This window comes from Paraburkholderia sp. BR10872 (assembly GCF_040965835.1).
In the GTDB taxonomy this organism is placed as follows: Bacteria; Pseudomonadota; Gammaproteobacteria; order Burkholderiales; family Burkholderiaceae; genus Paraburkholderia; species Paraburkholderia nodosa_A.
This window is the reverse complement of record NZ_JBFRCN010000011.1, coordinates 57,114-114,784: the sequence shown is the minus strand read 5'-3', so window position 1 is coordinate 114,784 and position 57,671 is coordinate 57,114. Positions and strand designations below refer to the sequence as shown.

Below are 57,671 nucleotides of genomic sequence, written 5' to 3'. Positions count from 1 at the left end.
ACCGCGAACCTGGCCTTTGACCGTCTGCGTGTTGCACATCCTGACGAACTGAAGCCCATCAGACAGGCTCATCAGAGCGACCGCGAACGCATCAGCGCCTCCAGGCCATAGCCTGTCGGCATCAGGCACGAACGTCCGCAAGCAGTTGCTGATATGGAAGAGCGTCTCGTGCCGCAATACATCAAGACGCTCCCCGAACAAATTATCTTGACGCGCGAGAAGTTGCGCTTCGATCCAAAGGGGGAAGCAATCGCTGTCAAATTCCCCATTGCCGTAGCAGGCGATCGCGCGTGCCAGCATCTCTTTGGGCGTGCCGCCCATTTCAATGAAGGCCTGCATGTTCTCGCGGGCCAGAACTGCGTCGCGCTGCAACAGCTCAACCAGCACGTCCCGTTTGCCGCGGAAGTTCGAGTAGAAGGCTCCGCGTGTGTAACCCGCCGCCCCGGCAATGTCCTCCACGCTCGTAGCGGCCACGCCCTTCTCAAGGAAAACGGTTCTCGCAGCGTCAAAGAGGCGCTCGCGGGTCTGCCGCTTCCTTTGTGCGTGTGTCAAACGTTCGTGCTTCATGATGTAGCGCTGGCGAGCGACGCCTTCTGCGTTCACCGGAACCGAGGCGCGCCAGCGGCGGGTTCTCAATGAGTCAACACACGTTCGGATCGCTCTATTTGTATATTACACTCACTTCTGATTTTTTAGTCAATTATAAAATTGAGGGCGTGAGCGAAAGAGATAGTGGCGTCAGGCGGCCTCGACTTCATTGGTCGACCGGGCGAGTTCGATCTCGCCCAGATAGACGCTTTCGCCCAGCTGACAGTCACGCGACGCATCGCCGAAGTCATGGCGTACCTCGATTCGATAGCGCCCGCTGTCTTTGGCCAGTCCTGCGAACCGAAAGTCGCCAAACGCGTCGGTGACGGTATCGGCAACCTTCTGGCCGCCCGTATACAACGCGACTGCGGCCGAAGCCACGCACTCGTCTACCTGCCCCACCCGTGCGCTGACGCTGCCGCCAATAAAGCAGGTATCCCAGCGTTCGAGGCCGCGATACCACACCCGGGGCTTTGTCTTGAGTTTGGGCTCCAGAACCCTGAGCCCTTCGCGTCGCGCTTTGTGTGCCATTGCAGCGTCATCGAGCCTGATGGTTTCGAAAACACCGGTAGGACATGACTGCCCGCATCGCGGCTGTTGCCAACCCTCGTCCAGCAGATGCGCGTCGAAGATCCAGATCTGTGGCAGTTGCAGTGCCTCGTTCCAGACGATCGCCCTGTACGGACAGGCTTTCACGATGTCCTTTCTGCCCCTGGCCTTCTCTGGATCGATGATGACGATACCGTCGGCGCGTTTGCGGATCGCATCGCCACCCACTCGCATGCATGGCGCGTCGTCACAGTGATTGCACATGACCGGCAGGTACGTCGTCTCGACCATGTGCGAGTCGCCCTGGACCCGGCGCAGGATGCGGATGGGGCTTTCGGCATCGACCGCTGCGGGTGCCGCGTACCCGGGAAAGTCGTTGCCCACGTGCTCGTCTCTCGCAGCGATCACGCAGTTCTGGCAGTTCTCACATTGCCCGACGTTGATAACCAGATTCCACTTGCTCATCGTGTGCTCCTCATGCTGCGCGGCCGAGCATGAACGCGTCGGCGCCTTTCCACTTTTCGACCTGCACGAGGCATGAATTCGGGCTCATACTGCTTGTCCCGGCCGTCTGGGGCCGATCAGGCGTCAGCATGTTCATGCAGCCGCCGATCTCGACACGCTCACCGGCGATTTCGATGAGCTGGAATTCAGCGCTCGCCTCGTATGACTTCACGACGCCGACGGCCACCAGTGGCGACACGTCAGCCGCACAAATAACCGCGCCGCGGTCGTTGAAGACCTTGACGAGATCGCGATGGGCAATGCCCCGGGCCGCCGCGTCGGCGGGGCCGAGCCGCAGCAGCCAGAAGCGATGCCCACCGATCAACGCGCGATGATCGTCGATGCTGTTGACCGACGAATGCTTGCCGTCGCAATGAGTGTGGAAGCTGTACCGGCTATGAGTCGCAATCAGTTGCAGCGGATAGCGCTGGGCCAGCTCGCTGCGCAGCCCCTCCCACGACGGGATATACCGGTTCAGCGGCGGCCGCTCGGGGTTGTCGGCGGTGTGCCGCTTCAGCAACTCCGGCACGAACTCGAGCTTGCCGCTAGGCGTCTGCAACCCCATGCCGAACTTTTCGGCGTATTGCGAGGGCATCGGATGCGGTTCCTGCAGATCCTTGCGACGACCTTCCGCGAACCAGCGCATGTCCACCGGATGGCGCAGTTCGGGCTTTTCGGGCGGGACGACAAAATAGCCTTTGCGGCAGAAGTTGCGCCATGAAATGTGATCCGGCAGATCCGACGATTCGAATACCCTCTTGACCCAGTCGAGTTCGCCGCATCCTTCGGTGAACACGCCGCCGAGCCCGAGACGGGTCAGAATCGCTGTGAAGATGTCATAGTCGGAGCGGGACTCGCCCAGCGGCTCGATGCATTTGTGTTGCATCATCACCATGCGGTGATTGACGGTGTTGAAGCCGTGATGCGCATACCCGCCCGAATTCGACCATTCGCCAATATCCCATCGTTCCAGGGACGTGCACGCCGGCAGAATGATATCGGCGAACTGCGCCTCGCCCTCCATCCAGATCGACTGATTGACCACGAACTCGATGCTGGGGTGCCGGTAGGCGTCGGCCCAGCGTCCGGATTTCGTGACCGTGCTGAAAGCAGATCCGCCATAGCGATAAATCATGCGGATCGGCGAATAGCCGGGCATTGGATAAGTAAACGGCGCGAACTGCGCTTCCTGAGACATACCGTCCCACAGGTATCCCGTTGCATGACCGTTGATGATGGCGTCGGGTAGCTGCTGCCGCGGAACCATCTGCTTGACGGGATTCATGGTCAGAATGTGCGGCATTCGCTGATAGTTGTTCACCGCATTGGCGGTCCACGCGAGATCACCGGACATGCCGCCGTCCGCGTAGCCCGGGAAATAGAAGTGCAGGTCGTGCGGAGCGCCGAGCTCCAGACATCCGAAATTGACGCCCGGTTTGCCCCATCCCTGCATGGCCATCATCATGATCATGCAGCGCGCCCACTGCGCCCCGGTCGCGCCGCGTCCTGCGCCGCCGAACCCCGCACCTGTCATACCGACCGCGAGATAGACCTTCTTCTTTCCCCAGAGGCGCGCGAGCGCCCGCACATCTTTCGCCGGCACGCCAGTCTCGGACTGCTGCCATTCGGGAGTCTTCGGGACCCCATCGGATTCCCCCAGCAGATAGGCGCGCCACTCATCGAAGCCGGTCGTGCGGGTCGCAACGTAATCCTCGTCGTACAGACCCTCCACGACCCAGACGTGCATGATGGCGGTCGCGAGGGCCGCGTCGGTTTGCGGACGCACGGGAATCCAGCGCCCACCCAGCAACTGTGCGGTCGGATTGCAGTGCGGATCGATGTGAACAAACTCGATACCCAGTTCCTTGGCCCATAGCCGCCGCGGCGTGCCCTCGAATCCCGCATATGCCCCGTTGGTGCTTTCCGGGTCGCACGACCAGAAGACAATCATTTCCGCTTCCCTCAGGCAGTCTTCGATGCCGCCATAGCCTGACGGAACGCCCACGCGCATCGAATTGCCAAAGTGATGCATCGCGCCCCAGTACCATCCTTCCCAGCTATCCGGGTTCGCAGCCACCCGGGTGAAGCCAATCAGGTTGGCAAAGCGCGTTAGCGCGCTCAGGTAGTAGCCGACATTGCCCCACTGGTGATGAGACGACATCGGGAACGTAATCGAACCGGGACCGTGAACGCGTTTTTGCCGGTTAATTTCTTTGGCGACGATGTCAAGGGCCTCGTCCCAGCTAACGGGTACATAGCCCGACTTGCCGCGGTTCTGCGGATTGCGTTCCCCGTCGGGATCGAAATCGACCCGCTTCAATGGACGAAGAATGCGCTTGTCCGAATAGACAAGCGACTTGATCGCCAGCGCGTGCGGCGCAACGAGGCCTCGCCGTGGCGGGCTGAAGCGGCGCCCGCGTGCCTCTATCTCCCAACTGGCAGCATCCTTGTCGTCCAGATCGACAGGCGTCACCCGAACGATGCGATCCTCCTTGACGTAGACGAACAGCGGCCCGCCGTTCGTACAGGTGGTGTACCGGCGCGTGCCATCTCGCATCGGCGTGCCCATCGGCAGGCCGATGGTTTGCATCATGCTGAGCGTCTGCATGAACCACACCAGCAGTTCATCGTCGCCCTCCGTCACGACTTTGAAGTTCTTCGCCGCATGAATAATGTCGGCATGATCCTGGCGCGGAGAAAGGAACTCGAGGGCCGTGGCGACGTCCTTGAACAGCATGCTCACTTCCGCATCCTGATACGAGCATGCTCGCGACCGGATGCGACCGTTCCTGATCTCAATGAGGCGACCGAGGCTCCGATCCATCAACCCGATCCAGGCAACCAGGTCTCGCTCCTTGAGGCGTTCACGATAGTCGGGGAAGCGGCGCGCCGTCAGAGCGAGTACCTTCGGCAGCGCGAACAGAATCGATTTGAGTACTTGTCGCTTCATCGTTTCATCCGGAATGACACATCGCTGCAGGGAGAAAAAACAAACGCATGCTTGACCGTAGCTACGTCCAGACACGCGTCAACTGCTTGAACCGAAGGGTCGCTTTCAACCTCTGTGCTGTGCATTGAAATCTCTAATGGTGAAACTCTGCCACCCTCGCAGGCGTCCGCGTGGGACGTCGCTCGTGTTCGGTTAGAACGTGTAGGCGACATTCAGGAAGACATTGACGGGATTGATCCGGATCGTTGACCGGGAAACGATTTGCGTCCCGTTCGCCGTCGTCCCGTCCAGTGTCAAGTGAGTCTTTACGGGAACGTAACCGACACTGGCTCCAACGGACCAGTGGTTTGAAATTGCGTAGTACGCACCGAGTTCGAATACCGGATTCCATGACGAACTGAGTGATGCGTGCGCAGACCCGCCTGGACCGAGGCTGTCAGTGACAAACTGACTGTTGGTCGTGCGAACCTGTGTGAACCAGGTGTAGTTCACGCCTACCCCGACAAAAGGTCGGAATTTCGATTGGGCGTCGAGCAGGTGGTAACGAAGAACGATAGCGGGCGGCATCGGCCGCGTCGAGCCCAGGGTGCCATACTTCGCGAGCGCGCCATCACCGTCCAGATTCACTGTCAGCGGGAGCCCGATCAACGTGGCAACGCCAATGTGATCGGTGACGTAGTACTCGGTCGTGATCCCCAGCGTATCCGTGGGCGTCGCGTGCGCTCCGGAACCCGGTAGCTGCTGATTCACCGTCATTCCGCCCACGCTTTCCACGGTGAGCGGCGTTGCGCTGCTTTGCGGCGCGACGTGAAGCCACCCTGTCGCCACGGTAAAGCTCCCAGCGGTCTGGGCGTTTGCAGTAACGGCAAGCGCAGCCGAGCAGATACAAACCGCCAGACCGGCGCAGCGAATCGTTCTCCTGTCATTCCTCACGTGTCTTCTCCTGTCTCTTAGGCCGGGATTTTTTGCTCGCACAGTTGTCACGTTCCGCTCAAATGAATGAACGGCACTGCGTTGTGTCGGCATTCATCTGTTTTAATCACAACCGGTAATGTCCGGCCAGTGTGTTATGTAGTCCTGCTAAGTTAAATGGGACCATTCTCTGACCTCTCCGATCTTTCCCTCCTTAGCGCTGCCTTCTGAACCGAAACAGAAATCGTCCAGTTGCAGGGTCCGCGGTCTTTCTTGCTGTTAGCGTTGCCTTATGATCGTCAGGCCCCTCAGTAAACGCGCAGCGTATGCGCGTGAACGCGCTTAGCGTGTCTCGATCTGCTTAGTGCTCTTACTGTCGCCTGCCAGACCTGCCGACGCAGACAGCGAAAAGGAGAAAGGAAAACGCCCTAGCGTAGTGCGCGCTAGCTCTTCTGATTCGGCACCGGGGAGATCGACGTGAACTGCAATCCCACGTGACGTGTCATCTGCAACGTTCACGGTCGCATTACTGACGCCAGCCTCGACGAGTGCCGACCGTAACGCGTCTGCCACTTCTCTGCGCTTCAGCGCCGGCTTGAATATCTTGCCGACGGCCGTCAGCGGCATCGAATCGACGACCCGTATGCCCTTCGGAAGCGCGGCGCGCTCGTTGATCCCGGCACGCAGAAACTCGGCAAGCTCCGCTTCGGTTGCGGCGACGCCGGGCTTGAGCTGGACATAGGCGACAGGCAGCTCGCCCGCGTGCATATCGGGACGCCCCACCGCAGCGGCAATCTGGACTGCCGGATGACGATGCAGTGCTTCCTCGATTGCCACAGGGTCGATATTGTGTCCACCTCGGATAATCAGTTCCTTCTTCCGCCCGGTGAGCCAGAAGTATCCGTCGGCATCACAGCGCCCCAGGTCTCCAGTATTGAGCCAACGTTCGCCGTCGCCGAGGTCTGTCCAGATTCCGCTGTCCTGCTCGGGCCTGGAATAACCAACAAACACATTTGGCCCGGAAATCACCAACTGGCCGACTTCATCGCCCGCGCAGTCCCGTACATACCGTCCCGCTTCGTCCACCATCACGGCCTTCATTGCCTGGCCAGGCAGGCACAGACCAATCGAGCCCACCCTGCGCTCTCCAAATGGCGGATTGACGCTGCTGACGCAGGCGCCTTCAGTAAGCCCGTAACCTTCCAGGATGCGAATCCCTGTACGAAGCTCGAAACTGCGAAACAGCTCGACCGGCATCGGCGCGGCGCCGCACAGGCCATACTCGAGCGAGCTGATATCGTTCTCTCCAACTGGAACCTCCAGCAGCGAACCATAGAGCGTCGGAACAGCGCTGAAGAAGTTAATGCGGTAATGCTCGACTATTTCCCAGAAGCGCTTCACAACGCCCTCACCCCGATAGCCTTGCGGCGTGCCGAGGACGACGTGGGCACCACGCGAAAACGCCAGCAGTCCTGTCACCATCACAGCGTTGACGTGAAAAAGTGGCAGCCCGCAAAATATTGTCTTACCCGGGCCGATGGTTTCGCCAAAGAATTGCCCCGCATTCCATGCATTGGCCACTTCGTTGTGATGCCGGCGCATGGCAATTTTCGGTAGTCCGGTGGTGCCGCCCGTGCAGAAGCAGGACGAAACATCATCGATGCTCGGTCGACGTGAGCCGTTGAGCACGACCCCGGACTCGCTCGAGTGAGCGGACGCGAAATCGTGAATCCGAAGCTGCGCCGGAACCACGCTTCGCATACCACCCTCGCCATGCAGCCTGGCGTTCTCACCACGCTGCAGCATCCGTGACGCAAATCCCCTTTCGCCAGGAATCCGGTCGGCCAGGTTGACGAGCACCAGGTCCCGCAATGCGGGGACGCAATGCAATACCGGTTGCACTTTTTGCCACAGTTCAGTCCCAGCCCCAGGAAATGGCGCGAGGGTGACGAGCACACTGGCGCCGGAGGCATTGAGCAGTTCGCCTATTGCATCGCTTTCGAGCAGCGGATTGATCGCGCAGACAATCCCCGCTGCTTCTCCTCCCCAGATCACGAAATGCGTTTCCGGGAGATTCGGCAGCAAATAGGCAATGACCGTGTCCTTTTGCACGCCCAGTCGCGAAAACATGTTGGCAGTGCGCGTGATATCTCGCACCAGTTCGCCGTACGTCCAGCACTCGGGGCTGCCATAGTCGTCGGCTGTCAGGAAGAAAGAGAGCGCGGGCGCCGATGGATTGATGGCGGCGCCCCGGCGGATCATTTCGTAGGTACTCGACGGAAGATCAGCCAGTTGCCCCTGTGCTTCGACAGCAAGGACGTCCTGCGCGTTCGCGACGTCTTTCATGCTGCCTCTTCGACAACGAGGTTACGTTGCGTGCCCAGATTGATGGAGCGGTCGTAGCTGACGATCTGTGCCTCGACAACGTCCCCGATCTGAAGGTACTGCGGCCTGTCCTCCTGCATCTTCAGGAAAAGCCGCCACTTCTCCGCTTCAGGCAACTGCGCGGCAGCGCGTTGCTTCTCAGGTGAAGGAATGCTCAGTGCACAACCGGAGGGCGTACCCGTTGCGAGCAGGTCACCGGTGCGCAGGTCCTGTACGCCAGACAGCTCAGACAGTGTCTCTGCGGGGCCATAGACCAGCCCGGCAGTCGTGTCATTCTGGCGCACGGTTCCGTTGACTGTCAGCGTCAGCACGAGCTCTTTCAACTTTGGCATGTCTTGCTTCTCGAGCAGGCAAAGATAAGGACCGACAGGACCAAAGGTCCGGTAGCTTTTGCCCTTGTAGAACTGCATCTGCGGAATCTGGATATCGCGCGCGGAGTAGTCGTTGACGATCACCGCCCCGGCAATGTACTCATGCAGGTTTTCGTCGGTGATCGTTTCACGGGACGTGATATCGCGTTTGAGGACGAGTCCGAGCTCGATCTCATAGTCGAGGAAGCGCACCGCGTCTGGTTTCACGACGGCCGAGTTGGCCGCAACGATGCAACTCGTTGCCTTCGTGAAGATCATGTTGAATTTCTTCACGTCCGGGTCCATGCCCGACTCGATCATATGTTGGCGATAGTTCGCGCCTTGACATATGAACTGCTGGTCGGTGGTCACAGGCGATAGCCACTGTACTTTTGCTTCGGGAATCGACGGTCCGTTGAGCGTCATAAGCCGCTCTACCGGATTGGCTGCGATAAATGCGCCTGTCGAGCTGAACTCGCCGGGAATCGGCGTGATGACGCCATCCGCGACGACACCCCACTGGGCGCGCCCATCATGAAGGTAATGCAGGACGTGAATTGCCATTGCAGAATGCTCCGGAGTCTGTGAATAGGGTGTGATTCAGGCAAAAAGCTTTGCCAGCGTCCGCAACTTGCTCAGCGTCAGGTCAGGGCTGCGGCGTAGATTTCTGACAAGCGCCACCATGCTCGCGAACGTGAACCTGGGTTTCGTGAAACTGCGCGGCATGGTTGGCCCCCATTGAGCCATCGCCTCGCGGCTTACGGCGTGAATGCCGGTCGGCTCGTTGGCGGTGAACAGGTCGCCGTCGCAGTAGTGTTCGTGCTTGTCGCCCCACGGGTCCTGCCAGTAGTCGAAAATCTGGCTGCCGAGGATATGTCGGCCGATACCCCAGGCGTGCGTCCAGCCCTTATCGCGCAGTACGCGCTGCCCCATACCGACCGCGTCCGCGTCGATGAGCTCGTACGCGCTGTGGCTGTACGTCGCCGCAAAGCCCTGGGCAAGCGCAAGTGTGTGATGATCGGCCGGCCTGTCGCCGAGATCCAGGCGCATGAACGCGACAGCCGGCGACCCGTCGGGAAGCACCTGGACATCGCTCGGGATAAAACCGAAATGGCGCGTGTACCACGCACAAGTCTCCTGATAGTCGGCGAGTTCGAGCACGACATGCCCCAGCCGGATGACTTCCGGGGCATTTTCGGGCGGTCGCTGCGTACCGTTGACCCGGACGGTGGCATCGACGGAATTGAAGGGCAGCGGTAGCCGATGCGGCAAGCTTGACGCTGGCGCCTGGCCCCATACCGCTTCGATAGCGAACCCGGACGGGTCCGTGAGTCGCACCACGTAGCCGCCGCCCGGCAGCGCAGAGCGTTCGACCTCCGATGCATCAGGCAGCTTTGCGAGCGCATCGAGCTCCGCCCGGCCGCCGACTTGCAAGCCAAATCCGACAAACCGCGCTTTCGATGCCCTACGCACTACATAACAAAAATGCGAAGGTCCGGTGCCGCGCAAAAGCAGCATCGCCTCGTCCCGCGATACGGTTTGAAGCCCAAAGTCATTGAGAAAACGCTCGGCTTGCTCGAGATCTGACCGATCGAATACCAGATAGGCCAATGCGGTCGCCTTCGCCGTCGGATGGGGGTGACGAGCCGGTTGTGAAGTAGTCAGTTTCATGGCGGAACGTAATCAGGCGGTTGCGGTGGCCGATGCGGATTCGAGAGATGTCGCGCCGACGGTGCGATAGAGCGGAACGCCAGCCGCTGGATCGCTGGCGGCCTTCCACGGGCGGCAATTCACCGACGCGCAATGGATAGCGGGTCCCGGTGCCGGGATGGGCAGACGGATAACGTGATGCAGGCCGCCTGGCGCGGCGCCATGTCTGATTGCTGTCTCCACAGTCACTCCATCAGTTCTAGTTAGATCGGTCTACGAGGCCGTTGATGACATTAAACTCATGACTGATCGTTTTGTCAATATAGACGTTCGAATCTATACTGCGGAATATGACCAGATCAGGATCCATCATGACGACCACGACAAATCGCCGGGCAGTCAAACGTGCCACGGTTGCAGCATCCGTCGCCCCTCCCCCCCTTGTCGAAGAACGGGAGCCGCGCGGTGCACGCCGCAAGCGTGAGACGCGTGCCCGTCTGCTCGACGCCGCCCTGAGGCTGATGGCGGAAAAAGGCATGGAGGGCGTGGCGATCAACGAAATCACCGAGGCCGCCGACGTGGGCTTCGGCTCGTTCTACAACCACTTCGAATCGAAGGAAGCGATCTACGCGACGCTCGTCGACAACGTTTTCGAAGAGTTCGCGAACATGCTTGACCGCCTTTCGGTGGGCATTTCCGACCCCGCCGAGGTGGTCGCGGTCTCCGTGCGCCATACGGTTCTGCGCGCGCGCACTGATCCTGTCTGGGGACGTTTTCTGATACGCGAGGGTTTTTCTGCCCGCGCGATGAGTCGCGGCCTCGGCCAGCGGCTGCTGCGCGACATCGGCAGTGGCATTGCGGCCAAGCGGTTCGCCGTTGCCGACCCCTTTATCGGCTTTCTTGCCGTGGGCGGAACGGTTCTCTGCGCCATCGCGGCCGAACTGAACTTCGTTGTGCCGGGCGCAAGCGCCGCGGGCGTGCTGAAGGAGCTCGGCTTCAGCGGCGAGCACTTTCCGGAGCGCACGGCCGCGATGTTGCTGCAAACGCTCGGGCTAAAACGCGCGGAGGCGGAAAAGATCGCCGCGCGCCCATTGCCCGTCGTGGACGAAGCTGTCGACGAAAACTGAGATCGGTAAGCCGAACAGCTAGCGCTCGAAGCGCGCAGCTGCCCCGTTGGCTGCCGTTTGCGGGCTGTCCCCGGATTGCGGGCAAGCGAGCGGCGTCTTCTCCGCTCCGCGCGATGCCCCCGCAGTCAGCAATCGACTGCCAGTCGGCCTCGCAGCGAGGCCGCGCACGACCTCGGCAATTTGCCCGGCGACGGCGCCTATCGCATGACGATGGCCGACCACAATCGCCTGATATCCATCCGCCACGGGCTCGCTCACGACGCTGTGACAGGTCAATGTATCGGCGCCTGGCGACGTGCGCACAGCCCATACGACGTCAACCAGCACATGTGAGCCAGGCCAGGATTCGAAGCGCTGGACGTCGACGGCAACCTGATACACGGGGCTGTCCTCATCGCGCATGACCGTCTGTGCGCCCGCACCGCCGGCCTGCTGGCTCACGCCCGCAATCAGCGCATAGCGGAGTTCGTCCGGCAGGGACGACGCCCAGCGATCATCCTCCAGCACCTTGACCTGTGTTGCGTCGACCTGCACCACGAGCTGACTTCGCGCGACGGCGGCCGGCACCCGAACCGGGCGTATATCTATCCGCAACGAAGGGCTTGCTTTGCTGCTCGCCATCGTCTGTGGCGCGTCCGGTCCGAGCGTGTAATAGCGCGTAGCCGGCGAAGCACACGCCGTCAGAACGGCCAGGCCAATGGTGCTCACGGTCTGCGCCATCGCGCGCCACGAGGCGGGTTGCATCAGGTTCATGGCGTGTCTCCCTTCTTGCCGAACAGCAGTGCCTGCGGATGACGCTCCAGGTAATCGGCGAGCGCATTGAGCGACTGCAGCGTGCGCGTTAGCTGCTGCATCGCATCCTGAACATCCGACTGCATCGGCGCGGCTTCGCGCAGCGTCGATTCCGCGGTGCTGAATGTCTTCTGGGCCGCAGCCAGCGTGTCACGGGCTTGCGGTACGACTTCCGTGTCCATGTGCCCGAACAGCCGGTTGGCGTTTTCCAGTGCGCCATTCAGGTTGGCGCCGATCCGGTCGAACGGCACCTGGTCCAGCTTTCTGGCGATGTCCGCCACCTGCACCTGGAGTTCGTCGAGCGTATTCGGTACTGTCGGAAGTTCGATTGGACTGCGACGCACATCGACGCTCGCGCGAGGCGCCTTCGGGAACATGTCAAGCGCAACGTAAAGCTGGCCCGTTATCAGACTCCCGGTCCGTAGCTGCCCGCGCAGGCCCTCCATCACCAGGTGCTCCAGCAATTCGTGACCGCCTGGCGTGTCCGGCGCGGGCAGCGCGTCGCTGGAGCGCCGGCTGAGCCGGTCCGGATAAAGTGCCATCGACACCTTCATGCTGAAGCTCTTTTGCGCGTCGTTGTACTCGATGCCAATGTCGGTCACCTGCCCCAGCACGATCCCGCGCAGATCGACGGGTGCCCCGACGGACAACCCGCGCAGCGACTGATCGAAGCGCATCACCACATTGAGCGGCTGGCCGTCTGGCTCGCGCATGGCGTCGGCTTCGTCCGCGGCAAGCCGGAACACGGCCTTGTCGGCAGCGGGCTCGCCGGCGTCCTGCCCCGCCGGAGACTGAAACGCCAGGCCGCCGACAACGACCGTCGCCAGCGACTGCGTATTGAGCTTCAGACCGCTCGAATCGAGACGCAGATCGACGCCGCTCGCATGCCACCACCGCGTATTGGCACTGACGTAGCGGTCAAACGGCGCATTGACGAAGACATTCACGATGACCCCTGCACCGCCGGGATCGAGCGAGAATCCGACCACCTGACCTGCCTGGATACGATGGTAGAAGATGGGTGCGCCGATATCGATCGAGCCCAGCGACTCGCCCCGTAGCGTGTACTGATGCCCCGGCTGTCCGGTCGTGACGATGGGCGGGTTCTCGAGACCCAGAAACGCGGTCTGGCTTGTGGTCGAGCGCCCGATGTCCACGCCGATATACGCGCCCGAGAGCAACGTGCCGAGGCCCGAGATGCCGTTTGCGCCGATGCGCGGGCGCACCACCCAGAACCGCGTGCCTTGCGTCGCGAATTTCCCGGCGTCCTTGTCCAACTGGACGCTCACGAGGACGCGCCGCAAATCGCCAGACAGCCTGATGCCTTGCACCGTACCGATCTCGACGTCCTTGTACTTGACCTTCGTCTTGCCGGCTTCCATGCCCTCTGCGCTATTGAAAGTGACGGTTACGACGGGTCCCTTGTCGGCAATGGACCTGGCCACCAGCGCAACACCGATCAATGCGGAGATGAGTGGCACCAGCCAGATGAGGGATGGCAGCCAACGTTTGCGCGGCTTGAGTTCAGGAGGAGATAGATTGGAAAGATGCATCGTTCGAAATCGGTTTCAGGAATTCCGGTGTGTGAGGAGAGGCGCAGCCAGCGCTTCATCGTTCATCGTCGAGACGGGAGACAGCGCGGCATCCGCGTTGTCCCAGATGAGGCGCGGATCGAACTGATGCGACGCGAGCATGGTGAGGATGACCACCGCGGCGAAAGCGAGCGCGGCGGGCCCCGCAGTAACGACGGCAAACGAGCCGAAATGCACCAGCGTTACCGTCAGGGCAACGACAAAGACATCGAGCATCGACCATCGGCCAATGCGCTCGACAATCCGGTACAGACCTGCCCTTTCCCGGGCGCGCCATCCGGAACCTCGATGGGCGGCAACCGTGAGTAGCGTGAGAACCACCAGTTTGAGCATCGGCACCAGAACGCTGGCGACAAAAATGACGATGGCGAGTGGCCAGTCTCCAGACGTCCAGAAGTACGCGACTCCACCGAGGATGGTGTCATCTTCCTGACGGCCCAGTGACGTCGCGTGCATGATGGGCAGCAGGTTCGCCGGAATATAGGCAAGCGCGGCGGCAAGAAGCAGGCTGACCGTCCGTGTCAGGCTTTCCGGCCGGCGTTCATGCAGCATGTGCCGGCATCGCGCGCAGTGCTGGTGGATCTGACTTTCGCCACGCGTCTGAACGAGACCGCAGGCATGACAGCCGACGAGTCCAGCACGTTGTGCCGTGATGGCGGACGACGCACCGGCCTTGCGCATTCGCACTGGACGCGTGAAACGCCCACGGCCTGAACTCACTCGTGACCAGCGAACCCGGGCCATTCGAGAAAGCGAAATTTCGTCACGGACGGCCCAGAGCCCGCTCGGGTCAAACGAGGCGACTATGCCCAGCATGACGGTGAGCGCGCCCCATGCGAACAGTCCAGGCCCAGGGACCACCTGGGCGACGGTGACCATTTTTACGATCGTCACCAGCACGCCGAGCATGAACACTTCAACCATGCCCCATGGGCGGACGAGTTGCACGACGCGCAACATCCCGTCGAACCGCGGCGCAAGCTTGCCGAGCCGAAGCGGCACCAGTACATATAGGAGTGCGAGCAGTTCGACCAACGGAAAAAGCATCGACGCGCAGAACACCACCGTCGCGACGACACGCATGTTGCCCGTCCAAAGCGTATGCACTGCGCCAAACAGCGTCGCCTCCGACGTCATGCCGTTGGCGTGCAGTTCGATCACGGGAAAAGACTGCGCTATGCAAAAGGTGATCAACGCGGCGAGCGTCACAGCGCAGATCCAGTCGAGCGACAGTCCGGCGCCAGGTAGCGCTGTCAGGTTCGCGCCACAGCGCGAACAGGTAGCGCGGTAGCCGCTGACACTGCGAGGTTTGCGAAACAGAAGATCGCATTCGTGGCAGACAATCAGTCTCTGATATTCCATGGAGAATCTAGCGGGAAATGCGGTTGCCTCCGCTGGTGCAACGCCTGCTTGCGGCGCTTGCCCCAGCGGGAACGATCGACTGGCCGTTATCACGAACACGCATTCATTGCGTAATCGCTGCCGTCTGCTGGGCGGCTGGCAATTCACCCATCGACTGGAACAGCGCTGCCGTATCGCTCATGCGCTGACCTGTGGCGCGCGTGGCGGCGATCTGCGCGTCGAGATACCGTGATTCACTGGCATGTGTCGCAGCCGAAGGCAGCGCACCCAGGCGATGGCGCGACGCGGTATCGTCGAATGCCGTGCGAGCGGCGTCTGCGGCTTCGTCCGTCGAGGCCAATGTCTGCGCGTCGTTATCCAGTGCAGCGAGCGAATTCGCCACGTCCTGGAACGCAGACAGCACGGTCGCCTTGTAGTGCAGCACGGCGGCGTCGTACGCGTCGATCGATGCGCGGCGCTGCGCGAACAGCGCGCCACCATGAAAGATGGGCTGCGACAGGCTGGCGCCGATAGCCCACAGTCCGCCCGCGCCGGAAAGCAACATCGGCCAGCTGAACCCGCCGCGGCCCATTGAGCCCGTCAGCGAGAGGCTCGGAAAGAGTTGGGCCGTCGAGGCGCCCACATCCGCGGCAGCCGCCTTGACGGCAGCGTCCGCTGCCTGGATGTCTGGGCGCGAGCGCAACAGGTCCGACGGCACGGCGACGGGCACCTGCCCGGGCAGCGACAGGCTGTCGAGGGCCGGCACGCTCGGCGCGTTGTCCGGCGTGCGGCCCATCAGCACGGCGAGCGCATGGATCGCGCACGCGCGTTGCTGGCGCAGCGGCGGCAACGTCGCCGCGATGGCAGCCGCGTCCTGTTTTGACGCAAGCGCCTGTGCGCGCGAGACGGAGCCTAGCGCGTAGCGCTGCTGGTCCTCATGCGCAGCATCGTTGGACACGGCAACGAGCCGTTCGGTAAGTGCGATCTGCCGGTCGAGCGCCGCCACATTGATAGCAGTGCCGACGATGTTCGCGGCAAGCGCGCGACGCGACGCCTCCAGCTCATAAGCCTGCACATTCACACGGGCCGCGCTCGCGGAGTTCGTGTACCGCGTCTGGCCGAACAGGTCGAACGTGTAATGCGCAAACAGCTGTCCGGCAAAAAAATTGTATTGGACCTGCTCGGGCCCAAGGCCCGGCACCACGGCCGTACGCGCGCGCTCGACCTGCGCGGCGCCGTCGATCGACGGCAGCGTCGATGCGCCGACCTGTGCGCGCAATTCCTCCTGCGCGGACGCGAGCGTACGCTGCGTCGCCGCGAGGGTCGGGCTGTTGTGCAATCCTTCGTCAACGAGTGCATCCAGGTCGGAGGACCCGTAGAGCCGCCACCATTGCGAGCCAGGCGTCGCGCCGATTTCGAAGGTCTGCGCAACACCACCTGCGGACACTGTCTTCGCCGGCTGCGCGTCGGCACCGTAATGCTCGGGCGCCGGCATGGCCGGTGGCTCGCCGCTCGGCCCGAACGAGCACGCCGTCATGGCGAGCGCCATAGCCGCGGCAGCCACGGATGTCTTGTAAGTCAAACTCATGATCAACCCTCGGTATGCTCGACGACGACCTGTTGCGCGCCGCGCTCGTCACGATGGACCCTGAAGCAGGTCGCATAGAGCGCGGGCAGGAAAAACACCGTCAGCAATGTGGCAACGGTGATGCCGCCCATGAGCGCGGTCGCCATCGGTCCGAAGAATCCGGAGCGAAGCAGCGGAATCAGTGCGAGCACGGCGGCGGCTGCCGTCAGCATGATCGGGCGGAAGCGCCGCGCGGTCGCCCCGATGATGGCGTCAAAGCGCGCGTGCCCCGCTGCGATGTCCTGATCGATCTGATCCACCAGAATCACGGAGTTACGCATGATGATGCCGAACATCGCGATCACGCCCAGCAAAGCGACGAAGCCAAACGGCTTGCCGAAAAGCAGCAGGGCCGCTACCACGCCAATCAGGCCCAGCGGCGCGGTCAGCACGACGATGAACGTGCGCGCGAAGTTCTTCAGCTGGATCATCAGAAGCGTCAGCACCGCGATGATCATCAGTGGCATTTCCGCGTTGATGGACGTCTGGCCCTTGACGCTTTCCTCGACCGCGCCGCCCACCTCGATGCGATAGCCGACCGGCAATCTGGCGCGCGCAGCGGCAAGCGCGTGCTCGATGTTGCGCGTCACGTCGATGGCCTGCGCGTCGCCGCGCACGTCAGCCTGCACGGTGATCGTCGGCTGGCGATCGCGTTCCCAGATCACGCCGTATTCGAGCCCGTCGCGCACATGGCCGAGCGAGCCGAGCGGAACCGGGCCGTTCGGTGTGGGGACGGCGAGGCTCGTGAGCTTTGCAGGATCGACGCGCTCGCTTTTCGGCGCACGCAGATCGACATCGATCAGCTTGTCGCCCTCGCGATATTGCGTGACCGTGTAGCCGGACAGCGTCATCGCGAGGAAGCTCGACACGTCCTGCGACGTCACGCCGAGCTGGCGCGCGCGGTTCTGGTCGATCTCAAACGAGATTGAGCGCTCGGCCGGCTCATCCCAGTCGAATTGCACGTTGCGCGTACGCGGGTCGGCACGGACCTGCTCCGCGACCGTCTCGGCGATCGAGTGCACCGTTGCAATGTCGTCTCCGCTCACGCGGAACTTGATCGGGAAGCCGACGGGCGGCCCGTTCTCGAGTCGTGCGACACGCGTGCGCTCGCCGGAGAAGTCCATTTCCAGTTTCGCGTCGAGCCAGTGCATCAGCTCCTCACGTGCCTCGACGTCCTTCGCGGTGATGACGAACTGTGCGAAGTTCGGCTGTTGCAATTGCTGGTCGAGCGGCAGATAGAAGCGCGGCGCACCGGTGCCAACGAAGTCGACGTAATGATCGATGCCAGGCCTGCCGTGCAGGACTTTTTCGAGGCGTTGCGCTTCACGCAGGGTGGCCTGATACGAGGCGCCTTCCGGCAGCCTCAGATCGACCAGCAGTTCTGGCCGCTCGGAGTTCGGGAAAAACTGCTGCGGCACGCGCGTGAACGCAATCATGGCAAGCGCGAACAGGCCGCCGGTGACGCCGAGCACGACCCAGCGCCGCTCGATGCACCATGACACCCAGCCCGACAGGCGGCGGTAGAAGCCCGTGTCGTACACCTCCTGCTCATCGCCATGGCCCGCGCCAGCATGAGCCTTGCGCTCGGGCAGCATATGAAAGCCCAGCAGTGGCACCAGTACGACCGCGGCGAACCACGAGACGATCAGCGCGATGGCCGACACCTCGAAGATCGAGCGGGTGTACTCACCCGTACTCGATTTTGCGAGCGCGATCGGCAGGAAGCCCGAGACCGTTACCAGGGTGCCGGTCAGCATCGGAAACGCGGTGCTCGAATAGGCAAATGCTGCCGCGCGCATCCGGCTCCAGCCCTGCTCCAGCTTCACCGCCATCATTTCGACCGCAATGATCGCGTCGTCGACCAGCAGCCCCAGCGCAAGCACCAGGGTGCCGAGCGACACCTTATCCAGACCGATGCCGAACAGATGCATGCACAGCGCTGTCACGGCAAGCACGATCGGAATCGTGATCACGACCACCATGCCGGTTCGCAGACCGAGCGACACCAGGCTGACGACGAGCACGATCGCCACGGCTTCTCCGACCGAGCGCACGAACTCGTCCACGGAGTGCTTGACGGCGTGCGGCATGCTCGAAACCGGCACGAGCTTTAGCCCCGCCGGCAGCGTTGCCTGCAGTTCGGCCGTCTTCGCGTCGAGCGCCTTGCCAAGGTCGATCACGTCGCCGCCCTTTTGCATCGTAATGCCGATGCCGAGGACTGCCTGGCCAACCGCACGCATCTGCGTGACGGGCGGATCGTCGTAGCCGCGTTTGATGCTCGCGACGTCGCCAAGGCGGAACGTCCGCTTGTTGACCGTGATCAGCATGTCCGCTAGCGCCTGTTCGTCCTTGAATGCGCCGCTTGGGCGCACGAACACGCGATCATCCGCCGTCGTGAAGGTGCCCACCGGCGCGACGGTATTCTGCGCGTCGATGGCCTGAGCCAGTTGCTGCGGCGAGATCGACAGGCTCGTCAGCCGCGCGTTCGAGATCTCGACAAAGATGTGCTGATCGGGGTCGCCGAAATAGTCGACCTTGGCGACGCCTGGGACGCGCAACAGCACCGTACGGAGCTTGTCCGCGTAGTCGTGTAGTTGCGCGGCAGAGAAACCATCCCCTTCGAGCGCGTAGAGGTTCGTGTAGACATCGCCGAACTCGTCGTTGAAGAACGGCCCGACGGTTCCCTTTGGAAGCGTTGCCGCGATATCGCCGACTTTCTTGCGGACCTGGTACCACGTCTCCGGGACTTCCTTGACCGGCGCGGAATCCTTCATCGCGAAAAAGATCATCGACTCGCCCGGCCGCGAGTAACTCTTGATGTTGTCGACATAGGGCGCAGCCTGCAACTGACGGCCGATGCGATCGGTGATCTGCTCCTGCACCTCGCGTGCGGTCGCGCCCGGCCAGTAGGTCTTGACGACCATCGTGCGGAACGTGAACGGCGGGTCTTCCGATTGCGCGAGGTGCACATAGCCGATCACACCGAAAAGCGTGGCGAGGCCGATCAGGAAGATCACGAGCTGCTGATGCCGCAGCGCCCAGGATGAGAGATTGAAGCCGGTTGCGTCGGCGGCTTCCTTGCCGGGAGCGCTGACGGGCGCGCTATGGCGGGTGTTTTCATGGTCGCGGGCGTTCATGTCGTGGGGTCCTCCTGACGCAGCGGAGGCACCACCTGCACATGCTCTCCCGAACTCACTGCATGCACGCCTTGCAACACGACCCGGTCGCCATCGTGCAAACCGGAAGCGATCGACACCGTGCGTTCGTCGAATCGATCAATCGTGACGGGGCGCAGCTCGAGCGTGTCGCTATCTTTGCGAACGACCCATACGGCAGCGTTTTCACCCTGATGGAAAAGCGCAGTCACCGGCAGCGTGTACGGCACGCTCGCAGCATCATCGGCTGCGACAGCGAAGCTCACGTTCGCCGTCATGCCGAGGCGTACTTCGGGACCCGGTGCGGTCAGGGTCAGCTTGATTCGCCACGTGCGGCTTTGGGAATCCGCGGCAGCGGACACCTCGCGCACGGTTGCATCGAACGACTTGCCGGGAAGCGCCGGCAACGACACGCGCGCCTTGTTGCCGACACTGAGCGCGTTGACCGTGCTTTCTGGCGCGTCGCAAACGATGTCTACATCGCCCGTCCAGTCGAGGTGGTACACGGCCTGGGTGGCCTGCACGTTCTGCCCGGTATCGACGTCTTCCGAGGTGATGACGCCATCGTGATCGGCCGTTAGTGTCGCGTAGCGCAGATGATCCGTCGCAAGCGCCATCTGCGCGAGAGCAGAGGTTCGCTGTGCGAGTGCGGAAGCATAGGCGTCCTGCGATTGCTCCAGTTGCGCGGTTGCGATGAGGTTCGCGCGTGCCTGTGCCTCATCGCGGTCAAGCTGCTGCTTCGCAAACACAAGGCGATGCTCCGCCGCATCGAGCTGCGCGCGCGCGTTGACGAGGTTGTTCTGCAGATCGGTCGGATCGAGCAGCGCGACGACCTGTCCGGCCTTCACCGTGTCGCCAATGCGCACGCGCCGTTCAATGACCTTGCCGCCGACGCGGAATGATAGCGGCGTGGAATAGCGTGCCTGCACCTGCGCCGGCAGTGACGCGCTAGCCACATGTCCGTCTGGATGAACAGCGCGTGCCACCACCGGCTTGGGCTCCGGCACGACGGCTTCTCGCTGATGGCATGCGCCAAGGAGGATCGCGCTGCACGCCGCGATGACAACGGGCAACCGGTGCGTCGGCTGGAACAGGGAAGAAATCGAGGGGCGCGCCTGTTTCGGCGCGACGGGTCCGGAAAGTTTCACGATGTTCAAAAGGCAGGTGATGAATCCAGGTGAAAAAGTCATCCGCGCGGACAGATGAGACGGTGCTTCCGCCATGCCCTCCGCACGGATGACATTAGACCCATAACTGATACACTTGTCAACTATGAGACGTACATCTAAAATATGAAGAAACTGCGAATTGGGAGGCAGGATTGCCAGATGTCCCTAACCTGAGTGCGAGGCATCGGCCACCGATCAAGGGGCCGGGCGCGAGCCGCGCGCCGATGACGGGGCAATCGCCCCGTCGAGCCCGACGCAAGCACGAGACGCGTGTCCGGCTGCTCAACGCCGCATTCGTGCTGGTAGCGGAAAAGGGAATGGACGGCGTTACGATCAGCGAGATCACCGAGGCCGCCGACGTGGGTTTCGGCTCTTTCTACAATCACTTCGACTCGAAGGAAGGGATCTTCGCTGCTCTCGGCGACTGGCTTTTCGACGAATTCGGAAAGACGCTCGATCACGTTGTCAGCGGACTCTCCGACCCGGCAGAAGTGATCGCCGTGTCGGTACGCCACACGCTCATGCGCGCCTGCCGTGAACCGGTCTGGGGACAACTGCTGATACGCGAAGGGCTGTCCGCGCGCGCGCTCAGCAGGGGGCTTGGTCAGCGGCTATTGAGAGATACTGCGAAAGGGATTTCAGAAAAGCGCTTCACGGTGGCCGATGTCTTAATGTGCGTTATTTCAGTGATTGGCACTGTGCTCGCTGCGGTCGCTGCTGAGCTTGACCTGTCAGGGTCACCCAAGCCGGCGAATCGTGCGCGCAAGGTCCTCCGGACTCGAGCCGAACAGTTCGCCGAGGACACAGCGGCCATCGTTTTGCAGGCGTTCGGCCTCAAATACCTGGAGGCGGAGAGGATCGCCCGGTGCCCACTGCCCGCAACGTCACAGAACGTGATCGACTGACGGGAAGTGGCACTGCGCCAGGCCATCAATGCATACGCCCGCTCTTTAGCCCCAGCAGACGCTCCAGTGCCAGCAACGCGTCGCCCAGCACGTCAATAGCACTGTTGGGCGTGGACGCCGTCGCAGCACTGCGAAGCGCCTCCTGAACGATCTGATGGACGTTTTCCGGTTTCGCCTTACCGCTCCTGGCGATCAAATACTTTTCCACTAGTACTCCTATAGGTATAACGATAGGTGGCGCTGGAAAGTATATGTGCGTCAGACGTTGAAACGACGAACGCAATTGTTTGTTGTCGCTTCGCGAACCAACGGCCGCAGACTTAAGTCTGTTCACAATTGATCCCCGGCCTTAACGCGGTTCAACAACCAATGTCGTGCCCACGCCAGCAGTTCTTGTCGCATACGGGTGAAAGCCGCCTTAAAAATCTACTTAATTAATCGTTTGCAAATTTTCATGTAAGCAAGCCCGTCCTCACTGAACCAAGGAAACGCCTACTTAACCAACGTTGTTGCGGTGGCGCAACTCGTTATGGAAACGAATACGTATGCCGGTCGTCTCGCCACCGGTCGCAAAGTCAAATCGCCGCTCAATTGCTGCAATTTGATGAAGGAACCCATTCTCTTGCAGCACTTATTTTCAAGGGCGATTCGGCTTCTGCGCCGGACGCGGCTATAGACTGGCGCGATCGTTTCTCTCACGTCATCGAGTGGCATCTCATGAAGAAGATTTCCATTGCCGTCGCCGTTTGCGCAGCATCTGCAGCGTCCGCGGCCAGCGCTCAGAGCTCGGTCACCCTGTACGGCCTGATCGACGCGGGCATCTCCTATACGAACAACGTCCAGAACGGCGCGCCCAGCCATGGCAGCTCGCGCGTCGCACTCGCGAGCGGCAATATCAGCGGCAGCCGCTTCGGCCTGCGCGGCAGCGAGGACCTGGGCGGCGGTCTGCATGCGATCTTCGTGCTCGAAAACGGCTTCAACGTCAACAACGGCACACTCGGCCAGGGTGGTCGCATGTTCGGCCGTCAAGCGTTTGTCGGCCTGACCGGCGATCAATACGGCACCTTGACGATGGGGCGCCAGTATGACTCGATGGTCGATTACGTCTCGCCGCTGTCCGGCACCGCGGGCACGTTCGGCGACTCTGGCTTCGCGCACGTGTACGACAACGACAACCTGCAACATACTGTCCGCTTCAGCAACTCGGTGAAGTTTGCCAGTATCGACTACGCCGGCTTCAAGTTTGGCGGCATGTACGCATTCAGCAACAGCACCAGCTTCGCCGTCGATCGTGCGTACAGTGCTGGCGCGAGCTACAACAACGGCCCGCTGCGACTGGCAGCGGCCTATCTCCAGATCAACGGCTCGGCAGCGGCGAGCACCCCTGCCGGAACAGCGAACCAGAACGTTGCGGCCGACCCCAGCGAGTTCAAGGCGACCGCGGGCGGCGGCAACCTGACGGCGAATGTGCAGCGCACGGTCGGTGCAGGCATCGGCTATACGTTCGGCCCGGCGGCGGTCAACTTCGTCTATACGCACAGCCAGTACCAGAACACGTCCGCGTTCGGCCTGAACCCGGTGAGCGGTTCGACTCACTTCGACAACTATGAACTGAACGTCAAGTACGCACTCACGCCGGCGCTGAATCTTGGCCTCATGGATACTTTCACGGACGGTCATCTGAACGGAGTGAGCAAGTCGAACATCGGCTCCGATCCGAAGTGGAATCAGGTCAACGCGATTGCGCGCTACTCGCTGTCGAAGCGCACGGAAGTGTATGGAGAAGCGATGTACCAGCGCGCGATCGGTCACAACAACGTCGCAGTGATGTACAACGCCGGCGGTTTCTCGGCGACGAGCAATCAGGTGATGGCTGCGATCGGCATGCTGACCCGCTTCTAAGCGGCCGCCAGAACCTTCATACCGCGGCCACCGAGCCGGATTGTTGTACCCGGACTGCGAGACGAGGAATATCGCATTCGGCATTGGCGTAGAACATTGCCCGCCACGTTGGCGGGCAATGTTTTCATCAGCTGCCGCTGCGCACTTACGGTTGCACAAGCTACGAGGTGGAGTCCTTCGGCTCAACTCGAATCGACATCACCGTGGAACCGCGCTGCGGTTCATTGCCCGTTCTGCGCGGACGTTCGTCCTTTGGTGCCATTGACTGGCGCAATGATACCGAAGAGTCCATTGGACTCCTTGTTGGGCCCCGCCGAAAAGTACAGCGCGTCCGGGCTTGAATTGCGCCCGCCTCCGAGCGTCAGCGTCCACAGGCCGTCAATAGCCAGTGGATTGCCGAACTCGTTCTCCAGTTGATCGACGAACGTGCCGTCGTTGTCGAAGACATTGATTCGGCCGTTGCCGAAGTTGCCAACGAGGATCTTCCCGCTGAAGCGGCCGAACGCAAACGACGCTCGCGTTACGCCCCAGGGCGAGTCGAGCGTCCCCTGGCTCGCAAAGCGGCGCAGCAGGTGGCCGTCGGTATCGAATACATCGACGAATCCATGACCGCGGCCTGCAACGTCGTCATGCTTCGGACCGTCTTGCTGCGCATAGGTGACGAAAAGGTCCCCGTCGATGTTCGCGATACCAAACGGGGCGTAGCCGGCCGGCATGTTCGGGTCGGCGAAGCCACCGTCGGTCGTCGCGGGCGTGAACAACCCGTTCGAACCGTTCGGTCCGAATACATCGATCCGGCCCGCACGGAAGTTTGTCGCAAAGAGGAATCCCCCTTGCGCGTTCACTCCGAAGACGAGCCCCTTGTAGACGGCCCCGCTGGCGGCGGAGGGATTGGACGAGTTATCGACCGCGATGACAGCATTGTTCGCCGGATTCAACCCACCGGCCCAGGCGGAAATCGTGCCGTCTTCGGTCGCGAAGATGAATACGGCCGGGATGTTGGTACCTGGGACGAGAAAAGACGACGAAGGATTCCAAACTATCCCCGTGGGTGCCGCGGGCGTGGGTTTCGGTGGATTGTTGGGAAAGACGGGATGGCAGGCGCCGGCCGGTATGACGTTGCCTGGCAGCGGGATGGAGACCTGCAGCGCCACCTTTGTGCCCTGGCCGTCATACAGCGTGGAGCAGCCGGTGGCATTGTCGTTGATCCAGAACGGACTTCCTGCCGGACTAAAGGCGATACCCCAGGCGTTCTGCAGGACCCCGTCGACCTTCGGGGCAGAGCCTGCCAGGTTGGATACAAGCGGTGTGACGACGTAAGCTTCATCGGCAGCAGCATGCCCGATTGTGAAACCGGCGGCTAAGACGATCACGGCCGCCGCTTTGAGACTCCACGAGATCTGAGACATAACTTCCCTCCGCGTCTGACTGGCGAAATATCGCCGCAGGCTAAACGACCGCTGTACTTCAAATATTCCCGCTCGACGCAAAAAATTTCCGCCAGCCACCGCATCCACAAGCCGTCATCACCTGGCGCGTCTGCTTCCTCAACGCGGTTGTAAGCCTTGCGCCATGTTCGTGTCACGCCGGGGTGTGATTCTCCGCTGGCAACCGGGCAAGCGCACGTATTCAAACATCAACGCTCTGTGCCTGGCTCCGGTCGTTGCACGGTCGTCCGCCTCAATTCCGTAAGCCAACATGTCTGCCTCCGGTTCGGTTCACCGTTCCGAGGCCCGGCCGCGTATTGAATCAGGACTGCTACTTTTAAACCGATAACATCTATCCAATGAGAATGAGGGGAACATGAGCGCGATGTTTCTCGAGTCAGTCTGGAACTATCACTTGCAGACGAACGTAATCGACATGCATATCAGCAACCTGCGGCGCAAGTTGAGCTTCAACGGGCGGCTCTCGGCGATGGTCGTTACGGTGCGCAACGCGGGCTACATCATCCATGCAACGGCTTAAGAGGCGCGGGCATGCGCGAATGAGGAGCGTCGGCTGGCTGCTGGTGGCGTTCGTCGGCTCGGCGATCATGCTCTTCGCGCTTCTCTACTGGCTCCCGATGAAAGGGAGTCCCAGCGCGCTCCGGCATCCGCGCCCGGCATACGGTCTCGCGTTGCCAAGCCCGGTCGTTGGACGCGTGCTCGCTGGTATTGCGCATCCGCGGAGTAGTCCTGACAGAAGGCGGCCGCGTCTTGCGCGGACACGCAGTGTTTGCGTTGCAAGCCATCGCGACGTCAAATGGACATCGGAACACGCGTGTTTCGTTTCCTCTGCATTGCCGCGGAAACTGACGCGTCTCCATTTGTTCGGCGCTCGCCGCTCTTCGATCGCTTTTCTCACAAGTCCCGACCCGCCACTGCCCCGTATCGAACCGCATCAGCCAGTCGGCTCGACATTCGTTATAACATCGTAGACCGTGTTTTAACCGGTACCCTCTGGAGGCAGCATGCGACCCGACAGAATCATGTTTATCCGCCACGCGGATAAACCCGCCGCAAATGAAGGTATGGGAATCGAAGCGGACGGCCAGCCTGACGCGGAGAGCCTTTGCGTTCGCGGTTGGCAGCGTGCTGGCGCTCTGGCGCGATTCTTTTGCCCAATCGAGAAAGCGCATGCGGCGCAACTCAAACCAGCCACCGTATTCGCTGCGGGTGCAGATCCTTCGAGCAAGAGCAAGCGCTCGATGCAAACTGTGGCGCCCCTTGTTTCGCTGCTGCGTGAGACATCGCAGGTCGACTACGTCACGACTTATCTGAAAGACGACGGTCGAGCGCTAATGGCAGACGTACTCACTCGCGCGGGCGTCGTGTTGATCGCATGGGAGCACAAAGTGCTGCCGTCGCTCATCGGGCACATGCCGCGCGCGCCCATCGTCCCTGCAACGTGGCCCGATGACCGTTTCGACGTCGTATGGATATTCGATCGCACCGGGGACAACTGGTCATTTTCGCAGCTCCCTCAATTGCTACTTGCGGGCGACTCGACCGTGCCGATCCGCTAGGCATTACTTTTTGGTTTCGGTCCGTTCTCGCATTACCTCAGATTGGTTTCATCCGATATTAAGAATCGGAGCATGCCGCAGCTACAGATCGCGCAAAACTACAAGAGATATGACGGAGAGAGACCGTCATTCGTAAGTTTATTGCCGTTTTTTCCTGACTTCGGCGAAGAAAGCGGGCGCCCAATGTCTTCCCAAAAAATGGAGAAGCGGCATGGATGTTATCGTGATTGTGTAGCGGCTCATGCTACAAACCTGCCGTCCCTGAACATCGTCCCGATGCGTTCCGGCATTTCGCGTCACCACAGGAGGGCCCTTGAACGTGCCAACTTCGCAGATCCCATCCGCGCAACAACAAGCACTCGCGGTCGAACCGCAATCGATCGATGCACCCTGCTCGGCGGCCGCCGCTTTCCTCGTACTCGTGGTCAAAGACGACAACGCGTCGATCGCTCTCGCTCGATCCGTCATCGCCAGCACCGACGATCTTGTCAAAGACGTCCGGATTCGAGCCAGCGGTGGCCACTTTAGCTGTAACGTAGGGATCTCACATCGCGCCTGGGGGCCACTCACCGGGAAGCCGTTGCCGAAGGAGCTCAGACCGTTCCAGGAAGTACGGGGCGCGACTCACACCGCCGTCGCAACCGCGGGCGATCTGCTTTATCACGTACGCGCGGAATCGACGGACGTCATCGTCGAATTCGAAAGAATTCTCCTCGAAGCCTTCGGCACCGCAGTCGAAGTCATTGACGACGTGGCGGGATTCCGTTATTTCGACGGACGCGATCTGCTGGAATTCGTCGATGGCACCGCGAACCCCGATGGTCTCGATCTGCCCGACGCAACAATAATCGCGGAGGAAGACCCGGATTATGCCGGCGGCAGTTATGTCGTGATCCAGAAGTATCTGCACGACATGGCTGCCTGGCGAGCACAAAGCGTGGAGACGCAAGAATCCATCATAGGTCGAAAAAAATTCGATAATGTCGAGCTGGCGGACGCGACGACGGGCCAGAAATCGCACAAGACGCTCTGCACCATTGAAGATGCAGACGGAGAACACGATATTCTCCGCGACAACATGCCGTTCGCCGCGCCGGGGCGTAACGAGTACGGCACCTATTTCATTGGCTATTCACGCCATCTGTGGGTGATAGAAAAAATGCTCGAGCGAATGTTTATCGGTGATCCGCCACCGCTCCACGACCGGATTCTGGACTTCTCAAAGGCCGTAACGGGGGTGACGTTCTTTGCGCCGGCGCGACAATTTTTAAGCAGCATCGCAGGGTGATCGCGGCTACTTCCCGTCGCGTGGCGGAGTAAGTGAAAAGCGGGCGAAGTCAGCGGCCGGCATCGCGCTCGCTTTCCTCCTGTACCGTTAGGATTGCCTCGGGCAGTATCTTCAGTCGCTCGATGGGAATAGGTTCGCCGCTATTGTCGGAATACCCATAGGTGCCTTCGGCGATCTTTTCAAGCGCACGCTGGATGTCGGCGATCCTGCGGTCGTTCACGCTGCGCAGCGCCTGATTGGCGATATCCTGCTCCATCTTCTGGGCATCGTCCTCGAACTCCCTCGCCTCGTCGCCGGACGCCTCCTCTTGATTGCGCTCGGCCGAAATCGTCCCTTCTTCACCGCCGAGCACCTCGCGTTGCATCGCCAGCAAGCGCTGACGCTGATTCTCGATGAACGCTTCGCTCAATATCTGGCCAGTCATAGCGATTCTCCCGAAGACCCGTCAATGACACTGCGAGCTAGTGAACCAAACCCTTGAATATTGTCGTCAAACTTGCGGCCATCATTTCGACTGCGATGGCTGCCAGTATCATACCCATCAGACGTCTGGCGAGTGCCGTCACCTTGGCAGACAGAAAGCGCCCGAGATACGGCGCGGAAAACAACGCAACGGCCAGCAATGCGAGGAATACGACCAGCCCAATGGCGAGACTCCCAATCTCTCCGTTGGCGGCTGCGGCGTGCCCGAACACGACCAGCGTGGCGATCGTGCCGGGGCCGACAAGAAGAGGCGTCGTCAGCGGGAAGATCGCCACGTCCTGATCATAGCCGCTCTCCCCCACTTCGCGTTGCTGCGGCGTGTGCTGCGCGCTGGGCGAGCCGTGTACCATGTCCAGCGCGATCAGCAATACAAGCAAGCCTCCCGCGAGACGGAAATCGTCGATGCTGACCCCAAACACGTTGAGGATCGTCTCTCCCAGCGTGACGGAGATGGCACAGCCAATTGTCACGCCGATAAAGGTTGTGGCCGCAACGGCCCGCTTCTTCCCTTCCGCCATCCCTTCGGTTAGCGAAAGAAAAACCGGGATGTTCGCGACGGGATTCATGATCGCAAAGAGCGAGGAGAAGACCTTCATCGAAAACGTGAAGTCGATGGCCATGAGTAACCTCGTGATCGCAGTCCACCCTACGATTCCAACGCGTACCGTTCGACGAACGCAGCAGACGCTTCAATCCAGCCCGGGCCGCCCGCCTTCGCGACAGGCTCGTGAGCGCCGCTTCGAGCATATCACCACGAATCGGCCACTGACGGCTTCGATGAGAGTCGGCCCACAGGCTCGCCATCGAGCTTGAAAATGGCAACGCATGTACACAGTACCTGTGCCTGCTGCGCCATGGTCTGTGCCGCGGCAGCCAGTCCCGAAATAAAATCTCCCTCATCTCTTCCGATACTTGGCATCACGTGTAAGTCCGGTGTTCGCGGGCCTGCTGGACCAATCCGTCTTGCTTGCTCGCGCGTGCCGGTGCCATAATCAGTTTCCTGACGACCAGCGGGAGTCAATCGTGGCGCTTGAGCGAAAGAGCCGAAGGCACCGTTTTCTGCACGATCTGAAGTGGATGGCCATTCTCTGGTGCGTCGGATTCGGCGCGACCGTTCTACTCACGCTACCGTTTCATTTTCTCGTTATGGCCATGATGAAGAAGTAGGAATACGCAGAGGGTTATTTCACAGAAATCCACTGCGCGCCGCGCCGCATCAGATCGACAAATAACATTCAAGTTGCGTGATGCATGCCGTTGACCAAACGTTGACGGCACATCACGGCCCGGTACAAATGTACGACCGCGCGAACTCGTCCGATATTATGACTTTGGTTGCTGGCTTACCTGAGCAGCACGCTTTCCCTATCGCGCGCACGACGCTGCGAGTTTGCCGACCGTGATGACCGCCTGCTCGATCTCCGGCGACCACGGCGTGCTGTAATTGAGCCGGATATAGTTGCGATAGTTGTCCGAGACGGAAAACATATGGCCCGGTCCGATCGTGATTCCCCGCGCCAGAGCGAGCTGGTAGAGCTTCATCGAATCCACCTTCGCCGGCAATTCGATCCATAACACGTATCCACCCGTCGGACTCGACGTGCGCGTGCCCGCCGGAAAAAAGCGCGCGACCATCGACTTCATCAGATTGGCCTGTTGCGCGTAGTTTTTGCGGATGCGCCTCAAGTGATGCTCGTAACCATCCCGTTCGAGATATTCGGCGATCGCGAGTTGGGGAATCACCGAAGTCGTCAGCGTATTGAGAAACTTCAGCTTTTCGACTTCGTCGCGATAACGGCCGGGTAAAGCCCAGCCGATGCGATACGCCGCTGTCAGACTCTTCGAAAATGACCCACAGTGAAGCACCATGTTCTTTTTGTCATACGACTTGAGCGTGGTGGGATGCGAATCGCCGAAATACAGTTCGTTGTACACACCATTTTCGATCACCGGTATCCCCGCCTTCGCAAGCAGGGCGACAAGTTCGCGCTTGCGCTCGTCAGGCATCTGAAACCCGAGCGGATTCTGGAAATTCGGCATCACCATGCAGGCGGCAATCGGCCCTGATTCAATGATCTTCTCCAGCGCCTCTATTTCGATGCCGTACTCGGGGTGCGTTGCCACCTCGATCGCCTTCATGCCCGAGCGCTCGATGGCGTGAAGCATGGCGTAGAACGTGGGCGATTCCACGGCGATCACGTCGCCCGGTTTGGCGACCGCCTGCAGACACAGATTGATGGCCTCCGTCGCCCCCACCGTCACGATGATCTCGTTGGGGTCCACGGCCATGCCGTTTTCGAGGTACCGCCGGGCAATTTGCCGGACCAGTTCCGGTGTGCCCGGCGGCAGCGCGTTGGTCACGCCCCATAGTGACTTCCTGCGTCCCGCGGCCGACGCGTAGCGGTTGAGCTTTTCATAGGGAAAAAGCTGCGGGTCCGGATACGGCGAACCGAGCGGCACAGCGTCGTCGGCGCCGATGGAGCGCAGCGTGGACAGCACGAGGCGGCTCACATCGACCGTCGCCGACACCGCAATCGGCCGGCTCGTGCGCAATTCGTCCGAATGCGTGCGTCCTTCGCCCACGCGCGTGCTCACAAAGTATCCGGACTGCGGGCGGCTCTCGAGCACGCCGCGGCTTTCCAGCAGCAGATAGGCGCGTATCACGGTGGTAATGCTGATGCGGTGCTGCTGGCTCGCCTGGCGAACCGACGGCACTCGGTCGCCGGGGCGGTAGACGCCCTTGCGAATCAGCGTCTCGATATCGTCCGCGAGTTTTTCATAGAGTTTCACTGTGGCCTCCCCGGCAATCCCTCACAGCACAGTTCATACAGTGTACTGCGGCGGACGAAACTGTACTCCATGTTCCAGGTGGATTGGCTGTGTCATGCAAGCCCCTCTTAACTTCTACGCTTGCGCCTATCCAGATACCGCGCACACCCTCATGGGCACATCGGGCCGCGCAAGCAACGAAGCTGCGTTCCTCTATCAGCTGTTCGTACGCATGTACGGCACCAACAATTTCCCCGACTGCTAGAACATGCGCCATGAGGCCACGAGCCGCGGCCTGCCGACAACGGTCGGCATCGGCAATCGTCGCCGTATTCACGCCCGTGGCCGCCGCCGCCTCGGACAGCACCACGCTTACGCCTATGCTGTTCGGCATTGGTATCGTGTTTCCGGTCATCATCGGGTACAACCTCTATCTGTTCCGAGGCAAGGTGGTACCGGTCAAGCACTAACGCCTGCGCTCCCGATAGCTAATATCGGTTAGGCGGCAGTTCACGACAACGCGCTGCATCCCTAGAATGGGGTGGAGAATTTTAGCTCCACCTCATTTTTGTTTGGACGATGGTCATGTGACGGTGTCTGTCCAGCAATGGAGATCGAGATATTCGAATATACACAACGATAAAATAAAAAGTCGAAGTTAATAAGTTAATTCTTGTTCCGAATTCGGGATTGCCTAGAATCAAGCGTGGCACGCCGGATATCATCCGCGGACTTGTGCGGTCCCGGTATGGCATTGTCCCGGCTTTTCGCAGCGTGCGTAGAAAACCCAATGGAGTTTCCCATGACGAAACTACGTGATGTGCCCGGCGTCCATCCCTACACCGGCCCCGCCGGCGGCTGGGGCGCGCTCAAAGCAACCGCGCAGGCGATTCACGATCAAATGGAAAGCATCGAGGCGCCCATTACGCTGATGCGGACCAATCAACCCGATGGTTTCGATTGCCCCGGCTGTGCGTGGCCCGACAAGGAACACCGGTCCACGTTCCAGTTCTGCGAGAACGGTGCAAAGGCGGTGACCTGGGAAGCCACCACGAAGCGGGTGACGCCGGAATTCTTCGCTGCGAACACAGTCAGCTCGCTGCTGCAGAAAACGGACTATGAGCTCGAAGACATGGGGCGGCTCACACATCCTCTTGTATACGACCGCGCCACCGACAAGTTTCAGCCCGTCGACTGGGAAGACGCATTCGCGCGCATTGGTGAGATCCTGCGCTCGCTTACGCCGGACCAGGTCGAGTTCTATACGTCCGGACGCGCATCCAACGAGGCGGCGTTTCTGTATCAACTATTCGCACGCGAGTACGGAACGAACAATTTCCCCGATTGCTCGAACATGTGCCACGAGCCGACCAGCGTTGGTCTGCCGCAATCGATCGGGATCGGCAAAGGGACTGTCTCTCTCGAAGATTTCGATTCGACCGAACTCATTCTTTCCATCGGTCACAACCCGGGCACGAACCATCCGCGCATGATGGGCACGCTGCACGAAGCTGCGCGGCGAAACGTGCCGATCATCGTCTTCAATCCGCTGCGCGAGCGCGCGCTCGAACGCTTTGCCGATCCGCAAAGCATGATTGAAATGGCGACGTTCGGCTCGACCCGCATCGCGTCGACCTACTTTCAGCTGGACGCCGGCGGCGACGCGGCCGCGCTCAAGGGCGTCATGAAAGCGCTGCTGCAGATGGAGTCGGAGCAAGGCGACATACTCGACAAGGCGTTCATCGCTCAGCACACCGAAGGCTTCGACGCCTTCGCGGCGGACCTCGAAGCCACTTCGTGGGAAGACATCGAGAAAGCCAGTGGCCTTACGCGGCCCGACCTCGAACATGTCGCGATCGCCTACGCCAAATCGAACGCGACGATCGTCACGTACGGCATGGGCGTCACGCAGCACAATAAAGGCACCGCCAACGTGCGCTTGATCGCCGATCTGCTGTTGCTGCGCGGCAATTTCGGCAAGCCCGGCGCCGGCATCTGTCCGCTGCGCGGCCACTCGAATGTGCAAGGCAACCGCACGGTGGGCATCACCGAAAAGCCGTCGAAAGCGTTTCTCGGGCTGATCGAGAAGGCCTGCGGATTCACGCCGCCCGAAGCGCACGGTCATGACGCGGTGCAAGCCATGCAAGCCATGATCGACGGCAAGGCCAAGGCGCTGCTCTGCCTGGGAGGCAATTTCGCCGTTGCGCTACCCGACTCCGAACAGTCGTTTCCCGCGATGGCTGCACTCGACCTGGGCGTGCACATCGGCACGAAGCTCAATCGAACCCATCTGCTCGTTTCGAAGGAAACCTATCTATTCCCGTGCCTCGGCCGCACGGAACTCGACATGCAGGGTACCGGGCGTCAATCCATCACGGTGGAAGATTCGATGTCCATGGTTCATGCATCGGCCGGCAAGCTCACGCCCGCTTCCGAACAGTTGCGCTCCGAACCCGCGATTGTTGCCGGCATGGCGCGCGCCACGCTGCCCGCCACCAAAGTGGCGTGGATGGACCTGATCGCCGACTATGACAAGATTCGCGATCTGATCGAACAGACCGTACCCGGCTTCGAGGACTTCAACCGGCGCATTCGCGTACCGGGCGGATTCCGCCTGCCGCTTCCGCCAACCGAACGGCAGTGGCACACGCCATCGGGCAAGGCCGAGTTCTCCGTCTATGGCGGCGTGAAGGAAGACGCCGACGTGCTGGGTGCGGAAAACGTGCTGCGGCTCATCACGATCCGCAGTCATGACCAGTACAACACGACGATCTACGCAATGGACGACCGCTACCGCGGCGTGTTTGGACGGCGCGACGTGCTCTTCATGAACGCGGACGACATGGCCGCGTACGGCATCGAACACGGCGATCTTGTCGACATCGAAACGGTCACCTCGGGCCGCAAGCTGCGGCTCAAGAACATCACGGCCATTGTGTACAGCATCGCACGCGGTTCCGTGGCGGCCTATTACCCGGAAGCCAACGTGCTTGTCCCACTGGACTATATCGACAAGGAAAGCGGAACGCCTTCGTACAAGTCAGTGCCCGTGCATGTCGTGCGCGCGGCGGGAAACTAGTCTCATGGTATTCCGGTAGTCCGGCCGGGTGCCCGGCTTCCCGCGGCCGGCCTGTCCTTGGCAGGCAAATGCAGTCGTCACCAGGAGCTCAGAAGAATCATGGACATCTTCGACGCATTTCATCTCGCCAGGCTGCAGTTCGCATTCACCGTCTCGTTTCACATCGTATTTCCGGCGATCAGCATAGGCATGGCAAGCTTTCTCGCCGTGCTCGAATGGCGCCTCCTGCTCACGGGCGATGCGGCCTATAAGGACATGTACCGCTTCTGGTCGAAGATTTTCGCGGTGGGGTTCGGCATGGGCGTGGTCTCGGGCGTCGTGATGGCTTACGAGTTCGGGACGAACTGGAGTGGGTTCTCGACGATTGCGGGCAATATCACGGGTCCACTGCTGACCTATGAAGTCCTGACCGCATTCTTTCTCGAGGCGGGTTTTCTCGGCGTCATGCTGTTCGGCTGGAATCGCGTGAGTCCGAAAGCGCATTTCTTCGCCACGCTCATGGTCGCGATCGGCACGCTCATTTCGACATTCTGGATTCTCTCGTCAAACAGCTTCATGCAAACACCGCAAGGCTACGCGATTCAGAATGGCCGCATCGTGCCGGTGGACTGGTGGAAGGTGATCTTCAATCCTTCGTTCCCGTTCCGTCTGGCGCATATGACCATCGCAGCCTTTATCGTTGCCGGCTTTATCGTGGCCGCCTGCGGCGCGTGGCATTTGCTTCAGGGGCGGCGCGACGTGCCGGTGAAGCGCAGTTTCTCGATGGCGCTGTGGATATTGCTCTTTCTCGCGCCCATTCAGATTCTGGTCGGCGACGCGCACGGCCTCAATACCCGGGAGTATCAGCCGGCGAAGATCGCCGCAATAGAAGGGCTCTGGGAAACCGAGCGCGGCGGCACCGCGCTCAATTTAATCGGCTTTCCCGACATGAACGCGGAAGTGACGCGTTACGCGATCCGCATCCCGCATCTCGGCAGCCTGATTCTCACCCACAGCTGGAACGGCGAAATTCGCGGACTCAAGGAGTTTCCGCCGGAGGATCGCCCGTTTTCGCCAATTATCTTCTGGACGTTCCGCATCATGGCCGGACTCGGCATGCTGATGTTGCTCACCGCCGTGGTCGCACTTTTGCTTCGTCGCGGCGGCCGCCTTTATGAAGCGCGCTGGTTCCAGTGGTTCGTATTGTGCATGGGCCCATCCGGCATTCTGGCACTACTGGCGGGCTGGATTACGACTGAAGTGGGCAGGCAGCCGTGGACCGTGTACGGCATCGTGCGTACCGTCGACTCCATGTCGCCCATCGGCGCGCAGCAGGCGGGTGTTTCGCTGCTGATCTTCGTGATTGTCTATTTTCTCGTGTTCGGAACGGGCGTCTATTACATGCTCAAGATGATGAAAAAGGGTCCGGCCACCGGAGTGGAAAGCATCGAATCGCTCAAGTATCCGGGACTGCACAACCGCGCACTCGACGCTGTGGTGGGGGAATGAGGCCATGCAAATCGATCTTCCTGTGATCTGGGCAATCATCATCGGACTCGGCGTTTTCATCTACGTGATGCTCGACGGCTTCGATCTGGGCATCGGGCTGCTGTTTCCGTTCTTCGAAGGGAAAGCCGAACGCGAGGTGATGCTCAATACCGTCGCGCCGGTATGGGATGGCAACGAAACATTCCTCGTGCTCGGTGGCGCCGGCCTCTACGGCGCGTTCCCGATCGCCTACTCAACGCTGCTGCCCGCCAACTACATGCCGCTGATTCTTATGGTGGTCGGCCTGATTTTCCGTGGCGCGGCGTTCGAGTTGCGCGCAAAAGCCACGCGCACGCAACATGCATGGGATCTCGCGTTCATCGGCGGTTCGGCGCTAGCGGCAATGTGCCAGGGTATCACGCTCGGATCGCTGTTGCAGGGGATCATGATCGTCGACGACAAGTTCGCGGGCGACCCGTTCGACTGGTTCTCGCCGTTTAGCGTTTTCTGCGGTTTCGGCGTCTTGCTCACGTATGCGACGCTCGGCTGCGGCTGGCTGATCCTGAAGACCGACGGCGAACTTCAGCGCAAGATGCGCGTGGTGATGCGCCCGCTGCTCGCGGTTCTGCTCCTCGCGATTGCCATCGTCAGCCTCTGGACGGTGCTAGGCCTGCCCGCCGTGAGACAGCGATGGTTTTTCAGCGGCAATCTCGGCTGGTTCCTGCCGGTGCCGATCCTGGTTGTGCTGTGCGTCGTGGGCATCTACCGCGCGCTTAACCAGAGCCACGAGTCGACCCCCTTCCTGCTCTCCCTGGCAATCTGCTTCCTCGGTTATACCGGCATTATTATCAGCATCTGGCCGTACATCATTCCGCCCTCGCTCACGATCTGGGACGCGTCGTCGAGCCACTCGAGCCAACTGTTCGCCCTCGTCGGCACAATCATCGTGCTGCCGATCATTCTCGTCTACAACGCGATGCAATATCGCGTTTTCCGCGGCAAGGTGCGTGAAGGAGACCATGGCTATCACTGAAGCACGTGATTCCTCGCGGCGCGCGCAAGCTCCGAATAACTACGGCGCGCGCCAGCGAGGAAACCTGAATGGATCACGCATGCCTTAAGGCCAGGCGAACGTATTTCCTTATTCCAGATAATAAAAGTCCATCATGATCGTCCGGCCCCGAGAAAACTGGTTCCGGTTGCTGTTCGTCTGGAACGGCTCGGTTCTGTCATCCATCATCCCACAACTGTGCTTCATGGCGGTGGTGAGTACACTGGCGGTCTTCACGCACGGGCGCGTATTTGGAGAAAAGATCCCGCTCAACACCGCGCCCTTCACCCTGTTCGGCGTCGCACTGGCTATCTTCCTCGCGTTTCGAAACAATGCGAGTTATGAGCGCTTCAACGAAGCGCGGCATCTCTGGGGTGTTTTTCTGATCGCGTCACGCACGCTCACTTCGCAGATGCTTTGTTACATTCCGGAGCGCGCAGACACCTTGCGCATCGCCCAGCTGATTGTCGGATTCATTTACGCCCTCAAGCACGAACTGCGCGGCACCGATCCCACGGTGGATTTACAGCGGCTCCTCGGCCGCGAGCAGGCCGAGATCGTAGGCGGCCAGATCTATCAACCGATGTACATTCTCAACGAAATACGGCGCGAGCTCTCGCTCCCGAAGCATCGCCTTCACACGCCCGACACGAAGCTGTGGATGCTCGACGCACAGATCGACGAACTGGGCAAGGCATTGGGCGGCTGCGAGCGTATCGCAGCAACGCCGATTCCGTTTGCTTATAACGTGTTGTTGCATCGAACCGTCTATGCCTACTGTGTTTTACTGCCGTTCGGGCTCGTGGATTCCACGGAATTTTTTACGCCGCTGCTGTGCGTTTTCATTGCCTATACGCTGATAGCGCTCGAAGCGATTGCCAGTGAAGTCGCCGATCCGTTCAGCGTCGCGCCCAATGCGCTCGCACTCGACGCGATGTCGCGCAATATTGAACGCTCCGTTCTGGAGCTATGTGGATGTCCCGTTCCCGACCCGGTTTCTCCCGTTCGCCCCTATCAGCTTACCTGAGTGGACACGCAAGCTCATTTGAGCCGATCTCCCTGCAACTGTACGGGTTCGATCATGCGTGGTGGAGAAGAGCCCTGACGGAAAGCTGTCCGTTCTTGAGCGGCAAACGCGGTCCTTCTGGGGCACGACGATCGGCGCGGTGACGGGGGCGCTCATCGGCCTGCTCGGTGGGCCGGTCGGCTCGATTATTGGCTTTGCTATGGGGGCGAGCGCCGGGTTGACGGGCCATGCGCTACGTGCGCTGCTTGACGATGAACCGCCATATCGCGCTGCAGAAGGAAGTCTTTCACCCTTGCATCGAGATCGGGTTCGCTGAAAATCAGGAATCCAAATTCATTTTCCACGTGGCACGCGATCGACGTAAGTGCCGGCGCGAGCGGCAGAAAGCGCAACGCGAGCGCGTCCGCAGCCGTGGCACTGTGCAGGCAGCTTGCGCCAGCGCTCCCGGCACTGGGCGATCCAGTTTCCATAACAGTTCAGGGCTGGCCAGTGCTCCAACTGTTATCTACGCTCTTCACCCGGCGCTCGTGCATCCAAACTGTACTCTACTCAGTGAGTGCGATTTGTGCGTTCCACGCATGAGTCCCCCCTCTTACTCTTGTTCCATCGCCACGTCGCCTCTTCTGGATGCGACGCAAGAATTGGAGCTAAAGAAATGAGAGGAATCGTATGTCAACGCCATTTACGGAAGGACGCGCCGCGAATATCCCCGGCCACGGCAGGGAACGCAATGTGAATCTGCTGGAGGCTATGCGGATTTACGTCAGAGTCGTGGAAAGAGGCAGCATCTCGGGCGCAGCGAGAGATCTGGACATCGGCCAGCCGGCCGTCAGCGAGCGCATCGAGCGGCTCGAAAAGTACCTTGGATGCCGCCTGCTGCTGCGCAACGCGCGCGCCTTCAAGTGCACACCTGAGGGAACCATCTTCCATGAACGCAGCAAGGCTGTTCTAGGCGCTGTGGAGCAAGCCGTGGCCGAAGTCTCGAACGACGAACAGGCAATGAAGGGCGCGATCCGTATTGCAGCGCCGCATTGCTTCGGCGAAACCCTTCTGCCGGAGGGCGTCAAGCGCATCCGTGAAAGCTATCCGCGCATCGACATCGAGCTCGTGCTCAACGACAAGGTCACCGATCTTGTCACCGAGGGCGTCGATATCTCGTTTCGTCTCGGACAGCTGGGCGACGGTGCGTACATCGCGTGGCCGCTTGGGGACATCGAACGCGTGCTCGTTGCTTCGCCGGATTATCTGAGCCGCAGCGACGCGATCGACGACCTGGCGGATGTCTCGCGACACAATCTGATCCGCGTGAAGGGTGCTTTCGATGCGGACCTGCTACCCGTCTGCCGGGACGGCGCGCTCATCGATTCCGTGCCGGTTCAGACGATCATCAAGACGACGCATTGGCGTCCGATGTATGAACTCGTCTTGGCTGGACTGGGGCTCGGTGTGCTCGAAGCGCCGGCCGTGAAGGACGCCCTCGCGACCGGCGAACTGGTGCGGGTGCTTCCCCAATATGAAGTGCCCGCGCTTGCCCTGAACCTGCTTATCCAGCCGCAGCGTCCAATTGCCCTGCGGGTCCGTAAAGTCGTCGACACGCTCAGAAGCTACATCTCTGAGGCGTTGAACCAATAGTTAATATCGGAATAATATTCAATGACGCGAGCATCCCGATTGACTATCTTGAAGAGTCCCGGATGATTATCACAGGAGAGGCCATGACTCAGAAACTGATCGTGGCAACGTTTTGCGGACGGCAAGCTGCACGTGCTGACGCAATACAGCGAGCCGCACTGGGGCGTCGTGATCGGCGCAGTAAGCGGTGCGCTGATCGGTCTGTTGGGTGGGCCGCCCGGCGCAATCGCGGGCGCTGTCGCAGGCGCGGGTGCCGGGCTCGCGGGTCGGGCGCTGGAGCACGTTCTGGACAAGAAACTAACGGGCGCGATTGAACTCGAACTCCGTCCGGGGACCTTCGCGCTCATTCTCGAAACCAGGAATCCGCCTGACAATGAAGTGGAGGACGTCGTGCGCGGTTATGGCGGCAAAATCTTCACACAATCTCTATCGTGGTAAGGCGTTGCGTTGCAGCCTGATTCGCACGCGGCACAGCTTCACCATCCCGGGAAAGGGTCGACCGATATGAGTCGCCAACGCCGGACCAGCTTCGGGTCATCGTAGACGAGTGCAAGGTCGCAATCGATCACTACGCCAACAATGTCGACGACAGTTGATGCGGCGCGGTACGGCCACGGTGCATGGCGTGGTTCGACTGCGCTAGCGGGTCCCCTCAATGCGCATCGAGATCGCGGACGATCTGCTGCGCTTCCTGCGAGGTTTCGAGTCTGAAGAACCAGCGCTCCGCGTGCTCGCGAACGGCGACCCACGAGCGATCCTGACGGTCGTTCTTTATGCGGTCGATGAATTTGCAGCCTCGCTCGAGGCCATCCCGATTGGCCTCCGTCTCCGTCAACCATTCCGGCTGGACGGTGTCAGGGCTGCAAACAAACAAACGGCCGTCGCGACGAATCTCCACGTGCGCGATCCAGCCGCCGCGCTCGTTGTTGCGGGATCGTGTCGTTATCACAAACCCGTTGTACGTCACATTCCCGGTTGGCACCATCCGGGGTCTCCGTGATTACGCAGGCTGCTGGTCGTCAATCCGCCGGCGCGGCCGGCCGTCCGGTCGTCGAGGTTCTCATCTCCTGCACTGCGCGATGAATTGCTTCCGTTAGCGTATTGTTAACTTCAATGAGGCTGCGCATTTCGTCCTGCAGTTTCAGGAGTGCCTCGGCGTCCTTGTAGGTTTGCAATGCCTGCTTGTCGGATGCCGCTGCTGCCACCTTCTGGCCGACCATGATTACCGAAAGCAGTACGAGCTGCAAAAAGGTCTGGGCGATCCACGCAACGAGCGCTGAAATGCCGCTTTGGATTGCCGAGGGTAAGCTCACAAGTGCAATCGCCGCAAAGACATAAGCGCACCACATTGTCCCCACCACATTGGTAATGGCGACCGCAATCTTGCCGTTCAGCCCCACATGTTCGTGCGTAGTCAGGTGCGGCCCGGCTTTTTTGGGCGCATCCACACGCGCGCTCGCCTCGTTATCGAATTTCATCACTGAACCCCGTTGGAAAGCGCTACCGGACCGGCGGCAGCTGACGAAACCAAAAATCAAGACCCCGTGATCAGGTCGGGGACGAACGGCGCCTCATGCATTTCGTGTGAGCAATGCAATGCATTTATCGCCACATTGGACAAATCGTACATCGAAATTCACCACGCAAAATTGTCGGGTTCCTCTCCTGAACCCGATACCTGATATCGTGAATTGGCTCGGTCATGAATTCGCCGATATAAAGTATCGGATGGCGAGATGTTCACATCCGCTGAATCCGACAATAGAATTCAATCGTCAAATTGTCCCTTTTTGGTTTCGCCGCGATTTCCCCCAACCCCGGGCGCGGTCTTCCGGATAGTCCACGGTGTATTGAAAGGCGGCTTCTCGCCGTACTGAAACAGTGTGATTCAACGTATTGACTGCGTGGATATCACACATCGTTATTCAGGAGTCTCCCGATGAAGAGGCCAGGTACCGAGCCGCAAGCCGTGATGCGTTCCGTCGGCGCCTTCGCGAACTTTATTGCGGCGACGATCGACCTGCGCTTCGAGTTGGCCGCACACTTGCCCGACAACCGCGACGCCACCACCACGGTCGTGAACAGCGACCCCGGCTCTCGCAACTGGAACGCGCGCGCCATGATACACGCGGGGGCGACTACGAGCTCCATTTCGGCGAGGAGCTTTCCATCGGCTATCTTGGCCACACCGACACTACGGTCAGGCTGTATCTGCGTGAAACGTTCACTTTCTTGATGCCAACAAGCGAAGCGTCGGTGCCGGTTGCCCTTTCACAGGCAACGGACGGCGCCCGCTGACTTCTTCAGGTTAACCCCCAACGGTTAAAGGTGCTTCGATCATGGCTACACTCTGCGATATCTGCCACGCTCGCCCCGCTGTTGCGCGAGTCGTTGTGACCGAGAACGGCGAGCGAAAGTCGCTGTCGATCTGCGACTATCACTATCGACAGCTGATGCGCCACCAAAGCATGCTGAATCCGTTCGACTCTCTGCTCGGCGGGGGCGGCGATCTGTCCGGTCTGCTGAGCGGGTTCGGAGACGAGTCCGGACTGAGCGCGAGTGTGCCTCGAGAGTCCGTCGACGCAACCGATGCATTCAGTGAGCAGACCATGGAGCTGCTCCAGCGCGCGGCGGAAAAGGCCCACGAGTTACACCGCACCGAGCTGGATACGGAGCATCTGCTTTACGTGCTCGCCGACACCGACGTGTGCGCGGCGCTACTGAAAGAGTTGAAGCTCTCTCCCCAGGACATCAAGAGCTATATCGACGAGCACGCAAAGCACGGGACCGCCAGCGACGACGAATCGCTCGAGAGAATGACCGTATCGCCGCGTCTGAAAAAGGCATTTCAGTTCGCATTCCAGGCCTCCCGCGATCTCGGACATTCCTATGTTGGCCCGGAGCATCTGCTGATCGGCCTTGCAGCCGTCCCGGAAAGCCTGGCGGGCACGCTGCTGAAGAAGTATGGCGTAACGGCTGAGGCGCTGCGCCAGAAGGTCGTAAAGGTCGTCGGCAAGGGCGCGGAAGACGGGCGTGTCGAAACACCCACCGGCACGCCGAACCTCGACAAGTTCGGCCGCGACCTTACCGCGCTCGCTCGCCAGGGCAAGCTCGACCCGGTACTCGGTCGCGCTCAGGAAATTGAAAGCACGATTGAAGTGCTAGCGCGCCGCAAAAAGAATAATCCTGTACTCATTGGCGAACCGGGCGTCGGCAAGACCGCGATTGTTGAAGGACTCGCGCAACGCGTCGTGAATGGCGATGTGCCTGAAGTGCTGCGGGGCAAACGCCTCGTCGAGGTCAATATCAATTCGATGGTCGCCGGTGCGAAGTACCGCGGCGAATTCGAGGAGCGCGCCAAACAGTTGATCGACGAGGTGACGGCCAAGCAGGACGAACTGATTTTGTTCATCGATGAGCTGCATACCATCGTCGGTGCCGGACAGGGCGGCGGTGAAGGTGGCCTCGACATCGCGAACGTCTTGAAACCCGCGCTTGCGCGCGGCGAACTGAGCCTCATCGGTGCGACTACGCTCAACGAGTACCAGAAGTACATCGAGAAGGACGCGGCGCTGGAACGTCGATTCCAGCCGGTGCTCGTTCCAGAACCCAGCGTCGAGCAGACCATCGTGATCTTGCGCGGCCTGCGGGACAAGCTTGAAGCGCACCACCAGGTAACGTTCTCTGATGACGCATTCGTCGCTGCCGCGGAGTTTGCAGACCGCTATATCACCTCGCGCTTTCTCCCGGACAAGGCCATCGACCTGATCGATCAGGCCGCCGCGCGCGTGCGCATCGGCGCCACGTCCCGGCCGGCCGACATCCAGGAACTCGAAGCGGAAGTTGCCCAGCTCAAGCGCGAGCAGGACTACGCGTCGTCGCGCAAGCGCTTCGACGAGGCCAAGGCATTCGAGGAACGCATCAACGACAAGCAGAAACAGCTCGATGAGCAGATGGAATCATGGCAGCGTAAAACCGGCACAGAAACACTGGAAGTTACGGTAGCGTCCGTCGCAGAGGTCGTCTCGCGCCTTACCGGTATTCCTGTTGCCGAGCTCACGCAGGAGGAACGTCAAAAACTTCTGAAGATGGAAGACAAGTTGCGAGAGCGCGTGGTCGGTCAGGACGACGCGGTCGTGGCGGTGAGCGATGCCGTTCGCCTGTCACGCGCGGGCTTGGGTCAGGAGCACCGCCCCATTGCAACGTTCCTTTTTCTCGGGCCGACGGGGGTTGGCAAAACCGAGCTCGCAAAGGCGCTTGCGGAGAGCGTTTTTGGGGACGAGCAGGCAATTATCCGTATCGACATGAGCGAATACATGGAGCGCCATGCCGTCGCCCGGCTTATCGGCGCTCCGCCTGGATACGTGGGTTACGACGAAGGCGGACAGCTCACCGAGCGCGTGCGGCGGCGCCCGTATAGCGTAATCCTCCTCGACGAGATCGAGAAAGCGCACCCCGATGTCTACAACGTCCTTCTGCAGGTGTTCGACGACGGTCGTCTCACCGACGGCAAGGGCCGCGTGGTCGATTTCAGCAACACGATCATCATCGCGACGAGTAATTTGGGCGCCTCGATCATCATGGATAACCTCGAGCAGCCAGAGGCGCAGCGCAAGGGCGAAAAGGAGGTGCGCGAGGAGCTGATGAAGGTGCTCAAGGGCCACTTCCGTCCAGAGTTCCTCAACCGGATCGACGATATCATCGTGTTCCATTCCCTTTCAAAGGAGAATATTCGCGCGATCGTACAGATTCAGCTCGATCGCGTAGTTCGCACTGCAGCCGCACAGGACATCACGCTCAAGGTGAGCGAGTCGCTGGTGGACCATCTGGTCAATGTCGGCTATCAACCGGAATTCGGTGCGCGCGAACTGAAACGGCAAATCCGCCAGGAAGTGGAAACACGCCTTGCAAGGGAAATACTCGGCGACACGCTCAAATCCGGCGATAGCGTGGCAATTGACTACGACAAAGAAAGCGAAGAAGTGAAATTTAACAAGCTCGAGCCGGCGGCCACGTCTGAGCCGCAGATAGGCAATGGCGCTGAGTCTAAAGAAGACGCAGACAAGGCCGCACCTTCGACCGGAGCCGCCTCCGGCAAGGGGCGCAAAAAGCGTAGCGACAAAGAGTCGGGGCGGAACGCCAGCTAAATAGTCAGGAATGAAGTGGCGCCCGGTGGTTAAACCGTTAATTCTTTAACCTCCGGCGCCCATTCTCAAATTTTTCCACGGTATTGAACGACATCGGGCGATGGACAGACCCCCACGGGAACCATTCGTATTGGTGCTCCCCATTGTTTCGGCGAAGTGCTGCTGCCCTCCGCGCTGGGATTCGTGCACGAAGCCTATCCGCAACTGGACATTGACCTCGCGTTAAATGACAGGGTCGTCGAACTCTATACCGAAGGGATCGACATCTCGTTTCGCCAGGGTCCGGTGGGTGACGGTACATTCCATGCGTTCCGTCTGGGTCATGTGGAACGAACTCTTGTCGCCTCGCCGGATTATCTCGCCGGGCATGCGCCGATAGGGGAACCCTCCGACCTGACCGGGCACGCGTTCATCCGCATCAAGTCGATGTTCGGCACCGATCACCTACCGCTTTCCGACGAGTTCGCAAAGCGCGATAACGTCGCGATCCGTACCACCATTACGACGAACCACTGGAGGGCGATGTATCAGATGATCAGGAACGGGATGGGGATCGGAGTCGTCGAGACCTTTGCGTGTGTCGACGCGCTCGCCAGCGGAGAACTCGTGCCGCTATTGCCTCAGTATTGTGTCCCGCCCCAGGAACTGCATCTGCTGATTCGGGCGCAAAGACCGATTCCCACGCGCGTGCATACGGTCGCCGAGATCATGAAACAGTGCGTGCCCGATCTGCTCCGCACACTGACCGTGAACGACTGCCCTGAGCGCGAACCATACCGCGCCGGCTAGGCATGATCCATGCCGGGATACAGCGAGTTCGCTTTGGTGGTTCTCACTCGGGCTCCGGTAGATTCGCCAGTACAGCCTTTCGGATATGCCCAATGGAAAGCGCTACCGAATTTCGGTCAAACGCGAAGGCGGAGGCGGAACAATTCCGCCGGGGTTTGTTTCGTGCCTGCTGGCCTACTGCGATGAATGCCGTCTGCTCATCCCCCGAGTTCCTGGAACGCATGCCCGTTCGCCTCCAGGCTCTTCAGCGTTTCAGCATCGAGCTCGCTTTGCCAGATGTGACCGGAAAACTGCCACTCTTTTGGGTCGGCAAGATCCGGCAAACCCATGCCTTTGCGCACATAAAGTCCTAGCGTCGGCTTGGCGAGATTGATATAGAAGTCGAACTCCTGCTGCTGTTGCGGTGCGGGGGTCGTTGCGGGTTGCTGCGGTTCCATGAGTCCTCCTCCTGGCGGTGTTGCGAGCACGCCGTGATGCGCATCCCTATTCTTTCCCGACCTGGGTCAGCCATCGTTTTCACAAAGACGAGGATACATCTTTCGGGCGCAGCATACGCCGTTGGATGAGTAGCTTTCATGTCGATCGCAGGCTTTGCGGACCTCTTAAAGAATCGATGAGCAATGCATCGATACAATAAGATACGTATTCCTATCTAAACCGTAGGAATATACCCTCGCGTCGCCCCGACGTCCCCCCCGCGGTGCATGGCCGGGTACGATTTTCACCAGAGAAAGCTTTGACACACGAGCCTCAGCAGAAGCTCCAGTCGGAAGCGCAACGCCACGCTCAAGCAGCGGAGGCCTCCCTCCCCGGAGCGAGGCCGCCGTACATCCGCTCGCACAGTCCAACGCTTGCACCGAGCTTCCTCGACAGTTCCGATGCGGCGCGCAGCATCACTGTCGCGATGTCCCCCGACGTACGCGCGGCGTCGAGCCGCGACGCCGGTCCGGAGAGCGTGAGCGCAGCCATGAACTTGTCGCCGGACCCGAAGATGGGTGCCGCGAATGCAGCCGTATGGAGATCGCGCGCCCCCGACGTGAAAAGCGGCAGCTCAGGCGTCGTGTCGAATATCGCTTCGCCTAGCCCCCAGAATCTCAAGACCTGACCGATCGCCGTATCGTCGAGCGCGAACACGGTGCCGGGCAGCCGCGTTTCGCGCAGACCTTCGGATGGCTCCGCGCGGAACAGGCAAAGGCGCTGCGAGTGATCGATGACGTAGTACGACGCACTCTCCTTCGTCGACGTCGCGAGCGCATGAAGTGCCGGCTCGACCACCGACGAAAGATGGAACGACTGCTCATAGAGCTTGCCGAGATACAGCACGCGCGGCCCCAGCGAATACGAGCCGCTGTCCGAGCGGATCACGTAGTTCATGCGCTCTAGCGAATTCATCAGGCGATAAACAGTCGTCTTATGCATGCCCGATGCTTGCGACAGCGCCGCGAGCGACAGCGACTCGGCACCCGGCTTGAAGATGTCGAGTAGCGAAAGCGCCTTCTCGACAGACTGCACCCCTTCGTTTCCCATCGTCCCCCTCCAATTTCTGTTGCTCGATTGTACATCGTACAACATTCTGCCCCCGGCGTTTTACTATGTACAACTGTGTTGTACATCGCGGAGGGTAAACGAGGATAGCAGGTGCGCCTTACGCACCGTTATAGTGATTTCACATTGTACAACGGTGTTGTACTGCGTACAACGCAATCGAAGAGGTTGATTACCATGAGCGCATCTCCCAGCATCACGCCCGCCATCGTTCGCGATATCACGCGCGTCTCGCCCGAACTCGTCAAAGCCGCGTCGCAATTCCAGGCGGCCATTCTCGCCGACGTCGCGGGACGTCGTGGCACGCTGCATGGCCGCGTCAAGCCGGTCGCTCCCGGCATGAAGGTCGCGGGCCCCGCGGTCACAGTGGAGGTTCGTCAGGGCGACAACCTTGCCATTCACGCCGCGCTCGCCATCGCCAAGCCGGGCGACGTGATTGTCGTTGACGGCAAGGGCGACCTGTCGTGCGCGCTCATCGGCGAAATCATGACGACACAGGCCCACGAAAGCGGCCTCGGCGGCCTCGTCCTCGACGCCGCGGTGCGCGACTCTGCCGAACTGGCGAAGAACGGCTTTCCCGTGTTCGCCGCTGGCCTCAACCCGTGCGGCCCGACCAAAAGCGTGGCAGGCCGCGTCAATTTCCAGATTTCCGCGGGCGGCGCGACGATCAACCCCGGCGATCTCATCGTCGGCGATGCCGATGGCGTCGTCGTGATTCCGCGCGAGGACGTCGAGCGCATTCTCGTACTGGCGCAACAGAAGGTCGACGCGGAAACCGCGCGTATCGCCGCCATCCGCAAGCGCGAGGCGCTGCGCCCGGCGTGGCTCGACAAGGAACTGCGCGCAGCGGGCATGCTCGCCGAAGGCGAGGTCCTGTAATGAACGCTTCGACGCAAAAGCCGGCCCTTATCGTCACCGGCGCCGATCTCGCAGCGGAAGCGCTCGAGATGCTGGGCGACTTCGAGGTTGTATTCGCGGGCCGTCAACCGACAGAGGGCGACCTTGTTGCGCTCTGTGCCTTGCACAAGCCCGCTGCCATCATCGTCCGCTACGGGAAGATCAACGCGCGCGTCATGGACGCCTGCGGTGGCAACCTGCGGGTCATCTCCAAACACGGGAGCGGCATCGACGTCATCGACCAGACCGCAGCCGCTGAACGAGGGATCGCCGTGCGCGCCGCCGTTGGAGCCAACGCGGCGGCGGTTGCCGAACACACCTGGGCGCTCATTCTCGCCTGCGCGAACTCGGTGCCGCAGCTCGACGGGCGCATGCGTGCGGGCCACTGGGACAAGTCCACGCACAAGTCTCTCGAACTTGCTGGTCGCACCATCGGCCTCGTCGGGCTTGGCGCAATCGGGCGGCGTGTAGCGGCAGCCGCAACGGCATTCGACATGCGTGTGCTCGCGTTCGACCCGTACGCGAAGGAAGCTCCCGCCGGCGTTGCGCTCGTCAGCCTCGACGAACTCTTCTCCTCTTCCGACATCGTATCGCTGCACTGCCCGCTAACCGACGAGAACCGCAAGATGATCAATGCGCAAGCACTCGGCAAGTTCAAGGCGGGCGCGATTCTGGTCAACACGGCGCGTGGCGGCTTGATCGACGAAGCCGCGCTTGCCGAGGCGCTCTCGAGCGGCAAGCTGCTCGCGGCCGGCCTCGACAGTTTCGATGTCGAACCGATGCCCTCGCCCCATGTGTTCCAGGGCATCGCGAACGTCATTCTGTCGCCGCATATCGGCGGCGTCAGCGACGCAGCGTACGTGAACATGGGTAAGGGTGCGGCGGCGAATGTGATCGCCGTATTCGAAGAGCATGCGCGCAGTGCTCTGCAGTCCTGATCGAAAAACGCAGGTTCGATATGTTCTATCTCAAGCAGCCGGAAGTCCGCCAGGCGGACGTGTTCACCCGCATGCCGGAGCACTTGCGCAAAGCAGGCGTGCAAACGGATTGGTCCAGAGCGAATCGCGGCGGGCAGCCGACCGACTCATTCCTTGAAGGTCCGGTCTGGAGCCCGTCCGGCCATCTCTATGTGACCGACATCCCGCACGGCCGTGTGTTCCGTATCTCCGCCGACGGCAAGTGGGAGCTCGTCGTCGAATACGACGGCGAGCCGAACGGCATGAAGCTCGTCGATGACGGCCACCTGCTCATCACGGATTACCGCAACGGCCTGATGCTGCTGGATATCGAACGCGGCGAAGTCACGCCATATCTCGAGCGGCGCAACACGGAACGCTTTCGCGGCGTCAACGACCTCACGTTCGACTCGAAGGGCAACCTGTATTTCACGGACCAGGGCCAGACGGGCCTGCACGACCCGTCCGGGCGCGTCTACCGGCTCACGCCCGAGGGCAAGCTGGACATGCTGCTCGGCAACTGCCCGAGCCCGAACGGACTCGTGCTTTCGCCCGACGAAAAGGTGCTCTACGTGGCGATGACCCGCGGCAACTGCGTATGGCGCGCGCCGCTTCAGGCCGATGGCTCGGTGAGCAAGGTCGGCCAGTTCTTCACGTCGTATGGCCCGAGCGGCCCGGACGGCCTGACCATCGATAGCGCGGGAAGGCTCTTCGTCGCCAATCCGGGGCTGGGTCGCGCGTGGGTGCTGAATCACCTCGCAGAGCCCGAACTGATCTTGACTAGCCCTGCGGGCGCTTCGCTGACGAACCTGTGCTTCGGCGGCCCGGATATGAAGACACTATTCATGACCGAATCTGTCTCCGGCACCGTGCTGAAGGCCGAGCTGGACATCGCCGGGCCCCTTCCCAAACAGGCAAAAGCGCCAAACCAGGCGAACTGAAGAAATTGCCGGCAGCGCGCAAACGCCAGCCGGCTTCGAGACAGCAAGTTGCATCGAGCAAAGAGCAACCGAGGAGCGCACATGCAGTTCTCCCAATCCCTCCGCGAGGCGGTTTCGTCTACGGACAATAAGGATGCCGAATCGACTCCTGCGTCGATGTCGGCCGCACAGCACGCTGAAAGCGAGCGCACGCTTGCGCGCGCGTTCCGGCGCATTCTGCCGTTCATTTTCGCGTGCTATGTGATCAGCTATCTGGACCGCACCAATGTCGGGTTCGCGGCGCTGACGATGAACAAGGATCTCGGCCTGACCGCGCAGCAATTCGGCGTGGGTGCGGGGCTCTTCTTCATCGGCTATTTCCTCTTCGAGATTCCGAGCAATCTGATCATGCAGAAAGTGGGCGCGCGTATCTGGATCGCGCGCATCATGATCACGTGGGGCTTGATCTCGATGGCGACGGCCTTCGTTGTCGGGCCGAAAAGCTTCGCCGCCGCGCGCTTTCTGCTCGGCATCGCCGAAGCCGGCTTCACGCCGGGCATCTACCTGTATTTCACGCAATGGTTCCCGGGCAAGTGGCGCGCGAAAGTCACAGCGGCCTTTCTCGTCGGCATTCCCGTTGCGAACATGATCGGCTCGCCCGTATCCGGAGCGCTGCTACAGCTCGGCGGCCTGCACGGGTTGCGCAGCTGGCAATGGTTGCTGCTCATGGAGGGGCTGCCCGCGATTGCGCTCGGTATCGCTTGCCTCTTCATCCTCGCAGACCGCCCCGAAAAGGCCCGCTGGCTGAGCCGCGAGGAAAAGGACGTGCTCGCGCATCGCCTCGCGCTCGAACAGCGCAGTATCGCCGGCAAACACGGCTCCAGCCTGCGCGACGCCATGACGAACTGGCGCGTGTTCGTGCTCGCCTTGATCAACTTCTGCGGCATTGTCGGTTCGATCGGCGTGGGCCTGTGGATGCCGCAGATCATCAAGCAGTTCGGCGTCGGCCACGCAACGGTGGGCTGGCTCGCAGCCATTCCCTATGCGCTCGGCGCCGTCGTGATGCTCTGGTGGGCACGCCTCGCGAACCGTGCCGCACATCGCATTCCCTACGTGGCCGGTGCGCTCGTCATCGCGGCCGCCGCGCTCGCGATCAGCGCGATGCTCGACACGCCCCTCCTCAAACTCGTCGCGCTGTGCGTGACCGTGAGCGGCATCCTGGCGTTTCAGGCGACCTACTGGGCGATTCCCTCCGGCTTCCTCACCGGCCGCGCCGCCGCGGGCGGCATCGCGCTGATCGTTTCGATCGGCAATCTCGGCGGCTTCGTCGGACCGTCGATGATCGGCGCCATCAAGGATATGTCCGGCGGCTTCACTGTGCCGCTACTCGCCGTGGCCGCCGTGCTGCTGCTCGGCGCGCTGACGATCGCATGGCTTGGCGACCCCGGCGCGGGCGTGGGAGATGAGCCGAACGCCTGAATCATTTTTTCGCTTTTTCGTTGTCCGCTTCTCGCCAAAATCCGCACGCACTCAAACCAACAACCGGAGACACCATGCAGGAACACAAGACCTACACGACGCACGCCTTCACGCGCACTTCGCCGCGAGCTTTCGCGGCGACGGCAACGGCCGCGGCAGCAACGGCGGCATTCGCCCTCGCGCCGCAGGCCGCTCACGCCCAAAGCAGCGTGACGCTCTATGGCATCGTCGATGTGGGCATCGAGCACATCAACAACACGCCAGGCGGCGGCGCGACCACGCGCGAAGTGTCGGGCAATCTCTCAGGTTCGCGCTGGGGCCTCAAAGGCGTAGAAGATCTCGGCGGCGGCATGAAGGCTATCTTCACGCTCGAAAACGGCTTCAACGTCAACGACGGCACGAGCGCGCAGTCGACCAAGGGCCTGGGCGCGAACGCGGCGACCACCTCGCGCCTGTTCGGGCGCCAGGCGTGGGTGGGCCTCACGTGGCATGGCCAGCAGATCACCTTCGGCCGCCAGAATTCGGTGCTCTACGATCAGGCCGTCGTGTTCGATCCGATGGGTGCATCCTCACGCTACTCCACGCTCTCCATCGACTACGCGACGGCGGGCCGCGTGGACAATTCCGCGAAGTACGTGGGCGCCTTCGGACCCGTGAGTGTCGCTGCGATGTACAGCACGCGCTACGACACCGGCTACGGTAGCGAAGTGCCCGGCGCGCAACTCACGGGCCGCTACTTCGGCGGCTCGCTCACCTACGCGGGCGGACCGCTCGCCGCCAGCCTCTCGTACGAGCAGCGCAACAGCAACACGGTCGCGACCAACACTGCCACGGAGCGCCGCGCCACCGCCGCCGCAACCTGGCTCGTCGGCAGCTTCAAGGCGTTCGCGGGCTATCGCTACCTGCAGGCGTCGCGCGCCTTCCTGCCCGCGAATCCGATCGGCGCCGCCAACGGCTCGCAGTCGGGTGCGGCCAATCTCTGGTGGGCCGGCGCGAACTACGCGTTCACGCCCGCCTTCTTCGTGACGGCGGCCGCCTATTACCAGGACGTGCACGGCAGCAGCGCCGATCCGTGGATGTCCGTGCTGAGCGCCGACTATCTGCTCTCCAGGAGCACCGATATCTATGCCACCGCTGCGTTCGCACGCAACAAGGGCGGCTCCGCGCTCGGTGTGAACGGCTACGGCACGGTCGCGGCGAATTACGATCAGACCGGCTTCGTGGTCGGCATGCGCAAAAAGTTCTGAGCAAGAAAACCATGCAGATCGTCCCCGCCCCGCATCTTCCAGTTCGCGACGCCTGGCTCGCGTTGCATCGCGAAGATGCGCTGCTGCCGGAGCTTCCCATCGTCGATGCGCATCATCACCTCTGGGACCGGCAGACAGGCCGCTATCTCGCCGACGAGTTCCGGCAAGACATGGCAGCCGGGCACCGCATTGTATCGACGGTGTTCGTGCAGTGCCGCTCGATGCTGCGAACCGACGGCCCGGATGCCATGAAGCCCGTGGGCGAGGTCGAGTTCGCCAATGGCGTCGCCGCGATGTTCGCGAGCGGGACGTATGGCGCGATGCGCTGCTGCGAAGCCATTGTCGCCGGTGCGGATCTTGCGCTGGGGCATGACGTCGATGCAGTCATCGAGGCGATGCTCGAGGTCTCCGGGGGCAGATTGCGCGGCATCCGCAACCCGTTGGCGTGGCACGCGGACGAACGGGTTCGCTCGAGCCCGGTGACACCGCCGCGCGATCTCATGCAGAACGCGGCGTTCATCGACGGCGTGCGCACGCTGGGCCGGTACGGACTCTCGCTCGATGTCTGGGTCTATCACACCCAGCTCGACGCGCTGTTCGAACTGGCGCGCCTCGTCCCGGACGTCACCATCGTCATCGACCACTTCGGCGGCCCGGTCGGAGTCGGCATTCACGCCGGCCAAACGACGCAGACGAGAGCGGCGTGGTCGGCATCGCTGCGGCGTCTCGCCGCCCTGCCGAACACACGGCTCAAGCTCGGCGGCGCCGGAATGCCCGTGTTCGGCTTCGACTTCGCCCAGGCCGAGCGTCCTCCTGCTTCGGAAACGCTCGCAGCCGCCTGGAAACCGTACTTCGACGTCTGCATGGAGCTATTTGGCGCCGAGCGCTGCATGTTCGAAAGCAACTTCCCCGTCGACAAGGGCATGTTCAGCTACACCGTCCTTTGGAACGCCTTCAAGCGACTCGCCGCCAGCGGATCGATGACGGAGAGGTCGGCGCTTTTCAGCCGCACCGCTACAACGACATACGGCCTCCCGGTACCAGGAGACGAGTAAATGAAAGTGAACACCCCTATCGCCGGCGGGGCGCCCGCGAGTACGAAGCGCGCCGGCATCCGCTCCGTGACTGCGCCTGAGTGGCGGGCGCTGTCTCTCGCGGGACTCGGCTGGACGTTCGAGAGTTACGACTCCTTCCTGCTCTCGCTCCTGCTGCCGACACTCGCCTTGCAGTTTGGCCTCACGAAAGGCCAACTCGCCGTGTTCACGAGCATCACGGCCGCCGGTCAGATCATTGGCGGCATCCTCTTTGGCTATGTGTCGGATCGAATTGGCCGCGTGCGCACCGCGCTGCTCTGTATCGGCATCTATTCCCTCTTTTCGGGCCTGCTCGCAGTCGTGCCGAACGAGCACTGGTTCGCCGTCACGCGGCTGTGCGGCGCGCTCGGCATGGGCGGCATGTGGACCGCCGGCGCGGCGCTGGTGGCGGAGACCTGGCACGCGAGCCGGCGCGGCAAGGGCGGTGCGCTCATGCAGATGGGGCTTCCCATTGGCGCGATCATCGCGATCAGCATCGCGGGCATCGTGACCGAACTGAATGGCGGATTGGGCGGTCAGGGCTGGCGCACGCTGTTCCTCATCGGCGCCGCGCCGTTCTTCATCCTCTTCTGGGTTGCGCGCAAAACTCCGGAATCTCCGATCTGGCTCGAGCGCAAGGCATCCGCACAGCGGGCCGCCGCCAGCCGGAACGCGCCGCGCGCACAGCTCAACGTCCGTGGCTTGCTCACAGCTTTCTTCTTCATCTTCTTTCTCCAGTACCTCTACTGGGGCGTGTTCACCTGGACGCCGACCTTCCTCGTCACGGTCAAGCACTTTGATTTCGCACACAGCCTGAAATTCGTGCTTGCACTGCAGTTCGGCGCCATCGCAGGCTTCCTGCTTTTCTCGGCGCTGGTCGACAAACTCGGGCGTCGCCCGATGTTCATCGCGTATCTCCTCGTGGGGGCGGTGGCGGTCGGCGTGTACATCGGCTCGGCGGAGCCGTTGTTGATTCTGTGCGCGATCTTTCTCACGGGGTTCGGCGTCAACGGCATCTTCGCGGGCGCCGGTCCGTTCCTCGCGGAAGTGATTGGTGACACCGCTTCGCGCGGCTTCCTCATGGGCCTCGCCTACAACGGCGGGCGTCTCGGCGGCTTTATCGCGCCTCTCATCATCGGCTCGCTCGCCACCACGCCCAGTGGTTTCGTCGAGGGACTCGCGACGACGATTGTTGCCTTCGCAGCCGCTGCGGTCGTCGTTCTGTTTGCACCTGAAACGCGTGGGAAGACGCTCGCATGAATACGGCGGCACGTCAAAGTGCGTTTTACGACCGGCTCTTCCCGGCGCTCGCGGAGCCCGCGCTGCGTCGCTACGCATGCGGGCAGGTGCTTTCCGTACTCGGCAGCTGGACCCAGAACATCACGCTTAACCTGCTCGTCTATCATCTCTCGGGCAAGGCCTCCGTATTGGCACTCCTGAATTTCCTGCTCTACGGACCTCAGCTGATCGTCGCACCCGTGGCCGGCTCGCGCATCCGCGCCGCGAATGCACGCCGCGCCACGCTCTGCGTACTTGCCACGTCATTGACGCTGACGTCGATCCTGCTCGTTCTGTGGTTGGCTGGCGCACTCGGCGTGAAGCTCATCCTCCTGCTCGCGCTGGCGATTGGCATTTCGAGCGCAATCGAGACGCCGGCGCGGCAGCTCCTGCTCGTCAGCAGTCTGCGAAATCCTTTGCTGACGTCCAACGCGGTCGCCATGAACACGATGGTCTACAACGTCGGACGCATGGTGGGTCCGAGCATCGCCGGGTTCGTCTATCCGCTGCTGGGGCCGGCGGCGGCTTTCGCGATGTACGGGTGCGCGTTGTGCGTGATGGCGATGTGCGTGCGTTCGATCCACCCCGCCAATCTTTCGGCGCGTTCGCGCGCGGACGGAGGCGGACTCCGGAATGCCGTGGGCTACGTCCTCTCGGATATGTTTTCCGCTCGCTACCTTCCGACGCTTGCCTGCATGGGCCTTTTCGCTGCGAGCTATCAGACGCTGGTGCCGCTGCTTGCCGACCACGCCTTTCATAACGCGGCGCGCTATACGGGCATTTTCTTCGCCGCTGCGGGCGGCGGCTCGCTCACTGCTGCGATTCTGCTCTCGTCCGCGTGGGGGCCACGTGCAACCAGGAAGCTGCTCGCTTTCGCACCGTGGCTCGCTGTCACCGCGCTTTTCACGCTGGCGTTCACCAACGACGCCAGCCTTTCCGTGCCCGCTTTCTGCGTGCTCGGCTTCAGCCTCACGTTTTCAGCAACCTCTACAAACGCCACCATCCAGCAGCGGTGCCCGGACCACGTTCGCGGCGGACTCGTCGGCATGTACGGCATGGCCTACAACGGCACGATGCCGTTCGGCTATCTGCTCGTCGGTACCGTGTCCGAAGCGTTGGGCGTGCGTTCGACTTTCACGGCGATGGCGATCGTGCTCGCATCGAGTGTCGTCGCCATTACCGCCCTGCACCATTTCAAGCAACGCCGCACAGGCGCACAATAAACGCATTGGAGACGCGTATGAACATTTCCAGCACTGATTTCGCAACCGAAGTGGAGACCCGGACCATCAAGAAAGTCGTCCTGCGTCTCGTCCCCTTCCTCATGCTCTGTTACCTGCTCGCATTCATCGACAGAGGCAACGTCGGCATGGCTTCGTTGCAGATGAACAATGACATCGGTCTGTCTGCACAGGTATTCGGATTTGGCAGCAGCCTGTTTTTTGTCTCCTATTTCATCTGCGAAGTGCCGAGCAACCTCGCGCTCCAGAAGTTTGGTGCGCGTGTGTGGCTTGCGCGCATCATGATTACATGGGGCCTTGTTTCCGCCGGCACCGCGCTGGTTCGCTCGCCGTCGAGCTTCTACGTGCTGCGCTTTCTCCTCGGTGCCGCAGAGGCCGGCTTCTTCCCTGGCGTGCTCCTTTACCTGTCGTACTGGATTCCGGCGAAGTATCGTGCGCGCATCATCGCGACTTTCATGGTCGCCATCCCGGCGGCAAGCTTTATCGGCTCGCCGATTTCCGCCGTATTGCTGCATATGGACGGATTCGCGGGCATTCGCGGGTGGCAGTGGCTGTTCATCCTTGAAGGCATCCCGACGGTCATTCTCGGCTTGATCTGCCTGAAACTGCTTACCGACAAGCCGACGCAAGCGACCTGGCTGAAGGATGATGAGCGCGAATGGCTCACGGCAGCGCTCTCGCAGGAAAAACGGGAACCCAAAAAAGTCGCTCAGATGTCCCTCGCGAAACTGTTCTGCAACCGCTACGTCCTCTGCCTCGCGCTCGTCGATGTATGCGCGTCGGGTGCGGGGAGCACGCTCTCGGTATGGCAGCCACAGTTGCTGAAGTCATTCGGGCTGACGGTCATGCAGACCGGCCTCCTCAATGCGGTTCCGTACGCGCTTTCCTCCGTCCTGATGGTCTACTGGGGACGTAGCTCCGACCGCCGCCAGGAGCGACGCTGGCACACTGTCATCCCCATGCTGCTGATCGGCCTCGGCCTCTTCGGCACGTCGCTGAGCGGCTCGCTCGGGCCAACCATCGTCATGCTCTGCGCGGTTCTCGTCGGCGCGTACGCCTTCAAGGGACCGTTCTGGGCACTGGCCTCCAGCATGCTTTCGAACAGCACGGCCGCAGCTGGACTGGCCACCATCAACGCCATCGCCAACCTGTTGGGCGGCGGCCTTATGGTCAACGTCTATGGATGGGTGAAGGGCGCAACGGGAAGCTACGCGCTCGCGCTGATGCCGCTCGGCGCACTCACCCTCGTCAGCGTCGTCACGCTCGTGTTGCTCACGCGCCCCGGCTCGGGCAAGCAACTCCACAAGAACAAAGTCGAAATCGCCTGAGATGCAGACCACTCGCAGAAAGTTTCTCGCCGCGATCGGCGCGGCTGGAATTACGGCCAGCATGCGCGCGTTCGGCGCTGAAGAAGAAGTCTGGTCGACGGGTGTCAATCCGCCGTCGTTCAAAATGCCGGCAGGTGCTATTGATTGCCACATGCATATCTACGACGACCGCTTCCCCGTTGCGCCTGGCACTTCGCTTCGGCCGCCAAATGCGACAGTCGAGCAGTATCGACGCCTGCAGAAGCGCCTCGGCATTCATCGCAACGTTGTCGTTACACCGTCGACTTACGGAACCGACAACCGCTGTCTCATCGACGCACTTCGGCAGTTCGACGGCAACGCGCGCGGCGTAGCCGTCGTCGACACATCGGTGACCCGCGAGCAACTCGATGAAATGAATACGGCAGGCGTGCGGGCCATCCGCTTCAACCTGAGCTATCCAGGTGCCACGACCATCGACATGCTTGCGC

48 protein-coding genes and 4 pseudogenes (2 of these 52 cut by a window edge) are annotated in these 57,671 nt (G+C 61.1%); 29 read left to right on the top strand and 23 right to left on the bottom strand.

Annotation, left to right across the window (positions count from 1 at the left end):
- From AB4Y43_RS11860 to AB4Y43_RS11830, 7 genes are all read right to left on the bottom strand, one after another.
- Positions 1-567 carry the 5' portion of a TetR/AcrR family transcriptional regulator gene (locus AB4Y43_RS11860; RefSeq protein ID WP_368727865.1) on the bottom strand. The gene continues 6 nt to the left of window position 1, outside the view, so 567 of the gene's 573 nt are visible here — the first part of the coding sequence; it begins with the start codon at positions 565-567; its stop codon lies beyond the left edge, outside the window.
- A gap of 171 nt (positions 568-738) precedes the next feature.
- Positions 739-1,602 carry a 4Fe-4S dicluster domain-containing protein gene (locus AB4Y43_RS11855; RefSeq protein ID WP_368618421.1) on the bottom strand — a complete coding sequence of 288 codons (864 nt, stop codon included), beginning with the start codon at positions 1,600-1,602 and terminating at the stop codon, positions 739-741.
- Positions 1,603-1,612: 10 nt separating this feature from the next.
- A complete protein-coding gene (locus AB4Y43_RS11850; RefSeq protein ID WP_069266310.1) occupies positions 1,613-4,591 on the bottom strand; it encodes a molybdopterin-dependent oxidoreductase in 2,979 nt (992 codons plus the stop codon).
- A gap of 192 nt (positions 4,592-4,783) precedes the next feature.
- The gene (locus tag AB4Y43_RS11845; protein ID WP_069266309.1) at positions 4,784-5,524 is read right to left on the bottom strand and encodes an OmpW family protein; all 741 of its coding nucleotides are present in this window, start codon (positions 5,522-5,524) and stop codon (positions 4,784-4,786) included.
- Positions 5,525-5,845: 321 nt separating this feature from the next.
- Positions 5,846-7,849 carry an acyl-CoA synthetase gene (locus tag AB4Y43_RS11840; RefSeq protein WP_368727864.1) on the bottom strand — a complete coding sequence of 668 codons (2,004 nt, stop codon included), beginning with the start codon at positions 7,847-7,849 and terminating at the stop codon, positions 5,846-5,848.
- The gene (locus tag AB4Y43_RS11835; RefSeq protein WP_069266307.1) at positions 7,846-8,802 is read right to left on the bottom strand and encodes a fumarylacetoacetate hydrolase family protein; all 957 of its coding nucleotides are present in this window, start codon (positions 8,800-8,802) and stop codon (positions 7,846-7,848) included. Before AB4Y43_RS11835 ends, AB4Y43_RS11840 begins: the two co-directional genes overlap by 4 nt.
- Before the next feature lie 36 nt (positions 8,803-8,838).
- Entirely contained in the window at positions 8,839-9,909 is a 1,071-nt protein-coding gene (locus AB4Y43_RS11830) for a VOC family protein (protein ID WP_368684706.1), read from the bottom strand.
- A 350-nt stretch (positions 9,910-10,259) separates the two neighbouring features.
- Here AB4Y43_RS11830 and AB4Y43_RS11825 point away from each other — a divergent pair, with 350 nt between their 5' ends.
- Positions 10,260-11,015 (top strand): TetR/AcrR family transcriptional regulator, encoded by a 756-nt coding sequence (locus AB4Y43_RS11825; RefSeq protein ID WP_368603014.1) that lies wholly within the window; start codon positions 10,260-10,262, stop codon positions 11,013-11,015.
- A gap of 18 nt (positions 11,016-11,033) precedes the next feature.
- On the opposite strand, the gene AB4Y43_RS11820 is transcribed toward AB4Y43_RS11825, so the two are convergent.
- The 6 genes from AB4Y43_RS11820 to AB4Y43_RS11795 all read right to left on the bottom strand — a co-directional run bounded on the left by AB4Y43_RS11820 (position 11,034) and on the right by AB4Y43_RS11795 (position 20,679).
- A complete protein-coding gene (locus AB4Y43_RS11820; protein ID WP_368727863.1) occupies positions 11,034-11,768 on the bottom strand; it encodes a membrane integrity-associated transporter subunit PqiC in 735 nt (244 codons plus the stop codon).
- Positions 11,765-13,360 carry an intermembrane transport protein PqiB gene (locus AB4Y43_RS11815; RefSeq protein ID WP_069266303.1) on the bottom strand — a complete coding sequence of 532 codons (1,596 nt, stop codon included), beginning with the start codon at positions 13,358-13,360 and terminating at the stop codon, positions 11,765-11,767. The genes AB4Y43_RS11820 and AB4Y43_RS11815 overlap by 4 nt, the downstream gene beginning before the upstream one ends.
- A 15-nt stretch (positions 13,361-13,375) precedes the next feature.
- On the bottom strand, positions 13,376-14,761 hold the full coding sequence (locus AB4Y43_RS11810; RefSeq protein WP_368618416.1) for a paraquat-inducible protein A: 1,386 nt from the start codon (positions 14,759-14,761) through the stop codon (positions 13,376-13,378).
- Between the two features lie 103 nt (positions 14,762-14,864).
- Complete coding sequence (locus AB4Y43_RS11805; RefSeq protein ID WP_368727862.1) at positions 14,865-16,328, bottom strand: efflux transporter outer membrane subunit; 1,464 nt, start codon at positions 16,326-16,328, stop codon at positions 14,865-14,867.
- Positions 16,329-16,330: 2 nt separating this feature from the next.
- Positions 16,331-19,504, bottom strand: a complete 3,174-nt coding sequence (locus AB4Y43_RS11800; RefSeq protein ID WP_368727861.1) for an efflux RND transporter permease subunit — start codon at positions 19,502-19,504, stop codon at positions 16,331-16,333.
- Entirely contained in the window at positions 19,501-20,679 is a 1,179-nt protein-coding gene (locus AB4Y43_RS11795; RefSeq protein WP_342946397.1) for an efflux RND transporter periplasmic adaptor subunit, read from the bottom strand. The genes AB4Y43_RS11800 and AB4Y43_RS11795 overlap by 4 nt, the downstream gene beginning before the upstream one ends.
- Positions 20,680-20,915: 236 nt before the next feature.
- On the opposite strand from AB4Y43_RS11795, the gene AB4Y43_RS11790 reads away from it, so the two are divergent.
- Complete coding sequence (locus AB4Y43_RS11790) at positions 20,916-21,596, top strand: TetR/AcrR family transcriptional regulator (protein WP_368727860.1); 681 nt, start codon at positions 20,916-20,918, stop codon at positions 21,594-21,596.
- A 25-nt stretch (positions 21,597-21,621) separates the two neighbouring features.
- On the opposite strand, the gene AB4Y43_RS11785 is transcribed toward AB4Y43_RS11790, so the two are convergent.
- Positions 21,622-21,804, bottom strand: a complete 183-nt coding sequence (locus tag AB4Y43_RS11785; RefSeq protein WP_368727859.1) for a hypothetical protein — start codon at positions 21,802-21,804, stop codon at positions 21,622-21,624.
- A 509-nt stretch (positions 21,805-22,313) separates the two neighbouring features.
- On the opposite strand from AB4Y43_RS11785, the gene AB4Y43_RS11780 reads away from it, so the two are divergent.
- Complete coding sequence (locus AB4Y43_RS11780; RefSeq protein WP_069266297.1) at positions 22,314-23,498, top strand: porin; 1,185 nt, start codon at positions 22,314-22,316, stop codon at positions 23,496-23,498.
- Between the two features lie 221 nt (positions 23,499-23,719).
- On the opposite strand, the gene AB4Y43_RS11775 is transcribed toward AB4Y43_RS11780, so the two are convergent.
- Positions 23,720-24,907, bottom strand: a complete 1,188-nt coding sequence (locus AB4Y43_RS11775) for a TIGR03118 family protein (protein WP_368727858.1) — start codon at positions 24,905-24,907, stop codon at positions 23,720-23,722.
- Positions 24,908-25,301: 394 nt separating this feature from the next.
- Between AB4Y43_RS11775 and AB4Y43_RS11770 the strand changes: the two genes are divergently transcribed.
- The 3 genes from AB4Y43_RS11770 (at position 25,302) to AB4Y43_RS11760 (ending at position 27,793) form a co-directional block, all read left to right on the top strand.
- Entirely contained in the window at positions 25,302-25,466 is a 165-nt protein-coding gene (locus tag AB4Y43_RS11770) for a helix-turn-helix domain-containing protein (protein WP_368727857.1), read from the top strand.
- Between the two features lie 502 nt (positions 25,467-25,968).
- Positions 25,969-26,505: a phosphoglycerate mutase family protein gene (locus tag AB4Y43_RS11765; RefSeq protein ID WP_368727856.1), complete on the top strand. Its 537-nt coding sequence runs from the start codon at positions 25,969-25,971 to the stop codon at positions 26,503-26,505.
- A gap of 319 nt (positions 26,506-26,824) precedes the next feature.
- Positions 26,825-27,793: a Dyp-type peroxidase gene (locus AB4Y43_RS11760; RefSeq protein WP_368727889.1), complete on the top strand. Its 969-nt coding sequence runs from the start codon at positions 26,825-26,827 to the stop codon at positions 27,791-27,793.
- Between the two features lie 49 nt (positions 27,794-27,842).
- On the opposite strand, the gene AB4Y43_RS11755 is transcribed toward AB4Y43_RS11760, so the two are convergent.
- From AB4Y43_RS11755 to AB4Y43_RS11745, 3 genes are all read right to left on the bottom strand, one after another.
- Positions 27,843-28,217 (bottom strand): TraR/DksA family transcriptional regulator, encoded by a 375-nt coding sequence (locus AB4Y43_RS11755; RefSeq protein WP_368727855.1) that lies wholly within the window; start codon positions 28,215-28,217, stop codon positions 27,843-27,845.
- A gap of 37 nt (positions 28,218-28,254) precedes the next feature.
- Positions 28,255-28,896, bottom strand: a complete 642-nt coding sequence (locus tag AB4Y43_RS11750) for a MarC family protein (protein ID WP_368727854.1) — start codon at positions 28,894-28,896, stop codon at positions 28,255-28,257.
- Between the two features lie 745 nt (positions 28,897-29,641).
- Positions 29,642-31,066, bottom strand: a complete 1,425-nt coding sequence (locus tag AB4Y43_RS11745) for a PLP-dependent aminotransferase family protein (protein WP_368603002.1) — start codon at positions 31,064-31,066, stop codon at positions 29,642-29,644.
- Between the two features lie 94 nt (positions 31,067-31,160).
- Between AB4Y43_RS11745 and AB4Y43_RS11740 the strand changes: the two genes are divergently transcribed.
- The 9 genes and pseudogenes from AB4Y43_RS11740 (at position 31,161) to AB4Y43_RS11700 (ending at position 39,739) form a co-directional block, all read left to right on the top strand.
- Entirely contained in the window at positions 31,161-31,310 is a 150-nt protein-coding gene (locus AB4Y43_RS11740) for a hypothetical protein (RefSeq protein ID WP_368727892.1), read from the top strand.
- Between the two features lie 85 nt (positions 31,311-31,395).
- A pseudogene (locus AB4Y43_RS11735) lies at positions 31,396-31,515 on the top strand (cytochrome BD ubiquinol oxidase subunit II); the annotation flags it as partial.
- A 332-nt stretch (positions 31,516-31,847) separates the two neighbouring features.
- A complete protein-coding gene (locus AB4Y43_RS11730; protein ID WP_368603001.1) occupies positions 31,848-34,124 on the top strand; it encodes an FdhF/YdeP family oxidoreductase in 2,277 nt (758 codons plus the stop codon).
- Between the two features lie 99 nt (positions 34,125-34,223).
- Positions 34,224-35,612, top strand: coding sequence for a cytochrome ubiquinol oxidase subunit I (locus tag AB4Y43_RS11725; RefSeq protein WP_342946405.1), 1,389 nt, complete (start codon positions 34,224-34,226; stop codon positions 35,610-35,612).
- Between the two features lie 4 nt (positions 35,613-35,616).
- Positions 35,617-36,624: a cytochrome d ubiquinol oxidase subunit II gene (cydB, locus tag AB4Y43_RS11720; RefSeq protein ID WP_368727853.1), complete on the top strand. Its 1,008-nt coding sequence runs from the start codon at positions 35,617-35,619 to the stop codon at positions 36,622-36,624.
- A gap of 133 nt (positions 36,625-36,757) precedes the next feature.
- Complete coding sequence (locus AB4Y43_RS11715) at positions 36,758-37,669, top strand: bestrophin family protein (RefSeq protein ID WP_368727852.1); 912 nt, start codon at positions 36,758-36,760, stop codon at positions 37,667-37,669.
- A 58-nt stretch (positions 37,670-37,727) separates the two neighbouring features.
- The gene (locus AB4Y43_RS11710; RefSeq protein ID WP_176732928.1) at positions 37,728-37,985 is read left to right on the top strand and encodes a hypothetical protein; all 258 of its coding nucleotides are present in this window, start codon (positions 37,728-37,730) and stop codon (positions 37,983-37,985) included.
- A 416-nt stretch (positions 37,986-38,401) separates the two neighbouring features.
- On the top strand, positions 38,402-39,301 hold the full coding sequence (locus AB4Y43_RS11705; protein ID WP_368727888.1) for a LysR family transcriptional regulator: 900 nt from the start codon (positions 38,402-38,404) through the stop codon (positions 39,299-39,301).
- Between the two features lie 132 nt (positions 39,302-39,433).
- The gene (locus AB4Y43_RS11700; RefSeq protein WP_342946408.1) at positions 39,434-39,739 is read left to right on the top strand and encodes a DUF1269 domain-containing protein; all 306 of its coding nucleotides are present in this window, start codon (positions 39,434-39,436) and stop codon (positions 39,737-39,739) included.
- A gap of 214 nt (positions 39,740-39,953) precedes the next feature.
- On the opposite strand, the gene AB4Y43_RS11695 is transcribed toward AB4Y43_RS11700, so the two are convergent.
- The 3 genes from AB4Y43_RS11695 to AB4Y43_RS11685 form a co-directional block, all read right to left on the bottom strand.
- Positions 39,954-40,286, bottom strand: a complete 333-nt coding sequence (locus AB4Y43_RS11695; protein WP_069266285.1) for a DUF6566 family protein — start codon at positions 40,284-40,286, stop codon at positions 39,954-39,956.
- A 34-nt stretch (positions 40,287-40,320) separates the two neighbouring features.
- Positions 40,321-40,779, bottom strand: coding sequence for a hypothetical protein (locus AB4Y43_RS11690; protein WP_218108667.1), 459 nt, complete (start codon positions 40,777-40,779; stop codon positions 40,321-40,323).
- Between the two features lie 433 nt (positions 40,780-41,212).
- Positions 41,213-41,452, bottom strand: coding sequence for a hypothetical protein (locus tag AB4Y43_RS11685; RefSeq protein WP_368727891.1), 240 nt, complete (start codon positions 41,450-41,452; stop codon positions 41,213-41,215).
- Between AB4Y43_RS11685 and AB4Y43_RS11680 the strand changes: the two are divergent.
- The 4 genes and pseudogenes from AB4Y43_RS11680 to AB4Y43_RS11665 all read left to right on the top strand — a co-directional run.
- Positions 41,426-41,599, top strand: a pseudogene (locus tag AB4Y43_RS11680) (encapsulin); the annotation flags it as partial. The gene AB4Y43_RS11685 and the pseudogene AB4Y43_RS11680 overlap by 27 nt on opposite strands.
- Positions 41,600-41,640: 41 nt before the next feature.
- Positions 41,641-44,448, top strand: a complete 2,808-nt coding sequence (locus AB4Y43_RS11675; protein ID WP_368602995.1) for an ATP-dependent Clp protease ATP-binding subunit — start codon at positions 41,641-41,643, stop codon at positions 44,446-44,448.
- Between the two features lie 117 nt (positions 44,449-44,565).
- Positions 44,566-45,237: pseudogene (locus AB4Y43_RS11670) on the top strand (substrate binding domain-containing protein); the annotation flags it as partial.
- Between the two features lie 46 nt (positions 45,238-45,283).
- Positions 45,284-45,409: pseudogene (locus AB4Y43_RS11665) on the top strand (nitric oxide dioxygenase); the annotation flags it as partial.
- Between the two features lie 25 nt (positions 45,410-45,434).
- Here AB4Y43_RS11665 and AB4Y43_RS11660 read toward each other — a convergent pair.
- Positions 45,435-45,674: a hypothetical protein gene (locus AB4Y43_RS11660; protein ID WP_368727851.1), complete on the bottom strand. Its 240-nt coding sequence runs from the start codon at positions 45,672-45,674 to the stop codon at positions 45,435-45,437.
- 349 nt (positions 45,675-46,023) lie between these two features.
- A complete protein-coding gene (locus tag AB4Y43_RS11655) occupies positions 46,024-46,764 on the bottom strand; it encodes an IclR family transcriptional regulator (RefSeq protein ID WP_368602993.1) in 741 nt (246 codons plus the stop codon).
- A 195-nt stretch (positions 46,765-46,959) separates the two neighbouring features.
- Between AB4Y43_RS11655 and AB4Y43_RS11650 the strand changes: the two genes are divergently transcribed.
- From AB4Y43_RS11650 to AB4Y43_RS11605, 10 genes are all read left to right on the top strand, one after another.
- Complete coding sequence (locus AB4Y43_RS11650; RefSeq protein WP_069266278.1) at positions 46,960-47,661, top strand: RraA family protein; 702 nt, start codon at positions 46,960-46,962, stop codon at positions 47,659-47,661.
- A complete protein-coding gene (locus AB4Y43_RS11645) occupies positions 47,661-48,617 on the top strand; it encodes a hydroxyacid dehydrogenase (protein ID WP_368727850.1) in 957 nt (318 codons plus the stop codon). Before AB4Y43_RS11650 ends, AB4Y43_RS11645 begins: the two co-directional genes overlap by 1 nt.
- 20 nt (positions 48,618-48,637) lie before the next feature.
- The gene (locus tag AB4Y43_RS11640; protein ID WP_368727849.1) at positions 48,638-49,576 is read left to right on the top strand and encodes an SMP-30/gluconolactonase/LRE family protein; all 939 of its coding nucleotides are present in this window, start codon (positions 48,638-48,640) and stop codon (positions 49,574-49,576) included.
- Between the two features lie 81 nt (positions 49,577-49,657).
- Positions 49,658-51,034: an MFS transporter gene (locus AB4Y43_RS11635; RefSeq protein ID WP_368727848.1), complete on the top strand. Its 1,377-nt coding sequence runs from the start codon at positions 49,658-49,660 to the stop codon at positions 51,032-51,034.
- Between the two features lie 74 nt (positions 51,035-51,108).
- The gene (locus tag AB4Y43_RS11630; protein ID WP_368684684.1) at positions 51,109-52,281 is read left to right on the top strand and encodes a porin; all 1,173 of its coding nucleotides are present in this window, start codon (positions 51,109-51,111) and stop codon (positions 52,279-52,281) included.
- Between the two features lie 11 nt (positions 52,282-52,292).
- On the top strand, positions 52,293-53,336 hold the full coding sequence (locus AB4Y43_RS11625) for an amidohydrolase (RefSeq protein ID WP_368727847.1): 1,044 nt from the start codon (positions 52,293-52,295) through the stop codon (positions 53,334-53,336).
- Positions 53,337-54,614, top strand: coding sequence for an MFS transporter (locus AB4Y43_RS11620; protein WP_368618391.1), 1,278 nt, complete (start codon positions 53,337-53,339; stop codon positions 54,612-54,614).
- A complete protein-coding gene (locus AB4Y43_RS11615; RefSeq protein ID WP_368727846.1) occupies positions 54,611-55,855 on the top strand; it encodes an MFS transporter in 1,245 nt (414 codons plus the stop codon). Before AB4Y43_RS11620 ends, AB4Y43_RS11615 begins: the two co-directional genes overlap by 4 nt.
- 17 nt (positions 55,856-55,872) lie before the next feature.
- A complete protein-coding gene (locus AB4Y43_RS11610; RefSeq protein WP_368602986.1) occupies positions 55,873-57,201 on the top strand; it encodes an MFS transporter in 1,329 nt (442 codons plus the stop codon).
- 61 nt (positions 57,202-57,262) lie between these two features.
- Positions 57,263-57,671 carry the 5' portion of an amidohydrolase gene (locus AB4Y43_RS11605; protein WP_368727845.1) on the top strand. The gene runs 470 nt beyond the window's last position, so 409 of the gene's 879 nt are visible here — the first part of the coding sequence; it begins with the start codon at positions 57,263-57,265; its stop codon lies beyond the right edge, outside the window.

Bases quoted from the DNA above. Each gene is read 5' to 3' on its own strand.
- AB4Y43_RS11855 (WP_368618421.1), bottom strand. From the start codon at position 1,602: ATGAGCAAGTGGAATCTGGTTATCAACGTCGGGCAATGTGAGAACTGC.
- AB4Y43_RS11850 (WP_069266310.1), bottom strand. From the start codon at position 4,591: ATGAAGCGACAAGTACTCAAATCGATTCTGTTCGCGCTGCCGAAGGTA.
- AB4Y43_RS11840 (WP_368727864.1), bottom strand. From the start codon at position 7,849: ATGAAAGACGTCGCGAACGCGCAGGACGTCCTTGCTGTCGAAGCACAG.
- AB4Y43_RS11835 (WP_069266307.1), bottom strand. From the start codon at position 8,802: ATGGCAATTCACGTCCTGCATTACCTTCATGATGGGCGCGCCCAGTGG.
- AB4Y43_RS11830 (WP_368684706.1), bottom strand. From the start codon at position 9,909: ATGAAACTGACTACTTCACAACCGGCTCGTCACCCCCATCCGACGGCG.
- AB4Y43_RS11825 (WP_368603014.1), top strand. From the start codon at position 10,260: ATGACGACCACGACAAATCGCCGGGCAGTCAAACGTGCCACGGTTGCA.
- AB4Y43_RS11820 (WP_368727863.1), bottom strand. From the start codon at position 11,768: ATGAACCTGATGCAACCCGCCTCGTGGCGCGCGATGGCGCAGACCGTG.
- AB4Y43_RS11815 (WP_069266303.1), bottom strand. From the start codon at position 13,360: ATGCATCTTTCCAATCTATCTCCTCCTGAACTCAAGCCGCGCAAACGT.
- AB4Y43_RS11810 (WP_368618416.1), bottom strand. From the start codon at position 14,761: ATGGAATATCAGAGACTGATTGTCTGCCACGAATGCGATCTTCTGTTT.
- AB4Y43_RS11805 (WP_368727862.1), bottom strand. From the start codon at position 16,328: ATGAGTTTGACTTACAAGACATCCGTGGCTGCCGCGGCTATGGCGCTC.
- AB4Y43_RS11800 (WP_368727861.1), bottom strand. From the start codon at position 19,504: ATGAACGCCCGCGACCATGAAAACACCCGCCATAGCGCGCCCGTCAGC.
- AB4Y43_RS11790 (WP_368727860.1), top strand. From the start codon at position 20,916: ATGACGGGGCAATCGCCCCGTCGAGCCCGACGCAAGCACGAGACGCGT.
- AB4Y43_RS11780 (WP_069266297.1), top strand. From the start codon at position 22,314: ATGAAGAAGATTTCCATTGCCGTCGCCGTTTGCGCAGCATCTGCAGCG.
- AB4Y43_RS11775 (WP_368727858.1), bottom strand. From the start codon at position 24,907: ATGTCTCAGATCTCGTGGAGTCTCAAAGCGGCGGCCGTGATCGTCTTA.
- AB4Y43_RS11770 (WP_368727857.1), top strand. From the start codon at position 25,302: ATGAGCGCGATGTTTCTCGAGTCAGTCTGGAACTATCACTTGCAGACG.
- AB4Y43_RS11765 (WP_368727856.1), top strand. From the start codon at position 25,969: ATGTTTATCCGCCACGCGGATAAACCCGCCGCAAATGAAGGTATGGGA.
- AB4Y43_RS11755 (WP_368727855.1), bottom strand. From the start codon at position 28,217: ATGACTGGCCAGATATTGAGCGAAGCGTTCATCGAGAATCAGCGTCAG.
- AB4Y43_RS11750 (WP_368727854.1), bottom strand. From the start codon at position 28,896: ATGGCCATCGACTTCACGTTTTCGATGAAGGTCTTCTCCTCGCTCTTT.
- AB4Y43_RS11740 (WP_368727892.1), top strand. From the start codon at position 31,161: ATGCAAGCCCCTCTTAACTTCTACGCTTGCGCCTATCCAGATACCGCG.
- AB4Y43_RS11730 (WP_368603001.1), top strand. From the start codon at position 31,848: ATGACGAAACTACGTGATGTGCCCGGCGTCCATCCCTACACCGGCCCC.
- AB4Y43_RS11725 (WP_342946405.1), top strand. From the start codon at position 34,224: ATGGACATCTTCGACGCATTTCATCTCGCCAGGCTGCAGTTCGCATTC.
- cydB (WP_368727853.1), top strand. From the start codon at position 35,617: ATGCAAATCGATCTTCCTGTGATCTGGGCAATCATCATCGGACTCGGC.
- AB4Y43_RS11715 (WP_368727852.1), top strand. From the start codon at position 36,758: ATGATCGTCCGGCCCCGAGAAAACTGGTTCCGGTTGCTGTTCGTCTGG.
- AB4Y43_RS11695 (WP_069266285.1), bottom strand. From the start codon at position 40,286: ATGGTGCCAACCGGGAATGTGACGTACAACGGGTTTGTGATAACGACA.
- AB4Y43_RS11690 (WP_218108667.1), bottom strand. From the start codon at position 40,779: ATGAAATTCGATAACGAGGCGAGCGCGCGTGTGGATGCGCCCAAAAAA.
- AB4Y43_RS11685 (WP_368727891.1), bottom strand. From the start codon at position 41,452: ATGGAGCTCGTAGTCGCCCCCGCGTGTATCATGGCGCGCGCGTTCCAG.
- AB4Y43_RS11675 (WP_368602995.1), top strand. From the start codon at position 41,641: ATGGCTACACTCTGCGATATCTGCCACGCTCGCCCCGCTGTTGCGCGA.
- AB4Y43_RS11660 (WP_368727851.1), bottom strand. From the start codon at position 45,674: ATGGAACCGCAGCAACCCGCAACGACCCCCGCACCGCAACAGCAGCAG.
- AB4Y43_RS11655 (WP_368602993.1), bottom strand. From the start codon at position 46,764: ATGGGAAACGAAGGGGTGCAGTCTGTCGAGAAGGCGCTTTCGCTACTC.
- AB4Y43_RS11650 (WP_069266278.1), top strand. From the start codon at position 46,960: ATGAGCGCATCTCCCAGCATCACGCCCGCCATCGTTCGCGATATCACG.
- AB4Y43_RS11645 (WP_368727850.1), top strand. From the start codon at position 47,661: ATGAACGCTTCGACGCAAAAGCCGGCCCTTATCGTCACCGGCGCCGAT.
- AB4Y43_RS11640 (WP_368727849.1), top strand. From the start codon at position 48,638: ATGTTCTATCTCAAGCAGCCGGAAGTCCGCCAGGCGGACGTGTTCACC.
- AB4Y43_RS11635 (WP_368727848.1), top strand. From the start codon at position 49,658: ATGCAGTTCTCCCAATCCCTCCGCGAGGCGGTTTCGTCTACGGACAAT.
- AB4Y43_RS11630 (WP_368684684.1), top strand. From the start codon at position 51,109: ATGCAGGAACACAAGACCTACACGACGCACGCCTTCACGCGCACTTCG.
- AB4Y43_RS11625 (WP_368727847.1), top strand. From the start codon at position 52,293: ATGCAGATCGTCCCCGCCCCGCATCTTCCAGTTCGCGACGCCTGGCTC.
- AB4Y43_RS11620 (WP_368618391.1), top strand. From the start codon at position 53,337: ATGAAAGTGAACACCCCTATCGCCGGCGGGGCGCCCGCGAGTACGAAG.
- AB4Y43_RS11615 (WP_368727846.1), top strand. From the start codon at position 54,611: ATGAATACGGCGGCACGTCAAAGTGCGTTTTACGACCGGCTCTTCCCG.
- AB4Y43_RS11610 (WP_368602986.1), top strand. From the start codon at position 55,873: ATGAACATTTCCAGCACTGATTTCGCAACCGAAGTGGAGACCCGGACC.